Source organism: Paenibacillus sp. S-12 (assembly GCF_030363895.1).
GTDB lineage: Bacteria > Bacillota > Bacilli > Paenibacillales > Paenibacillaceae > Paenibacillus_B > Paenibacillus_B alvei.
In genome coordinates this window covers 57672-108935 of sequence record NZ_JASIUF010000004.1, presented here as the reverse complement: position 1 = coordinate 108935, position 51264 = coordinate 57672, and the positions used below count along the sequence as shown (strand labels likewise).

The window sequence follows — 51264 nt, the reverse complement described above, 5'->3', positions numbered from 1 at the left end:
TGGTTCTATATTTGGATGTACATTAGGCTGTATATGCGGATGGATGTTTGGTTCTACATTTGGATGGATGTTAGGATGGATATACGGATGAATGTTTGGTTCTATATTTGGATGTACATTAGGCTGTATATGCGGATGGATGTTTGGTTCTACATTTGGATGGATGTTAGGATGTATATACGGATGGATGTTTGGTTCTACATTTGGATGGATGTTAGGATGTATATGCGGATGGATATTTGGTGTTACATTTGGCTCGATATAGGATGGATACCAATTACTATTTATTTGATTACAGCCACAAGACTCATAAGGGATCGGGGAAACATATTGCGGAAGAACTGGAACAGGAATCTCATAGTTTGGCGGGCATGATGGAGCCGGGGCTGCAAAAGGATGTTGGATATTGGGCAGATTCTGAAAAGATTGATTCCCCATAGGCTGATTGAAGCTCGACGGATAGTTCATCGGCTGATTATAGTGCAACTGTTCATTCCCTACCCATGGCACATTTTGTGGACTAACTATATTTACCTTTTCCATTTCATACATAAATTCCGTTGTACTCTTTGGTTTCTCCGTCTCTACTTTCGGTTGGACAATTTCAACTTTTGGTTTTTTTACTTCCTCTTTCGGTTTTATCTCAGCATTCGGCTTTGTTACTTCTTCCTTCGGCTTTATCTCAGCATTCGGTTTATTTACTTCCTCTTTCGGCTTTATCTTAGCATTCGGTTTATTTACTTCTTCCTTCGGCTTTATCTCAGCATTCGGTTTATTTACTTCTTCCTTCGGCTTTACCTCAGCATTTGGTTTATTTACTTCTTCCTTCGGCTTTACCTCAGCATTCGGTTTATTTACTTCTTCCTTTGGCTTAGTAACTTCCGATTTCGGCTTCGTTATCTCTTCCTTTGGCTTGGTATTTTCGGATTTTGGCTTGGTCAGTTCTTCTTTAGAAGGCGGTGGCACATTCTCATTAGGTGCTGGAACATTTCCGTCTGCTTGCACTTTCGGAATGTTCACAACTTGACCGATTACCAGCACATTCGGATTTTTGAGCTGTGGATTCGCATCAATCATTGTTTGAAGAGGTATTCCCCATGCCTTGGACAGCTTCCACAGGGTATCCCCTTCCTTTACTACATGCTTGTGTACAATCTCATGCCCGCTAGAAGGAACCGGAGTAGAGGGAACTTTGATTTTCATGCCTACATCCAATTCATTCGGGTTTGCAATCTGACTATTCATGGAAATTAGTTTTTCTAATGTTATTCCGTATTTTTTCGCCAGCGCATAAAGCGTGTCGCCTTTCTTAACAATGTGTATTTTCACTCCATGCAACCTCCCACACGTTCGTCATCCTACTCCAATCGGACATACGCCCGTAATCAACTATTATATCCTATGCAGCAAATAGGCGTTTGACATCCTAATATACAATAAAAACTAAAAAATCCTCCCTATAATAGGGAGGACAACAACTCTAATCTGCTAACGAAAACTCGTACGAGTAACTTGGATAAGTACCAAGGATACGCACTTGACAGCCAATTGCTTCGATTTCTTCAATTGCAGCAGGAAGCAAGACTGTGTCTAAGGCCATTTCAACATCGATATAGAAATAATAGCTGCCTAGCTTTCTCTTTGTTGGCCGGGATTCAATACGCGACAAGTTAATTCGTCGCCATGCAAATGCAGAAAGCACCTGATGAAGCGCCCCCGGAAAATCCTCAGGCAGCGTAACCAAAATCGTCGTCTTCTGTGCTGCGGAAGGAGGTAATTGAAGCGGCTTCTTCCCAATGAGCACAAAACGTGTAAAATTATTTTGGTGATCCGTCACCTTCGGTGCCAATATATCCAATCCATGGGTTTGCGCACCGATTGTAGTTCCAATGGCTGCCCAGCCGCGGTCAGGATTTTGCTTCACAATTCTAATCGCTTCAGCCGTGCTGCTCACATGTTCCAGCTCGGCATGCGGCAAATACGTACGGATATACTGCATGCATTGAGCCATCGCCACTGGATGAGACATTATTTTTTGAATATTGCTCCAGTCCCCCTGCACTTCTTTTTGGCGGCCTACAAGATTTTGAATAGACGGATACACCCATTCCGCTTGAAACGGCAAATCTACCTCGTGAACAATCCAGTCCATATGGAGATTGACCGAGCCTTCAATTGTATTCTCAATCGGTATAACACTATAATCTGAGTCGCCACGCGCTGTAGAAAGGAATACATCCGAAATCAGCTTGTAGTGTACAAATTGATGGTCTTTTCCAGCTAGGTGCAAAGCGGCCTCATGAGAAACTGAGCCTTCCGGCAATAATGCAATTCGTGCCATGTACGCTAACTCCTTTATCGGCTATTCACGCATGTGTGCGGATAAAATCGATGCCATATCGCCCCATGAACCGATGCATACCGCACCTTCCCGGCTTGGCTCTAATTCCTTCACTACAGCTTCAATGCGATGTTCCGCAAATGTATCCTTCATAAACATAATCAACTCACGGCTATTACGGCGTTTGTCAATCATGGCAAGCAATGTCGGGCCGGCGCCACTTAGTGCGGCTCCAAGCGCACCATACTGAACAGCATGTTCTAAAATATAAGTCATGCCCGGTATTAGCTGTGCACGATAAGGCTGATGCAGGCAATCTTTCATCGCCTCAGACAGTACATCAAATCTTCCATTGCTGAGAGCAGCAACTAGCAGCGAGGAACGGCTAATATTAAATACGGCACTTGCTACATCTACTTGAGTAGGCAGTACGCCACGAGCTTGCTTCGTTGCAAGCTGAAATTGTGGAATAGCGACCACCGTAGATAGATGGAAGTCCGGCTCAACACGTACATATGTCGTATGCTTGCCATCCCATGCAGCTACTACAACCCCGCCCACAAGAGATGCACCAACATTGTCCGGATGCTGCTCAATTGCTGTCGCCATGTCATACAAACGATCAAGATCGAGCGGTTCACCAATGAGCTTATTAGCGGCAACCAAACCGCCAACGATAGCTGTGGCGCTGCTCCCGAGACCTCTCGTTAATGGGATTTCACTGTATACATCCATTTCAATCGGACACTGCTCAACACCCGCTTCGGCAAATACAGATTGTGCAAGGCGATAAATTAAATTGCTCCTATCTGTCGGAATCCCGTTCAAATTAGAGCCATGCAATCTGATGACAGTATGATCAGCCGGCTTCATTGCAATCCATAGATGCAGCTTAAGGGCCATGCCAAGCGTATCGAACCCTGGACCTAAATTTGCAGTGCTCGCCGGTACACGCACGAGCACGCCTTCTTCCCGCCACATTATTGTTCACGCTCCAGCTTCGCAATAGCTTCCATAACTGCCTCTTCGGTATCTTGGACAACAAGCGGTTCCTTGGCTACCGTCTTAATTGCGATATTCGGATCCTTCAAGCCGTGCCCTGTGAGCACACTCACTACCGTTTCACCACCCTTGAAGTATCCTTCCTTATGAAGCTTAAGCACGCCTGCTAGCGACGCTGCAGAACCAGGTTCAGCAAATACGCCTTCCTTCGCGGCCATCAATTGATAAGCTTCGAGAATTTGCTCGTCGGTTACGTAATTAATTTGACCGTTCGATTGTTCCGCAGCTTCCACTGCTGTCTTCCAACTCGCCGGATTGCCAATACGGATGGCCGTAGCAATGGTTTCCGGATTCGCAATCGGCTCGCCTTTCACGATTGCCATAGCTCCTTCTGCTTCGAACCCAACCATTCGCGGCAAGGAACTCGTCTTGCCCGCAGCATGGTACTCCTTGAAGCCTTTCCAGTAAGCTGATATATTACCGGCATTGCCAACAGGGATCGCAAGTACGTCTGGCGCTTTCCCCAATTGATCGCACACCTCGAAGGCCGCTGTTTTTTGACCCTCGATTCGATATGGATTTACCGAGTTCACGAGTGTTATTGGATGCTTTGCCGTAATTTCTCTTACAATTTCAAGCGCACGGTCGAAGTTACCCTCAATGGCGATAATTTTGGCACCGTAGATCATCGCTTGCGCAAGCTTGCCAAGTGCAATGTTATTATTCGGAATAAGAACGATGCAATTCAAACCTGCACGAGCTGCATAAGCAGCAGCCGCAGCGGAAGTATTGCCTGTAGACGCACACATAATGGTACGGCTTCCCTCTTCAACCGCCTTCGCTACAGCCATTACCATGCCGCGATCCTTGAACGATCCAGTAGGATTTAGCCCTTCATATTTAAAGTACAAATCCAAACCAAGCTCTTCGGATAGACGATCCGCGCGAATCAGCGGCGTATTGCCCTCATGCAGCGTTAGCTTCGGCGTATTGTCGTTGATCGGCAAATATGATTTGTATGATTCCAATAGTCCCATGTATCTCATCGAAATAACCCCTTTTCTGCTGCCAAAGTGAAGAATTAACCTTCTACCCGATATGCGCTCTTGATGGATTTAATAACGTCCAGTTCTTCAAAATGTTTAAATACCTTCTTCATACTGGCTTGGCTAGCTTGATGCGTAATAATAATAATTTCAGCATCTGGATGATGTGGATTCGGCTGCTGAACCACCGAGTCAAGACTGACATCGTATTCTGCAAACACTTGCGTAATCTGTGCAAGCACCCCAGCCTTATCTTCGACATGAAGAAGAATAAAGTTTTTATAGGAAATCTGATCGTCCGTCTTTAATTTCTTTTCCCTATAAGGAGTCAACGCCCGCAGACCATTCACGCCGAGCTTCATATTCTTGATTACAGCAGCCAAGTCCGACACCACTGAAGTTGCAGTAGGCATCTCACCTGCACCCGGACCATAGAACATCGTTTCCCCTACAGCCTCACCGTATACGTAAACTGCATTGAACACACCATTGACCGAAGCGAGTGGATGTGCACTGCTGATCATGGTAGGCTGAACAACAACGCTGATCTGATCGTCCTGACGCTCTGCAATGCCGAGCAGCTTCATCTCATAGCCAAGCCGCTTCGCAAATAAGATATCTTCTTTCTTAATTTGCGAGATGCCGCAGACTTCAACATCCTCTAAGGCTACGTCTGCATGGAATCCAAGTGTCGCTAATATAGCCATCTTACGTGCAGCATCCAGCCCCTCTACATCAGAAGTTGGATCGGCTTCTGCGTATCCAAGTTGCTGGGCTTCCTCCAACACTTCCTTGTACCCAGCACCCTCCTTGCTCATTTTCGTCAAAATATAGTTCGTTGTTCCGTTAACGATCCCCATAATCTTCTTAATGCGATCGGATGAAAAGCTCTCCATCAGCGTACGAATAATCGGAATGCCGCCAGCCACACTCGCTTCGTACAGCACATCACAATGGTTGGCTTTTGCCTTTGCCATAATCTCTCGACCATGAAGTGCCATCAAGTCTTTATTTGCCGTCACCACATGCTTGCCGCGATCCAGCGCATCCATGATATACTGCTTCGTCGGCTCAAGACCGCCCATGACCTCGATCACGATATCGATATCAGGGTTATTAATAATGTCTTCAGCATGTTCGGTTAATTTATACTCAGGAATGCTAATACTGCGTTCCTTATGAATGTTGTTCACGAGTACCTTCTCAATTACAATCGGAGATCCTACTTGGCTGGACAAATCTTCTTGATGCCCCTCCACAATACGTACAACACCAGTTCCTACCGTCCCTAAACCTAGCAATCCAACTTTAATTGGCTTCATAAACCGGTTCCTCCCCTTCTCCCAGCAACTGTCTGTATCTTCATGTAGTGATAACGAATACCGATGTAAATTAAGCAAGTACACTTATCCTTGTCCGATGATTGTCACACGCTTCACACCAGGAATATCACGAAGCGCATCCAGCATGTTACCGAACGGCTCTGCAATCAGTGATGTTTCTACTGAAATCACTACATTGGCTATTCCTTGCAGTGGAATCGTCTGATTAATCGTAAGTACGTTTCCTTCAAATGAGGCGACGGAACCAAGCACCTTGGACAAAATGCCAGAACGATGATCCAAATCCATAGAAATGGTTACAATCCGTTCGCGCTCCAGTTGATTAAGCGGGAAGATGCCGTCTTTATATTTGTAGAAAGCACTCCGGCTCAAATCAACTCGCTCAGCAGCCTCATGAACCGTCTTTACTTCACCTGTTGCGAGCAATTGCTTTGCTCTTACCGTCTTCACTACCGCCTCTGGCAATATGTCTTCTCTCACCAAGTAATATCGCTCTGCCATGATCAAGTCCTCCGTATAAAGACTTTTGTTTATTTATAGAGGACATTATAGCGGATATGTACATAGGTTGGCAATAGGCTATCTATAAAAATCGCTTATTCATGCAACTTGCTGTTCTAAAAAGTTGAATACATTATACATGATTATCCCTATCGTTTTCCTAGTTTTTTTCTAAAAATAAAATCTCGCTGATAAAACACGAAACCTTTCTCTCGCATTACAGTATCACCTTACAATCAGTGAAAATAAGCGCTTGCCTGCTGCATCCAACGATTTTTTGGGAGGTAGAATTTTTCATGATACAAACATGGCTTGGCAATTCTAATACGAAGGTATCTAAACTAGGTCTGGGATGCGCTCCCTTATCCGTCTCCGGCAGACCTGACAGGTCACAAGCAATTGCTGTCATTCAAGCTGCATTCGAAAGCGGTATTTCGCTATTTGACACGGCAAATACATACTGCCTCGATGAACACGATCTCGGTCACAATGAGCACTTGCTGCAAGAAGCGCTGTCCGGCTATTCGAGTGATGATTATCTGATTATAACGAAAGGGGGCTTGGCTCGTCCGAACGGTACATGGATTTGTGACGGCAAGCCCCACTCACTTCGAGCAGCATGCGAACACAGCCTGCGCACCTTACAGCGAGAATACCATCCTATGTATATCCTGCATGCCCCAGATCCTGATGTCCCGTTCGAGGAATCAGTAGGTGAATTAATCCGGCTGCAAAATGAAGGAAAAATTCTTCATTTGGGCTTGTCCAACGTCTCTGTCGTTCAGTGCCAACAAGCGCTTAATATGACTACAATTTCGTGCATCCAGAACAGACTCCATCTATATGACAGACATTCAGATGATGTGCTTCGATGGTGTGAGCAGCACAACATATCCTTTATTGCTTACAGCCCATTCGGTGGATCCGAACGTTCCAGCCATTTGCAATCTGATCCTATATTGACTGAACTTGCCCACAAATATTCAGTAAGTCCTTATCAAATCGTAATTGCTTGGCTGCTTGCTCTCTCTCCTAATCTCTTGCCGATCCCGGCAGCCACGAAACCCGCCTCCATCGAAGACAGTACACGCGGCATCGATCTTCTGCTGGACGCGGCCGATATATCGCTTCTAACGAATCTTGCTTCGTCGAGCAAACATTCCATTTGATCAAGAATATGGCACAAATAAAAAACGCCAGACCCAATATAGGATCTGGCGTTCCATCGTTGATACAGTAGGCAATCAATAGTAGCTGCTGCCTTCGACAAATTCAAACTCAAAGTCAGCAATGCGCACAATCGTTCCATCCGTTGCGCCGCGCTTCCGCAGCGCTTCGTCGATTCCCATATGGCGAAGCGTACGTGCAAAACGCAAAATAGCATCATGCGAGTTCATTTGCATACGCTTCAGCATATTTTCAACCGCTTCGCTTTCGACAACAAATGTATCGTTCTCGCGACGAATTGTAAATTCTGAATCGTGTTTCGTTTTCTCAAAGCGGTAAATTTTACGTTCTTCAACCTCTGCAACTTCTTCTACTTCAGGCGCCTCAGGCAAAGCTTCAAGCATATCCATTGCTTTATAAAGCAGCTCTTGAATCCCTTGGCGTGTAAGTGAAGAGATTGGCATAATTTCGATATCGCTTCCCGTCATCTCACGAACTTTCTCACGGAATATTGCCAAGTTCTCTTCCGCTTCGGGCATATCCATTTTATTGGCTGCAATGATTTGAGGTCGCTCGGCCAACTTCTCGTTGTACAGCTTCAATTCCTCGTTTATCTTCACCCAGTCGTCAAATGGCTCTCGCCCCTCAGTGCCAGCCATATCAACGACATGGATAATGATACGGGTACGCTCAACGTGACGAAGGAATTCATGACCTAGTCCAATCCCCGTATGAGCACCTTCGATCAATCCTGGAAGATCGGCCATTACGAAACTGCGTCCTTCTCCAACATCGACCATCCCTAAGTTCGGTGTAATTGTCGTAAAATGATACGCGCCAATCTTCGGCTGTGCCGAAGACACAACGGAAAGGAGCGTCGACTTGCCAACACTCGGGAATCCGACTAAGCCTACATCAGCCATAACCTTCAGCTCAAGAATAACCCAGCGCTCTTGTCCTTCTTCTCCACGTTCAGCAAGCTCTGGCGCAGGATTATTTGCTGTCGCAAAACGAATGTTACCCCGGCCTCCTCGACCGCCCTTCGCGATAACAACTTCTTGCCCTTGACGTGTCAGGTCTGCAATAACTTCCTTCGTATCGTCATCGATGACTACTGTTCCAGGCGGAACGCGGACAATCATATCCTCGGCATTCGCCCCATGCCGGCTCTTATTCCGGCCCTTCTCACCACGGTCAGCCTTAAAATGCTTCTGATAACGGAAATCTACAAGCGTACGCAACCCTTCATCAACACGGAAAATAACGTCGCCGCCATTTCCTCCGTCACCGCCAGCGGGTCCACCCATTGGCACATATTTTTCCCTGCGGTACGAGACGATTCCATCGCCTCCGTCGCCGCCTTTTACATAAATCCTCGTCTTATCTACAAACATGCTGTCACCTCATTATGCACTGCATGGCACGACTATATGGTAGGCATCCTGCCCATCATGTTGATTCGCCGACAACTGCTCCAGCCGCACGCCGCGTTCCATCGCAATTCGTCTCAGCTTCTCGGCCACTTCGCCCGGCCGAAGCAGTTTACCCTCTAATTGATATTGAATGTTAAGTTGGTTCGGTTCACACCATATCGCAAGCTGCAGCGGACAATAAGCATCCCCCTGCTCCTTGGATGCGAAGCGGAACGTGTGAACTGACTCCACAATCATATTCGTCAAGCGGACGGCATCCACCGTCAGGTTCAATCGGTCGAGTTCAAGCGGCTCTGGAATTATTACCTTAAGCGGCATCGTACCTCCAGAGGTACGGTGCTGCATTAAAAACATAATAAGTTCCGGAAGACCAAGCTTGGCAATACGGCTTTCCTCCGCCATTCTTTCCTTTATTGTTTCCACGCAGTCCGGTAATTTATCGTATTTTTTCAAACGAACATATCCATACAGAAGCTGCAAGTCATTCATCCAATCATGACGCTGATGATTCATTAATTGAATTGCGGATAATTGGGCGTCTTGAAGCATTTCTTCACTTCGTCGCTTCAGTTGTCGCGAGAACAGCCAAAATGCTGCGCCAATACTGGCAGCCATAACGAATGTGAGTCCAATACGCCATCCGATGTGCATATTGCAACCAATGATCGCTGTTGCGCTAACTGCAGCGACAGCAAAACAACAGCCGATCCATAAGCTTGTCCTATTCATCCCTTCGCTCCCCGATACTCACACATTTCCAGTTATGTACAAACTCCCCGAATTTCAGTATATCATGTGCCTGAAATCGCGTCCAAACAAAATCATACTAAGAATTAAAGGATTTACATAAATCATTCCAAATCTCAATAGAATTTAGAAAGCATGCGGACCGCTTGAAGTGCGGTAATATGCGGGAAATCGTAAGCAGGTTAAAAAGGAAATACTGAGGCGCAACCTCTAACGAGACAGCCCTCAGCTGTGTAACTACAGTTTTGAACGAGCTGCCATAATTACAAGGAAAGCTCTTTGTATGACTGAGGAATCTCGTCACTCTTATCATTAAAAAAACCCTCGGCTCAAGCCGAGGGTTTTCAGTCGTCTTAGTTCTCCACAGCTGCTGCAACTGGTGCAGCTTCAACCGGGTAGACGCTCGCTTTTTTGCGATCGCGGCCCCAACGTTCGAACTTAACAACGCCGTCCACTTTTGCGAACAGAGTGTCGTCCTTACCGATGCCCACGTTGTTACCTGGGTGAATTTTCGTACCACGTTGACGCACCAAAATGCTGCCAGCAGTAACTACTTGACCGTCGGAGCGCTTCACACCAAGACGGCGACCGATACTGTCACGGCCGTTCTTTGTGGAACCTACCCCTTTTTTGGATGCGAACAACTGAAGGTTCAGTTTCAACATTATAGTCTACCTCCTTGCTCACTTAATTGTCTTCTATTTGAAGATACGAATCGTATGAAGTTTCGATCGTGTACAAACTGACGATCATCGACTCCAACAGCAATTGAACCTTAGCTTCGATATCAGGCTGTCCAATGTGCGGAACACGTCCGCTCAAAAAGCCATCCTTCATCTCGCAATCAAGCTCAATGCCTGTCAATGCTTCAATGGCGTTCACCACGCCCACCGATACCGAAGAGACTCCCGCACATACGATATCCTCTCCGTGGCGAGCATAATTCGCATGTCCTTCAATGGAGAAACTCTCGATTGAACGATCCGGCTTGCGCCGTATAGTAATGCGAATCATATGGCACCCTCTTACGCCTGAATGTTCTCAATCGTCACTTTTGTATATGGTTGACGATGACCTTGCTTACGACGGTAGTTCTTTTTCGCTTTGTACTTGTACACGACAATTTTCGCGCCTTTTCCATGCTTTTCAACTTTCGCCGTAACAGTAGCACCGGATACTACCGGAGTACCTGTGACCAAACCGTTGTCCTTGGATACTGCCAATACACGGTCAAATGTCACGCTTTCGCCTTCAGCAGCGTTCAGCTTCTCGATGTACAATACATCACCTGCTTGAACTTTGTACTGCTTGCCACCTGTTTCGATAATTGCGTACATTGTGTTGCACCTCCTCATGTCTCAGACTCGCCTAAATCAGGTGGTAAAGCATGGCTTCACTCTTATACCTGTCTGGAGCGGTTACAGCATGTGCAGCACTAGACTTTACACATACCCGTAGATCTTAGCATAGTTCGTCATAAAAATCAACGTATAAATTCCGTTCCCCGTTCGGAAAGAGAAGAGGGAACTACCCCGCTCCCCTCGCACTCGGGACAAGTGTGGAACAATTGATGCATAACCTGTGCACGAACTTTTTTTCGTGTCAGTTCCATCAGACCAAGCTTCGTCCAGCCAACAACCAGACACTTAGTGCGATCCTTCCGCATCATCGTCTCTAATCGTTCTACAACACGTACTCGATGTTCTTCCGTTTCCATATCGATGAAATCAACAATGATAATGCCGCCGATATCGCGAAGACGAATAAGACGCGCAATCTCTTCCGCCGCCTCCAGATTCGTTAAAAATACGGTTTCTTCCAAATCGCTTGTTCCCGTATATTTTCCCGTGTTCACATCAATAACAGTCAGCGCTTCCGTTTGATCCCATACAAGATACCCTCCGCTTTGCAGCCATGTCTTGCGCTGAAAGGCCTTGTCCAGTTGATCTTTAACCCGGTAACGAGTAAATAGCGGCTCGCTGTCCTTATATACGTGAATTCGATTTTCCAAATCAGGGGCAAACGAACGAACAAACGACTGAACCTTTTTCAATTGGCGGACATCATCAATGAGCAGCTGATCAACCTCGCGCGAGAATGCATCACGAACAAGCCGTTCCACCATGCTTAAGTCACGGTGCAGCAAAGTGGGAGCCTGAGCCTCCTTGGCACGTATACCGATATCCCCCCACAGCTTGCGAAGTGATTCAATATCCCCCTCGAGCGTCTCAGTTGATTCGCCTTGAGCAACGGTACGAATGATCATTCCCTCTTCGTCTTGGCGAAGCTGGTCAGCAAGCTGTTTCAAACGACTGCGTTCCGATTCTTGCTCAATTTTCTTAGATACACCGATATAATCAGCATATGGCATAAACACCGAATATCTGCCAGGCAGCGAATAGTGCGTCGTAACACGAGCGCCTTTGCTGCCTAACGGATCCTTCATTACTTGCACGATAAGCTCCTGTCCGACACGCAGCAGGCTTGTTATCGGCGGTTTTTGCTTAGGTTGTTTCTCCAAATGAGGATGCAAACAATCATCGACATATAAAAATGCATTCTTCTTCTGTCCGATGTCCACGAACGCAGCCTGCATTCCAGGAAGCACATTCACTACTCTCCCCTTATATAAACTGCCGACCAGCGTTGTGCCAGTTGCACGTTCGACTGCAAATTCGACGAGCCGACCATGTTCAAGCAACGCCATCTGCGTCACCTGTTCCTCACAGTGAACAATCATCTGATTCATGGTATCACCTCTACTACAGCGCGTCATCATCCATTGTAACATGAAGCAGGATACGGTGAACATGCCGGTTTATGGAACAGACCAGAAAAAATCTTTTTCGATCCTCAATTTAATTCTATAAGCTTGGTAAAGCAGTAAACTAAGCCAAAACCGCACACCTTGGTTCACTCCTTTATACTATTGCGAGGCGGCGGCTCTTCAAAAAAAGCATCGATTAGCTGCTGCTCTGGCATTATCCGTACAATTCGCCCTTCATCGCCTACTACGTATATAAAATGATAATCATCTCTTCGGAACAGACGCACAATTCGTGATAACGAGCGTCCGCCTTCTGTTACAATCGGGCGCCCTAATGTCACCGCCCGTTCCCACTCTCGCAATCTTGTTGGGCGATGCATAAGGAAGCGTACGAAGCGAAAAGGGATATTTCGATGCTCCTCCCAGTTGGTCCAAATCAAAAATAACGCCATCATCATGAGATTAAGATTCAGCTTGCCGCCTGTCAGTAACGGATACATGCTGTATAACAACATGATCACACTACAGCCAAGACTGATCCGGGCACCAATCAACAGTGTTCGATGGTAACTCATCCATAGTGAGTACGCAGCTTGCATCATTCTGCCGCCATCAAGCGGGAGGATCGGCAGCAAATTGAACAATCCAATAAAAGCATTCGCCTGAATAAATCCATCTGCCCATTCCGGGCTGCACCACCCCATCGTTTTCAAATACAACGCAATGAGTATCATGAGTCCGTTCTGCACGGGGCCAGCTATCGCTACTACCCACTCTTGCCATGCAGGAGACAGGGCCCCATCCTCGGTCTCTGCCATCCCCCCGAATGGAAGCAGCTTAACCTCAGTGATGCTCCAGCCAAATGCTTTGGCGCAAGCAACATGTCCTAATTCATGAATAAAAACAATTGCAAATAAGGTAAGCAGTTCGTACATATAACCTGTAACAGCAGCTGCAGCCATGAGAATGATGAATAATGGATGAAGCGAATAGGTGGTTCCACCCCATTTAATCAAGTCGTATCACATCCGTCGGGTCAATATATACTCCGCGCTGCTGCATGGCAAAGGTAAGCACGGGATTAGTGCCTATCCCTGCAGACTTTCCATTGCCCTGAATCGTGCCTATGGTCGCACCAGACTCAAGCCAGTCATCTACTTGAACCGAGCTGGATGAAAGTCCACCATATACCGACACTAGACCATCAGCATGCTGAACGACTACCGTGATGCCGTTCTTCTCATCTGTTGTTACTTGTTCAATTTTACCAGTAGCGATATTCTGAACTTCGATCGCTGTACCATTAGAATCATCAGGTTCAATAGCGACGCTCCTTAAATTCATAGCAAAAGGTTGCACAATCTGCCCCTTAATCGGAGGCGGATAGGAATGAGCGGCCTGTACAGTCTTCGTAGATTCCTTATCTTGTGGAAACAAAGGGATGAATACAGGTGTTCCAGCAAAGGTTCGTTCATACCAGGCCGCAATCGGCCGCATATCCATTTCGTCATGGAGAGACGATTGTATCCAGGCCCGTATTGGTGCATTCCACTCAGCCGGGAAGGATGTAATTCCGTAAGCAGCAGCGAACAACAGAATAGATACAAGAAGTCTGGAACGCCAAGAACGCCACACACTGCCTCCCCTTGAAGGAGGTTCCTCCCATCCATAACGCTCATTCCATTGTGTTCGGTTCAGCTTCCACTGCTGCTCAGGGTCATATTGAGACATCCGGCTCGATTCGTAGTCCTCGAGCTGTTCTATGTTTTTATTGTCAACCGTTGCGGAGGGATAGCTCAACACCACTTCAGGGTGAACAAAGGCAGGCGGAGACGATATTCCATCCACATCTTCCACCGCATGCGACTTGCGTTTTACTTCTTCAGCAATTAGAATGTCTCGGATTCGCTCCTGTCTTCGACGTCGAATGTCCTCTTTCATGCTTGTCTCATCCCTTCTTAACCCAATTCATCAGCAAGTATGCAAGTTTTAACCGACTTAATGAGGTGCTTATCCCATATGTATGACAAGCCCGCAGCATATATGAACAGCGAACTAGAGAACAAGCGGTTGTACGAAAAAGCGGCAGCACGTCCGTTATGGACATGCTGCCGCCGCAGCTGCAATCTGTGTATAGTAAGACCTTGGCTCAAGCCAGACCTAATTAAGGCTCTATTTGATATTTTTCCTGATAGATGTGTATGCTCATGACCAGTCCAATACAAATCATATTTAAGAGGAGCGATGTACCGCCATAACTGATGAATGGCAATGTAATCCCGGTAATTGGCATCAAGCCAATCATCATCCCTATATTCTCGAAAATTTGGAACACGAACATCGACACGATACCGATAATCATGTAGGATCCCCGCAGGTCATAGCACTGGAAGGCAATGAGAATCATCCTGTAAATCATCAGAAAGTATAACAGCAGCAGTAGGGCTGAGCCCTGGAAACCGAATTCTTCGCCAATTACGACGAATATAGCATCCGAGTACGTATAGGGTATGAAGCTGCGCTGCTTCAGCTCGCCCTTCAAATACCCGTCGCCGCTTAGGCCGCCAGAGCCGATGGCAATCATCGCATAGTTGGACTGATGCTTCGCATCATCCGTTGCATCGTCTGGGTTAATAAACGTATTAATCCGTTCATACCAATGTTTCTTCTCGAGCTTGTAGACGAAGAAATCCTTCACTTCTTTGTTGAAGGTCGTAAACGAAGCATACACTGCTCCCCCTAAGACAGCCACACAAATGAGGGCCACAAGAACATGCCGGTATTTAACAGCTCCGATCCACAGCATCCCAATTAGAATAACGATATATATAATGGCGTTACCGAGGTCAGGCTGAATAACAACCAGTCCAAATGGAAGTAGCGTTATAAGTCCGATTGGAAGCAAATCCTTCGTAAACGTTAGCGGATCTCCGTCCCTTCTCCCTAGCAATTGCGCGAGCGCGAAGATGAGCGTAATTTTCGCAAGCTCAGCAGGCTGGAAGGTCTGCCCTCCGGGGAGCTTATACCAGCCAACAGCACCGTTTATATTCGCCCCAAAGAAAAACACGCCTACGAGAAGCACGATTGTGATTCCCATCGAAATGGGCCAGCTTTTTAATAACAGCCGATAATCGAACAGTGCTACAGCAAACATAAGGATGAAGCCGATCACATAAAATATGATCGTTTTCATCATCATGGAGGTATCACTAAACGTCGCATCTCCATGCGTTGCACTCAAGATGACCAGTGGGCTGAATATTGAAAACACGAGCAAAATACTGACTATTATCCAATCAATTCGTTTCAGCTTGTTCAGCACTGATTAATCATCCCATTCCAAAAAACTTCTTCACGCGGTTCAGCACGCCCTTCTTCTGCTCAAGCGGCATAAGCGGCACTGTATCCCCTAGGATGCGGCGCGCGATATTGCGATAAGCCACAGCAGCAGGAGCATCCGGATTCATGACCGTAGGCTCCCCAGAGTTAGCGGCTTTAATAACCAATTCATCATCAGGAACCACGCCGAGCAGATCGATATTGAGCACTTGCAAAATATCGTCCAACTCGAGCATTCCGCCATCCTTCTTCATCATATTGGCACGAACCCGGTTTACAATCAGCTTCGGCGAGGAGACTTCGGAATTCTCCAGAAGCCCAATAATTCGATCAGCATCACGAACTGCTGCATTCTCAGGTGTCGTAACGACGATAGCATGATCTGCGCCGGCAATTGCATTTTTAAACCCTTGCTCAATACCTGCCGGACAGTCAATGATAATATATTCGAAGTCCTTTTTTAACTCCAGAACGATATCCTTAACCTGCTCTGGCGACACTGCCAGCTTGTCCTTTGTCTGTGCTGCAGGCAGCATATACAATTCATCAAACCGCTTGTCCTTGACAAGCGCTTGATTCAAGCGGCAACGGCCATCCGCAACATCGCAAATATCATAGATGATACGATTTTCAAGCCCCATCACGACGTCTAGGTTGCGAAGACCGATATCTGTATCGATCATACACACCTTTTTGCCGAGCAAAGCAAGCGCGGTACCAATATTCGCGGATGTCGTCGTCTTACCGACGCCGCCTTTGCCCGAAGTGACGACGATTGCCTCTCCCATCCTCCTACACTCCTTTGAACATATTGATGTCCTTGCGAACGCGATGAAGCTGCGAGATTTTATCAATTTGCATGACATTGTCATGCACATAAGCAAACTCCATATGCGATTGAGTAACCCCCCATTCATCCGGCGGTCTGCTAATGATTTCACCTATGCGCAATTGCGTCGGTGCAAATAACGAGGCCGCGATGACAGCGGAAAGTTCTCCTTCTACTCCTGCATGAACCGTTCCACGCAGTGCCCCCAGGACAAATACATCGCCTGTGCATACAATTATTCCGCTAGGGTTGACATCCCCTAAAAACAATAAATTTCCTTCGTGACGCAGCACCTGTCCGGAACGTACCATACCGGTTCTCGTTTCGATATGATACCCCTTCTGCTCCGCCTTCTTATCCACAATAGATTCAATCGAACGTACGAGTAAATTCCCTTGCTGCCGCAGCACGCCCAGCACTTCTGTCTTCTGCTCGTCTGTCACAGCACGGGCTCCTAACTTGACATCGACATAAACAATTGGCCCGTCGAAAAAATGCGGTGTATGTTCAAGCTTGTCGCGCAATTCACCCAACAAGACTGTAAATTCACACTTATCGTCAAGCAGGAACACTAGGCCGTCCTTCGTGCCTTTAATCGTTACCAGTGGCTTGGCCGTCATGAAAGGTCCCTCCCCAATTTTATCTTTTTCGAGATGGAAGAGGAAAGTTCCTGCAATACCGTGTTGAAACATAAGAAATTCCCTCATAATTGTCTGTTTCTTCGAACGGGCTTTGTTTTATGAGAGTTGCTTTGTTACAAGCACATGTATTACGTATTCAACATACAATTTCTGATACAGGATCATAAAAAGGCACAAGCCGTCTGGAAACAATTCCAAGACGGCTATCACCCCTGTTCATCTTCGGTAGATTTCTTCCCAGATAAATGGTCGAACCATCTTCGCATCGGAACATATATGGCCAACGAAAATATAAGCTGCACAATCAGGCTCGGAATCATAAAATCGAATATTGCATATTCGAACGTCATTCCATGCAAGCCAAACAGCCGGTAGGCCGCATATAGCATCGTCTGATAGGCAAAGGTGCCGAATACTGAAATGATCATCATCGAAATCATGGCTGTGTGGCGGGACGCAAAAAGCAATCCCGTCAAATATCCGAGCAGCCCCATGCTAAATGTATGCGGGCCCAGCATATGTCCATAATATACAATATCCTGCAGAAACCCGAATCCCAATCCCATCATCAATGCAGCATGCCGATGATGATATACGGCATGATACAGGATTACGATGAATACCAACTGCGGCACAATCCGTCCTTGCCATGCATCTGGAATTAATACAGGCAGCAGCGATCCTTCCATCAGGAAGAGAATGAACATGAATACGATCATCCAGTTTCGATTCATTGCTGCGCCTCTTTCCCAGTCTCATTCATATCTGGTGTGATGACAATGAACAGCTCACGCCAGTCGCGATAAGTTGCAGCAGGCTTAACAGTTGCGGAATGCGTTAACCCAATATCCCCTACTTGCCGTGATACAACTTGCCCAAGAACGAGACCTTTCGGGAATGAACCTCCAAGGCCAGACGATACAATTGTATCCCCCTCCTCCAGTTCATCATCCTCTTGAATACGTGTCATTAAGAACGTACCGCTACTATGATCATAAGACTCAATTATGCCGAAAGACTTGTTTTCCTTGCCGAGCACAGTAGCCGAAATCGCAGGTGAATTCGGATCCTTCTCATCCATATTCGTCAGCAGCTGAACAGTTGAGGAGAATTCGAATACACGGCTCACAATCCCCACTACACCTTCCGTCGAAATGACAGGCATCCCTTGACGCACACCATTTTTTGAACCAAGGTTCAAGTTCAGCGTCTGGTTGAACGGATCCGCTACATTAATCGACGTCACCTGTGCAATGCGGTACTTGTAAGGCAAATTCATTTGCTTCTGCCGCTCTGTAAAGTTCAGATCGTCCTGAAGCCGTTTATTTTCCGCTGCAATCGAATTGTAGTAAGCTTTATCCCGTGTATATTGTGCGAGCATCGTCTTCAACTGCACGTTTTCTTCATGCAGGTCTTTCAGATTGCCAATATCTCTCACGAAATTCGATACATAAGAAGCTGGCCGATAGAAAATTTGCTGCACAAAGGTTACGGTGTCATGTACAAACTTCTCTGGCCATGTAAGATTCAGTCGTCCGCCTAACGTAAACCCCATCAACGCAATAAATAAAATAAGGCCGAACAACATCAAAAATAAACGTTTGTTCCCCAAAAGCTTAAACAGAATTAACACCTTCTCATCGTAAAGAGGTACTCGTTCCCTCAGAAAAGAGGTTGCTCATGATGCCCGCTTGCCATCATCCAGTCGTTCCCGCAAGCATCATGCCAGCATGAAGCTTGGCAGCAACCCTTAGCGATAACAATGCCCGCGTCGGTGGAACGAATCGACGCGGGTATCAGACTACCTCATGGGCGTATTCTTATCGTTTGGAACGAAGTGCTGAACTGCTGCGTCCCTTGAACAAATGAATATTGTCAAGCGCGCGTCCAGTACCAATCGCTACGCAATCTAGCGGGTTCTCTGCCACGATGACCGGCATTCCAGTTTCACGAGCCAACAGCTTGTCTAGATTGCGGAGCAAGGCGCCGCCGCCAGTCAGAACAATACCGCGATCCATAATATCAGCTGCCAATTCAGGAGGACATTTCTCCAACGTTACCTTAACAGCTTCCACAATTGAGCTCACTGTATCTGCCAATGCATCTGTAATTTCGTTCGAGGAAATCGTTAGTGGCTTCGGAAGACCTGTCAACAAGTCGCGGCCGCGAATTTCCATCTTTTCTTCTTCATCAAGTCCCATAGCAGAACCGATATCCATCTTCAACTGTTCTGCCGTACGCTCACCAATCATCAAATTGTATTGGCGCTTAATGAATTGAATAATTGCTTCGTCCATTTCATCGCCTGCAACGCGAACGGAACGGCATGTCACAATACCCCCGAGGGAAATAACAGCTACCTCAGTCGTACCGCCACCAATATCAACAACCATGCTTCCTGTCGGTTCCCATACAGGCAGATCAGCACCGATAGCGGCCGCAAACGGCTCTTCAATCGTATAAGCTTCTCTAGCTCCCGCTTGCTTCGTAGCGTCTTCAACCGCACGCTGTTCTACGGCCGTGATGCCGGAAGGCACGCATACCATTACGTTCGGATGGCGCGGGAACAGCGAACGCTGCTTCTGAGCTTGCCGAATGAAATATTTTATCATTGTCGCAGTTGTGTCAAAGTCTGCAATGACTCCGTCTTTCATTGGACGGATTGCACGGATATTCCCCGGTGTACGTCCAATCATATTTTTCGCGGCTTCACCTACCGCCTCGATCGTCTTCGAATCTGTGCGGATTGCTACCACAGACGGTTCACGCACAACGACACCTTTTCCGCGTACATAGACCAATGTATTTGCAGTTCCCAAGTCAATTCCTAAATCTTTCGTAAAGCCACCCAACATGATGTTAATCTCCTTTTTATAACCTTCAATCTCAATCATTATATTACATGAGCCCGCGTTCCTTCAAACTCACATATTGGTTATCGCCAATAACCAAATGGTCCAGCAGTTCGATGCCAACAATCTCCCCAGCCTCCATGAGCCGCCTTGTAAGGGCAACATCCTCCGGGCTTGGTGTTGGATCTCCACTCGGGTGATTGTGAGCACATATGATGGAAGCCGCACCGCACTTCAGAGCGGCTTTAAACACTTCGCGGGGATGTACCAAAGAGGCATCCAGGATGCCGATCGAAATCGTTTCCTGAGCTATAATTCGATTCTTCGTATTCAAAAACAAACAAATAAAATGTTCCTTGTCATAGTATCGCATAGATTCCATCAGCAAATCAGCAGCATCTTGCGGCTGTCGTATCTGCAGGGCATCTTCCAGACAAGAGCGCGACATACGGCGTCCTAATTCTAATCCGGCCTTCAATTGCAGCGCCTTAGCGTCCCCTATACCACGAATTGCAGTCAATTCCGTGATAGACATATCATGCAAATGCCGCAGTTGACCTACCTGATTCAATATTCGCTGCGCCAACGTAATAGCAGACTCGTTCCTTGTACCTGTACGCAGTAATATAGCAAGTAATTCAGCATGGCTTATCGATTCTGCCCCATATTGCATCATGCGCTCTCTCGGACGTTCTTCATGGGGAAGATCGCGTAGAAGTGGACTATGTCCCATTCTTACAACCCCCTATAGTCGATTGTCCGGTCGCCATCATGCGCCGACGAGGCATATCATTGTCGGCATCCGCTGTTCATTTGGACCGTCTTGTAATCATCATTTCACATTCATTACCCAATTGCAATCCATGCTTACCATGCCGCTTTCAATTGCATTTCAGCTCGCCGCTACGGAACAATGATGTCGAACGTCGCCAGCATATCGCTGACGAGCGACAACGGCAATCCAACTACATTGAAATAACAGCCATCGATGTGCGTAACGAGCGTAGAGCCAATTCCTTGAATCCCATAGGCCCCGGCCTTGTCCATTGGCTCGCCTGTTGCAACATAGCGACGTATTTGCTCTTCTGTCCATGGCTTCATATGGACGGTTGTAACCCCATGCGCAACCTCAGTATGCTTTCCTGCTGCGTCGATCATTGCTACACCAGTATAGACCTTGTGAGCATTTCCTTGCAGCGAGGTCAACATTTGAACCGCATCTTCTTCATTTATAGGCTTGCCCAGTACCTTGCCATCCAGCACTACAATAGTGTCTGAACCGATAACAATACCACCCTCACCTGCTGCTCTGCGAATATCAGCTACTGCCCTCGCCTTGCGCAGCGCCAACGTTTCAACAATGCAATCTGGCGGCATATCAGCGGCTACCGTTTCATCAGCATCGCTTGGATGCACCACATAAGGAAGACCGAGTGATCGGACAAGCTCCTGTCTCCGTGGAGAGGAGGAAGCCATAACGATAGTTGGTCTCTCGAATTTTGATTTACTCATTTTCGAAGTCGCTCCTCGCCATTTTTTGACACTGTTCTATTATACGCGGAACTGACTGTCGAAACAAACATTCAAATGATGATCTTTGTAATAAATAGATGAACAATTTATGGTAATTCAACCAACACCCCCAATTTCCATCCGTTCGTCTCTCCCTTTCACTATTCCGATACGAATACAAGTTCTGTTATAGAAAAAAAACAAAGTCCATTACCGGACTCTGTCCATATGAGCAATCTAATGTGTCCGCTTCTGCTTCGCGTTTTAAACCTTCATCGTTTCTAGCCAAGCCGCCTCCGCATTGCGATAATGCATAACAGCCTGCTGAATGCTCCACAAATGCGAGGATGAAGGCTGCTTATTATATTCATTCACCGCGCTGATAGCCGTGTTCATGCTCTGAACCAGTTCTGTCCATGAAGTCTTGGATTGATCAGGGATCCCCTTTTGTACAGCGCTCATTTGCTGTGTCCACTTCTGGTGATCCTTTCTTAGCTGTTCCGTGATCTCTTGAGAGAATGCTTCTGTATTTGCCTTTTCTAAATAAACGATTGATTGCGTCATTAGCCAATCATTCACAACATCACTTTGACCAAGGAACTGCTCAACGGAGGCAGAATCGCCTTGAAATGCCAGCTTGGCAATGGCGGGCCGATTCAATGTCCGTACATATAACTCCATCTGTTTGTTTTTCAGCAGCGAACTTAATCCCATCGCATCCTCCTTCGAAGTTGCTATCGCTGCATAGACGCGATGCTGATCAGACTTCTCCGCCATCGCAGCCATACCGAGTTCCCTTAGCTCAGACGCTGCTTTCTGAGCCCCTTCTTCCTGCGCGAACACACCGTATTGCAGCATGTAAAATACTTTTTCCGGTATATTTACATCCGTTACATACAAGCCTGTAGCGGTGGCAGCCGAGCCTCCTCCACTCGCAGCAGACGACGGCTTGCTTGTTGTATCTCCTGCCTTCACCTTACTCTGTTCATTAGTTGCCGTTCCATGAGCGGAGGACTCGCCGCCTTTCCCTTGTTTATCGTTGGCGAATACGGGAATAGCATTGTTTGGATTCGGCATCGACACTTCTCCCTTGAACAAGGACAAAGCAAGAAAGCCGAATAAAGCACCTGTAGCAAGCGCTCCTGCAACCGATGCTACGACTCTCCATACCGGGGGCTTGCGAGAGCGTGTATGAACTCCATTCCATAGCAATTCCCCTTGATCGCTTAACGAACCGGAAGCAGGATCCTCTATAGAGGAGGAAAGAGAGTAACCGTTTTTCGGAATTTCATATCCAGGCTGATGATCCGTCTCACGAATCCATCTCTCTACTCGTTCATGCTCGTTCTCTACGGGTTCATGTATTGGTTTAACTGGAAGAATATCACTTTCGGCCTTCTCTATATGTCGGTTCTCCACCGTAATTGCCTCACTGTATTCCTCGTGTTCTGCCTGGCCTGTCCGGTCAGGCTCTATGCTATTCACAATCGTACCATCAGACAGCTCCTCCCAGTCCGTAAGACGCTCACTCTTCTTGTTCGTCTCCATCCCTTGGCGTTCAAGCTTATCCTTACCTTGATTGGAATCATCGAATCGAAATGTCATTTTCGCTCTCATGTTACTCATTACCGAACACCTACCTTGTCCTATTGGTTATTAGTAGATTTATGCTAGATTGCATTCCAATAGAACCGAACTCACAAATTAATTGCTAGAAAAAACACTTAATATATCATGCCGCAAGAGTCTTATCGCATCTCATAACTCTAGCATAGGATACAGAAGAAAGAACAAAGGAGGTGTAGTGGAGTGAAAAAAGCTAGAATTCAAAATTTTGGGTTGTCTCCTATCGAGGTTCGTCGATTTGTTAGACGAAATGTTGGTCGTCTCGTAGTTGTCGTTCTATGTTCAGGCGAAGTGTTGGTAGGTAGAATCATTTTTGCAGGTATTTTCTCCTTCCGCTTACGAATACGCCGCCGCGGAATCTCTATCATACGACGGATTCGATATGATGATGTACGTGCGATCAAACGTGTTTTCTGTTAAGCTCAATGCGTCAAACGGATAAACAAAAAGATCGAGTTAGAGGATCTGCATCCGAACTCGATCTTTTCTATACAATCATGTAATACAGACTTTATTGACCTTAGGAGTATTCCTTGCCAAGCTGCTATTTTAGCACCTCAACCAATCCACGCGCCGTCTTCCAAATATCGCCCGCTCCCATTGTGATGACCAGATCACCAGGTTTTACGATCGATTTCAGACGCTCCAACGCATCACTCTTATCCGCAATATACTGCGCATTGCGATTACTATTCTCACGAATGCGTTCAACCAGCTTCGAAGAGTGCACTCCTTCGATCGGCTTCTCTCCAGCTGGAGAATAAATATCTGTCAAAATCAACTCATCCGCACCAGCGAATGCGCGGCTGAATTGATCGAACAGGAAATAAGTTCGAGAATATCGCTGCGGCTGGAATACCGCAACAATGCGGCGGTTTGTTGCTTTGGCAGCTGATAGAGTTGCTTCGATCTCTGTCGGATGATGTGCATAGTCATCTACAACCAGTACGCCCTGCTCTTCACCGATGACTTGGAAACGACGTTTCGCCCCAATAAAGTCCACAATGGCTGCCGCTGCCTGCTCGAATGGAATTCCAGTACGCATAGCAACAATAATAGTAGCCATTGCATTCAATACATTATGCGTACCCGGAATAGATAGTTGAACCGAACCAAGCGCCTTGCCTTGATGATTCATCGTAAAGGTCATGCCGCGATCTTCCGCGATAATCTCTGTAGCTGTATAATCAGCCGCTTGCTCAATGCCGTATGTCACAACACCTGCACCCAAGCTCGGAAGCATAGATCCGACAATTGGATCATCTGCACACAATACAGAGCATCCATCCGCGCTTACTTGAGACAGAAACTGTACATAAGCCTCTTTCAAGCGTTCGAAATCTCCGCCATAATTCTCTAAATGATCGGCTTCAATATTGAGTACAACCGCGATATGAGGGTGATAATTCAAGAAGGAGCCATCACTCTCATCCGCTTCCGCAACTACATACTCGCTGTTACCTGCTTGGGCATTCGTCCCTAGGTTCGTCACTTCGCCGCCGATGATATAAGTCGGATCCACACCACAGCGCTCCATAACAAACGCGATCATCGAAGAAGTCGTTGTCTTTCCGTGAGCGCCTGCTACAGCAATGCCTTTCTTCGCATTCAGTAAGCGTGCCAGCATTTGTGAGCGGTGAATAACTGGAATACCCTGCTGTTCAGCTGCAACCCGTTCCACATTGTCCTTCGGACAAGCTGTAGAATATACCACTGTATCTGCGTTCTGAACATAGGCTGGGTCATGCCCGATATGTACAGTCGCCCCTTTTTTGCGTAACTTTTCCGTCAAATCCTGTTCGGCCACATCGGACCCCGTGACGGTGTACCCCATTTCCAGCATGACACGAGCGATGGCGCTCATCCCATAGCCCCCGATGCCGATAAAATGAATATGTTCCGTCGTATTCAAAACGAACTCACCAACCCTTTTCAGATTCGGTCCGATGCAGAACGAAAGAACGAACGTCTGCAATCAGATATAAAGTCCCCGTAACTACTGCTAAATCTCCTGGTACTGTCATCGCCTGGAGCTGTTCCAAAGCTTTATGCCAGTTAGGCTCTACAAGGATAGTCGGACGATTCGTATTGTCTCCCATCACCTGCTCGGCAATATCTCGTAAGCTTTCCGCTTCCATCTTCTTGCGGAAATCAGGTTCTGTAAAAATAACGGTATTAGCTAAAGGTAGTATATGTCGCAGAACATCGTGATGATGCTTTGTCGACAGCATCCCCATCATAATATGAAGCCCTTTGTACTGGTACGTATCCCGCAGCGCTTGTGCAAGCGTCGCAGCCCCTTCCGGGTTATGCGCACCATCGAGCAGCAAGCGAGGTTCCTTGCATACCATTTCTAATCGTCCTGGCCACGCAGCACGCTTCAGTCCATCTCGCGTAGTTGTATCTTCCAAAATGAAAGCCATATATTGTCGCAGCACTTCAAGCGCCATCAATGAGGCAGCCGCATTCTTCAATTGATGAGCCCCGTTCATCGTAAGTGACATTTCTTCCATCGTTCGGAATGGGCCAAAGAATGTGAAGTTCTGTTCATTTTCAACCGCATTGAGCAGTTCCACTCGGAACTGTTCGTTCATGACATACAGAGTAGATTGATTCTTGGCCGCAGCCTGCTTAATGACCTCCAGCGCCTCTGGTTGCTCTACTGTCGTCACAGCTGGAACTCCAGACTTAATGATGCCCGCTTTCTCGAAAGCAATCTGCTCGATAGTATCCCCCAGTATGTCCATATGATCATGACCGATATTCGTGATAATGGATACGATTGGAGTCACGATATTTGTTACGTCAAGTCGTCCGCCAAGCCCGGTTTCCCATACAACAACATCCGGGAACGTCACTGTCGCATAGTACATAATGGCGAGCGTAGTAGATACTTCAAACGTCGTCGGCGATCCTAGCGGCGTTTGCGCGATTTCATCCACCAACGGCTTCAGTTTGTTCACAAGTTGAAGCAGCGTTTCTTCAGGAATGTCCTCGTTATTGTATTTTAAACGATTCGTATACTTCTCAATATAAGGAGAAGTAAAGGTACCGACATCATACCCGTTAGCAAGTAAAACACTCGTTAACATCGCACAAGTCGAGCCTTTGCCATTCGTGCCCGCGACATGAATGAATTTTAATCGACGGTGTGGAGAACCTAACCGCTCCATCATCAATTCTACCCGATCCAAGCCCGGACGGATTCCAAACGGAATTAATGAATTGATCCAATCAATTGCGTCTTCTACCCGAACAAAAGGAAAATCGGTTGCTTCCGTCTCATTTGTCTCCGACATGATCCTCATCCTTTATCAGATGTCATTAAACGGCCGAACCGGCAAGGAGCAATGCCCAAACCCGGATCGGCCATACATATCGCACAGGTTGTTTACGCTTCTGTTAATTCTGTAATACGCGCCAATACTTTGTCTCTCTTCTCGCTGTAATCACGCTGCTTGGCACGCTCTTCCTCGATGACCGAAGCAGGAGCCTTCGCGATGAAGCCTTGATTAGCAAGCTTCTTATCGACACGTTCAACTTCTTTGTTCAGATGCTCGACTTCTTTCTGAAGACGGGCAATTTCTTGTTCAATGTCAAGAAGGCCAGCAAGCGGCAAATACAGCTCAGCTCCAGTAACAATGGCAGTCATTGCCTTGTTCGGCGCACCAGCCTCTATGCTTACCTCCAGCTTGGATGTACCACAGAAACGCTCTACGAACTCTAGGTTATTCGTAATGTTCGCTTCGATCGTGCGATCAGCCGGCTTCACAATCAGCTCTACCTTCTTACTCATTGGCACATTCACTTCAGCACGAATATTGCGCACTGCACGGATCATATCCATAAGAAGCATCATCTCGCGGACTGCTTCAGGCGCTTCGAATTCGGCATGGTATACAGGCCATTCCGCAAGCGTTATCGTTTCGCCGGAGTGCGGCAAGTGCTGCCAAATCTCTTCTGAGATGTATGGCATGAATGGATGAATCATGCGCATTGTACGGTCAAGCACATAGGCAAGGACAGATTGCGTCTTTTTCTTCGCTTGCTCATTCGAGCCATACAAGCTGAGCTTCGCAAATTCAATATACCAGTCACACAGATCGTCCCAAATGAAGTTATTGAGCACACGGCCTGTTTCGCCGAACTCGTATGCATCCATGAGGCGCGTAATTTCACGAGCCGTCTCGTTCATACGGTGAAGGATCCAGCGATCCGCTGTGCCCAATTCGCCTGTAATGTCGATATCCTCATAGGTCACGCCCTGCAAATTCATTAAAGCGAAGCGCGATGCATTCCAAATCTTATTCGCAAAGTTGCGCGCCTGCTCGACACGTTCCCAACGGAAACGCAAATCTTGCCCTGGCGTACTGCTTGTGGAAATCATGAAGCGCATTGCATCGGCACCGTACTTCTCGATAACTTCAAGCGGATCGACGCCATTGCCAAGCGATTTGGACATTTTTTTGCCATCAGCATCACGCACCAAGCCGTGCATCAGAACGTCCTTGAACGGAATTTCATCTGTAAATTCCAGTGCCGTAAAGATCATGCGGGACACCCAGAAGTAAATGATGTCATAGCCTGTAACGAGCACGTTCGTTGGATAGTAGCGCTTCAGATCTTCCGTCTGATCCGGCCAGCCAAGCGTAGAGAACGGCCACAACGCAGAACTGAACCATGTATCGAGTACATCTTCATCCTGCTTCAAATGGCTGCTTCCGCACGATGTACATGCAGTTGCATCTTCTTCTGCAACATGAATGTGTCCGCAATCCTCACAATACCAAGCAGGAATGCGATGGCCCCACCACAGCTGACGAGAAATACACCAGTCGCGCACATTCTCGATCCAATGCAAATACGTCTTCTCAAAGCGTTCCGGCACGAAATTAACGCCTTTGCCCGTTTTTTGCGCTTCGATTGCGCGCTCTGCGAGCGGCTTCATTTTCACGAACCATTGTGTTGACAAATACGGCTCTACAACTGCGCCACTGCGCTCGCTGTGTCCAACCTGATGGACATGATCCTCAATTTTGATCAACACACCTTGTTCTTGTAAGTCCTTCACGATCTGTTTCCGGCAATCCGCACGATCCATTCCTTGATATTGACCAGCCAGCTCATTCATTTTGCCGGACTCATCCATTACCGTTATTTGCGGCAATTGATGGCGAAGTCCCATTTCGAAGTCATTCGGATCATGGGCTGGTGTAATTTTAACCGCACCGCTTCCGAAGTCTTTATCTACATATTCGTCTGCAATTACAGGAATCTCACGGCCTACAATCGGCAGCACCAACATTTTTCCAATCATATGTTGGTAACGCTCATCCTTTGGATGAACCGCTACTGCTGTATCGCCGAGCATAGTCTCTGGGCGAGTTGTTGCAACAGTAATTGAGCCGCTGCCGTCTTTGAGTGGATACTGCAGATGATATAGATGCCCCTGCACTTCCTTGTACTCAACCTCAATGTCGGACAATGCCGTGCGCGCTGCCGGATCCCAGTTAATAATATATTTACCGCGGTAAATGAGCCCTTTCTCATACAGCTTCACAAATACTTGGCGAACCGCACGGGACAGACCTTCATCCAACGTAAAGCGCTCACGGGAGAAGTCCAAGGACAGCCCCATCTTCGCCCATTGTTCGCGGATCGTATTCGCATATTGCTCCTTCCAATCCCATACACGTTCCAGGAACGCTTCACGCCCCAAATCATAGCGTGTTACTCCTTCTTCGCGCAGCTTCTGCTCTACTTTCGTCTGCGTTGCAATACCAGCATGGTCAGAGCCTGGAAGCCACAGCGCATCATATCCCTGCATCCGCTTGAAGCGAATAAGAATATCCTGCAATGTAAAGTCAAGCGCGTGACCAATATGAAGCATGCCGGTAACGTTTGGAGGCGGAATCACGATCGTGAACGGTTCAGCATCCTTGCGAACACCTGCTTTAAAATACTCGCCTTTCATCCAGAAATCATACCATTTCTGCTCCGCTGCCTTCGGATCGTACGTCGTTGGCATGGACAGTTGCTCTTGATTCTCTGTCAATCAAAATCCCTCCGTTACTTAATCATGAGTGTCTAATCGACAATACTATGCCTATAGAACCGAAGCGAATAACAACCCTGCGCTGTCTCCCATAACACTTCCTCAAGCGTCTAAACTATGGCATTTGTAAGGGATGCATTCACTTCTGCAGGCAAATAAAAAAACCTTACGTCGCAAAGGACGAAAGGTTTATCTTCCGTGGTACCACCTTTATTCCGCTCTTATATACAGACTTCCAAGCATACAGATTCTGCTGAGCGGCACTTCAGTTGCAAATAACGGCTGCGGCCGGCCTGTTCTAGCGTATGAGGAACACGATGAACACAATGTTCATACATTACCTTGATACGTTCAAATGGGCAACTCCCAGGTGACTTCAGCGCTGGACGATCCTGCAGGCGTTGCACCGTGTCGCTCTGCTCTCTGTAAGGGGCCGATCGCTTACTAATCCTGTTCATCGTTTTTCAATCAGTCAGCTATGAAAGTAAACAATAACATTTACGATATATTGTACCTTCGCACAACCTGCGAGTCAATAGACGGAGCGCAAAAGGATGCTGATAATTGGTTCCCTATTAGTCATAACCTGTTTTTCGTTTTTCATAACATGTACTATAGGAGGTGTTTTATATGGAACGGTGGTGGTGTCGTGTTCGAGGTTCCATTAAAGGGGTTCTTTTCCCCATCATTTGCTTGCAATTTATCCGCACGTTGCTTCTGCCAACAGCATTTGACGTATTTTTGCTTTTTGTACTATTCCTCATTTTCATTGGATTTTTGTGGGACGTGTATTGAAGCTTGTACAGCTGCATGCAGACACAAAGAAACCCGTCGCTCAATGAGCCATACGGGTTTCTTGCCTTTATGGAGATATCGTTACGAGGTGGGAATGTAGAGAACTTGCCCTTCGGATACATCCGATTCCGCCAAGCGATTGTAGAGAGCAATCTCTCGTGAATTCATGCTATATCGGTCTGCTATCGTGTCGAGCGTTTCGGAACGCTGCACAATACACAAGCGCACTTTTTTGAATGCACGTTCATCATCCAAACGTTGGAGGAATAACGACTGCCACTTTACTTCCTCTCCAGAGGCCTCCGCATTCGTCGCTGCCTGCTTCGCAGTCTCCTCTTCCGTTTGAACCCGATCCGACTCTTGTGGCTCCCGCTTCTTCGAAAGCAATGAACTGAACCCGAGCGGCTCGGCTGCTTCTGGCTCACTATTTTTCCCCTTGCCAATCGCAATCTTCATTTCCTGCTTTACTGCAGCTGCCGGATCAGCATCCGACTGTTCATTGACAACAGAACCGGCTTCTACACTCTCCCGCTCCTCATCATGAGTTGAGACAAGTGACTCAAGCTCTTCTGACAATTGGGCAGCCGCTGAATCATCCGTTTCTGTAGAGGATACACGTTCCTTACGCTCACGCTTGTCATGGCTTGCAACGGGTTCGCGAGCCTGGGCTTCCTCAGAGAATGTATGGAAATCAGAAGGAGCTCCCTTCGGTGTGCGCACATGTTCACCTTCATGCGAATCAGCATTCGTTTCACTTGATGCCTGCCGCTCGTCCTCCGAAGCTTCGGCACTTTGGCCTTCCACTTGCTCTTCCGCTTCTAGAATCTCCTTGTTCCATTGGGAACCACTCCACGTCAGTGGAACTCGTTGGGAATTGGATGAAGTGGTGTCGGATGGCTCATGATTTGATTGAGCAATCAACTGCTCATCTTCAGTTTCATGTTCGCTGGCTTCCAGTTCTTCTGCAGCTCGAGTATAAGATTCAGATTCTTCTTCCTCTTCATCTTGCATAAACTCATGATCCTGTTCCTGCTTTTGTTCTTCGGAATTCCATGCAGAGCTGTACTCTCTATATTCCTCTCTTGGATCTGCATCCGATTCTACATTCGATGATTCGTCATTCGATTCATCATTCGATCCTCCGTTGCTCTCAGACAAACTCTCTTCATGACTCGATGTAAATGCCGGTGTATATGTACCGTAGTCACGCAGCCATGAAGGTTCCTCCTCATCCTGCTCGATCTCTGTTTGATGCACGACCGTAAATTGCTCAGGTTCCCAAGCTGCAGGCTCGATACTTTCCATCGAGATGCCGCGCAGCGATAAAATTCCTGTTATATTCAATGTTCGTGTCGATAATAGATCAACATCAAAGTGCTCAATGTCGACCGAAATATCTTCTAAGCTGCGCACCCGGTTTAAGGGCAGTGTGATTTCAACTGGTATCCAATGCTCAAGCGAATGGCTGCTTCGCAATTCATCGGCACCTACGTATGCTCCTGCCAGCAGCAAGCTGCCGCGCACCGTCACCTGGTCACCAGCAGGAATGACCTGAATGTGCGGTGTCAACTCCACTTCTTCCAATTGATCAATGCCGACCACTTCGTCGGACAAATGCACACGTTCATAAATATCAAATCGCAATCCATATGATTCATCGTTCACAGACCGCTCCTCCTCCCGCAGTTCATATGCCATCCTCCCTTGTGACCAGCACACATGCAATTCGACAACGATGTTAAGCTACAGTCGCAAAGTCAGACTCGTATCACTACTTCATCTATATGGGAAGAAAGAGAGGAGCATGACTATATTTTTTGCCGTAAACGCAACATGTCCTCTGGCCACGGGACATCCACCTGAATGTGTTCTCCCGACAACGGATGGCGGAAGCGCAAGCTTTCTCCGTGAAGCGCTTGTCTGCGAATCAGCTTGTCATCCCCGCCGTACATCACGTCTCCTGCAAGCGGGTAGCCCTTTGCACTCATATGCACCCGAATTTGATGTGTTCTCCCTGTCTCCAGAGACAACCGAACTAGAGACAGCTCTGAACCAGGCTGCAACGTATCATAATGAGTGATCGCACGTACCCCACTGTCACTTACCCGATATTTTCCGCGGTGATGACGATCCTTTCCTATTGGCGCATCAATTGTTCCAGAAGCCGGAGTCGGCGTTCCGTGAACAATCGCATGATAGATACGTTCAATCTTTTTTTCGCGCATCATTTCATCAAGAATAACTTGCGAACAGGGCTGCTTTGCATACAATACGGGCCCTGTTGTATCAACATCAAGCCGATGGATATGCAGTACCTTAGCCGACTGTCCTGTCCAAGCATAATGGCATGCTACAGCATGAGCCAAACTGTCCCGTCTCTTGGCCTGCTCAGGTGTCGAAGGATGAACCGCCATTCCCGAAGGCTTATAGGCAACAAGACAGGCATCATCTTCATACAGCACCTCTGCAGGCTCATCTGCAGGTTCATAGGAATCCGATTCACGAGTAAACCATCTTAGCCTCAGCCTATCTCCAGCCGTGCGAATATCTCCCTCATGCTTCATTCTTTGAACGAAATTTTTCGGCAAGCGCAGCTCTCCGATTAACCAAGAAAATGTTGACTCTTCCTCTTTGAGCACTCCCTTGCCAGGCATGAACTCTACCCATTCACCTTGGCGTCTCCAATACCGTGTCATGCCGCACCTCCACTCTATTTCCTTTTCATTTCATTTCAAAGCCCGGCACTCCTCTAGTGACGGGAATCGCCGGGCTTATCGTCGTTCTATTCCGTTGCAGGGTGTAGTCTAAAAGACTAATCTTTCTACCCCGTTTTAATTCACTCTATGCTTAGATGGACTTTTTCAGTGCTGCGTAGTGAGCTTGTATCGTAAACTCAATATCTTCATCAGTATGAGCTGCTGATACAAACATCCCTTCGAATTGCGAAGGCGCTACATTGACCCCTTCATCCAACAAATGCTTGAAATAGCTGCGGAACAATTCCAAGTTGGAAGTACGTGCCGTATCAAAGTTCGTGACCGCTTCATTCGTAAAGAACGGACAAACCATCGAGCCGATGCGATTGATTGTACATGGCACTCCAAGCTCCTGAGCATTTCGCGTGAAGCCTTCCTCAAGCATTGCGCCCTTGCGATCCAGCTCATCGTACACCTCCGGCGCAAGCAAAGACAATGTCGTGTAGCCCGCAGCCATCGCCAGTGGATTACCGCTTAACGTGCCGGCTTGATAGATCGGTCCGCTTGGCGCAATCTGCTCCATGTATTCGCGTTTTCCTCCGTATGCACCTACTGGCAGTCCTCCGCCAATAACCTTTCCAAAGCAAGTCAAATCCGGTATAACGCCAAACAAGCCTTGCGCACAGCTATAGCCTACACGAAATCCGGTCATGACTTCATCGAAAATGAGCAAGCTTTCAAACTGCTCTGTTAAATTCCGCAGCCCTTCCAAAAATCCTTCCTTCGGCGGAACAACTCCCATGTTACCTGCTACCGGCTCCACAATGACACAGGCTATGTCTTCGCCATAGCGTTCAAAGGCCAGTTTCACTGCCTCCAAATCATTGTAAGGAACTGCTATCGTATTGCTGGCCACCCCTGCAGGCACCCCTGGGCTGTCCGGCAGTCCTAATGTAGCTACACCAGAGCCAGCCTTGATCAGCAAGCTGTCTCCATGACCATGGTAGGAGCCTTCAAATTTAACAATCTTACTCCGCTTCGTTATTCCACGGGCCAGCCGGATCGCACTCATTGTTGCTTCCGTTCCCGAATTAACCATGCGGACAATATCTACCGAAGGCACACGCTCACATACCAGCTTGGCCATAGCCGTCTCGATCTCAGTAGGCGCACCAAAGCTTGTCCCTTTCGCCGCCGTTTCTTGGATTGCACGAACGACCTCTGGATGCGCGTGACCCATAATTAACGGCCCCCACGAACATACATAATCGACAAATACGTTGCCATCGATATCATACAGTCGGGAACCTTCCGCCCGCTCAATATAGGCAGGTGTTAGTCCGACAGATTTAAATGCGCGAACAGGGCTATTCACACCGCCAGGTATGTATTTTTTTGCTTCTGCAAATGCTGCCTGCGAACGAGTGTCTACACGGCCAGATTTTTTTTCAGACATGTTGGTAGCTCCTTCTTATTTATTCCTCTGTTCTATGTTACACTAGTAAAAAATCGGCTTGGCAAAGAGGGGAAAGTCATGATTGAATTGCTAAAACGCGTCCCACTGTTCTCTGATTTGACTGATGAACAGCTGGAAATCGTATCGTCCATCACATCCCGTCGGGAGTATGCCCCACATACGATTTTGTTCCAGCAGGGAGATCCAGGACACACATTCTGCATCGTATTACGCGGTGCCGTCAAAGTATACACATCCAACAAGAAAGGACAACAAAAGATCCTTTCCGTCTTCAAGAGCGGCGACAACTTCGGCGAGCTTGCGCTTATTGATGGCAAGCCGCGTTCTGCTACAGCAGAGACACTGGAGGATACCGTATTATTGACCGTTACTTCTGAAAGCTTCCATCTATTGCTGCGAGCCCACTACGACATTGCGAAGCAGGTTATGATTCAACTGTGCGGGCGGCTTCGTTCGACGAACGGATACGTCTATGACTTAACGTTCCTGGATGCTCCTAGCCGCATCGTGAAGAACATTGTCCGTATCGCTCAGCAGCAAGGCGAACGCCGTGGAGACAAAATCTACATCCGTACCGCCTTCGATCCCGATGCCATGTCAGGGCTTGCTGGTGTGCATCGCAACGTATTAGAGCAGGTAATCCGCGATTTGGAGCATCAGCGCATCTTGACGCTGCAACCTACCGAATACACACTGGATGTATCCAAGCTGTTCCAGAGTCCTTACGTAAGCTAGCTTCCTAAATGATTGGGCAGACAAGTACCCCTCCGCTGCATTTCGCTAAATGTGCTGGAGGGGTGCTTGCTATATATTCCATCCGCTTGCCCTGATAATTAGGAACGATCTGACAGCCAGCGCGCTGCATCCTTCGCATGGTACGTAATAATCATATCCGTTCCTGCACGCTTTAAACCAAGCAGCAGTTCAGTAACTATTGCCCGCTCGTCAATCCATCCAAGCTTGCTCGCAGCCTTCACCATGGAGTATTCGCCGCTCACATTATAAGCGACCAGTGGCAGATCGAACTGATCCTTTATCACACGGATGACATCCATATATGCCATGGCCGGCTTCACCATCAGCATGTCCGCGCCCTCCAGAACATCCTCTTCTGCCTCGCGAACCGCTTCACGCACATTAGCAGGATCCATCTGGTATGTCTTGCGATCGCCAAATTGCGGTGCGGAATGCGCTGCATCCCGGAATGGGCCGTAGAATGCTGAAGCATATTTCACAGAATAAGACATGATTGGCACATCACTGTAGCCCGCTTCATCCAGTCCTGCTCGAATCGCGTGCACGAATCCATCCATCATATTGGAAGGCGCAATGATATCGGCTCCCGCTTCGGCCTGGGATACAGCAGTACGAACTAAGTACTCGAGCGACTCGTCATTATCGATTTCGCCAATTTCACAGCCATTCACTTCATGCACATGTATCATGCCGCAATGACCATGATCAGTATATTGACAGAGGCAAGTATCTGCGATGACGAGCAGTTCGGGATGAGCAGCCTTTATTTGTCTTGTCGCTTGCTGTACAATTCCGTTCGTGTCGAACGCAGAACTTCCGACAGCATCCTTCGATGCCGGAACGCCAAACAACACGATAGCTTGAATCCCTACTTGTACGATTTCATTAATTTCTTCATCTAGACGATCTAGCGAAAAGTGGTACACGCCTGGCATGGAGCTGATTTCTTCCTTAATATTGGTGCCATGCGTTACAAAAATAGGCATAATTAAATCATTTACGGTTAATACTGTCTCGCGTACCATATTGCGGAGAGCTGCCGTCTTCCGTAGGCGGCGTAATCTTGTAGTTGGAAATACCATATTAGCAACCTCCTTGAATGTGTATATTTGACTTTTCACTATTGCATAGCTTGCTCATTGCTTCTACCAATCCTTTTATGGTAGAACGCTCGGCTACTGCATCAACCTGCAAGCCTAATTCGCGCGCTGTACGCGCTGTAATATCTCCGATGCAGACAACCTGAGCGCCGCTCAGTTTCGCTACTGGATTCGACACGCCCATGCGTGTTAACGACGCGATCAGGTTCGTTACAGTCGAAGAACTCGTAAAGGTAATAAGATGAATGGCGTTATCCTCAAGCAGTTCTAATAAGCAAGGATCATCCTCTTCCGGCAATACAGTCTCGTACAGATCGATCTCATCGACAATAAGACCATGCTGATGCAGGGTCTCCTTTAGCCAAGGACGTGACAAATCCCCGCGCGCTAACAGTACGCGCTCCCCTGACGCAACGAGCGGGCGCAGTACGTCCCATACCCCTTCTTGACTAAACTGAGCAGCAGATACATCCGGTTGCACACCGTATTCACGAAGCGCCTCAGCCGTTTTTGGTCCAACCGTCACAATTCGTGCGCCAGCCCATTGACGAATGTCCTGGCCTTGATCCTGCAAATGCTGGAACCAATACGAAACACCATTCACGCTCGTTAGAATGAGCCAGTGATACTGCCTAGCCTGCAGGAATGCCTGTTGAATCGCCTGCTTCTGCCGCGCCGAGACAGGCGCACGCATTTCAATGACAGGAAATTCATAAGGCTCCCCTCCAAGCTGTTCGACGGCCCGCACAAGCTCGCTTGCTTGGCTACGGCTTCTCGTCACAAGCACACGCTTCCCGAATAATGGCCGCTCTTCTGCCCATGCAAGCTGTTCCCGCAGCTTAACAACGTCACCTACGATAATGATTGCAGGCGATTCAAATCGGATCCGCTCTGCTTCATCCGCAATCGTCGCTAAAGTTCCAACAATGGTGAACTGCTCTGCCCGTGTTCCCCAGCGTATCAATGCAACAGGTGTCTCCGCTGCCCGCCCATGGCTCATTAATCGTTCTACTATCGCACGCAGCTTGCCAATCCCCATAAGAAACAACAAGGTGCCTGCTGATTGAGTCATCTGTTCCCACTCAATGAATTCGTCCAGCTTGTCAGGATTTTCGTGTCCTGTGACTACGCAGAAGGAAGAGGCATACTCACGATGTGTCACGGGAATGCCGGCATAAGCCGGAACCGCCACCGCTGAGGTGACACCCGGAACGATCTCGAATGATATCCCATGCTCCTTCAGCACAGCCGCTTCTTCTCCTGCTCTGCCAAATACACATGGATCTCCTCCCTTTAAGCGAACAACCCGGTGTCCTTCCAGAGCCAGATCGGCAAGAAGCTGATTAATGTCCGCTTGCTTCATCGCATGCCTATCAGGCAGCTTACCGACATAGATCCTGCGTGCGCCGGGCTTCATATGCCTAAGCAGCTGAGGACTGGAAAGGCGATCATAGACAACAACATCCGCTTCCTGCAAACAGTTCAAGCCTTTGACCGTAATCAAGCCAGCATCTCCCGGCCCTGCGCCTACTAGATACACGATACCTAATTCAGAGGAATGCCGTTCCATTCTTATCAGCCCCTTAATTGGGATAACATTTGTTCCGCTCCTTGATCCAGCAGCCGCTCTGCAACTGCAATACCAAGTTCCTCTGGATGTTTACCTACCATAGTGTCGCTCACAATCGTATTGTCCTCGGCTGAGCCGACAAGGCCAGTCAAGCGCATTGTGCCATCAGCACCATGAAGCTCTGCATATGCCCCGATTGGAACTTGGCAGCCGCCATTCAAACGTCCTAAGAAGGCACGTTCTGCCTGAACCGTAAGAGCGGTGTCTGCATCGTGATAACGTGCAAGCAGCGCCAATACTTCTTCATCATCTGCGCGGCATTCAATCCCCAGTGCCCCTTGGCCTACTGCCGGCAGGCTTACTGCTGTGGGCAAGTAAGATGTAATGCGATCCTGCCAGCCCATCCGGTGCAGTCCTGCTGCAGCAAGAACAATCGCATCGAACCCTTCCGTATCAAGCTTCTTCAGCCGCGTATCAATATTGCCGCGCAATGGCTCGATTTGCAGATCAGGACGCTGCGCCTGTAATTGACAGGCTCTGCGCAGGCTGCTGGTACCCACCTTGGCGCCTATGGGCAAATCTTCGATCGAGGTGCCCGACTTCATAATCAAGCAATCTCTCGGATCCTCCCGTTTCGGCACTGCGCCAACCGTTAGTCCATCCTGCAGCTCCCATGGCATGTCTTTCATACTATGAACCGCAATATCAACTTCCTTGTCGATAAGCGCCTGTTCGATTTCCTTTACGAACAGCCCCTTGCCGCCTACCTTGGACAAGGTCACATCCAGTATGCGATCGCCCTTGGTTACGATCTTTTTAATTTCGAAGCGATACGGAAGATTATTTTCTTGGCAAATGGCTTCCAACGCTGAAATAACATGCCCGGTCTGCGTCAGCGCCAAGGCACTCTGCCTTGTTCCAACAATGATAGTACGCATCTAGTTGCCCTCCTGCTTGCCTATATTATGGATTCATTTATTGATAATTGCGCGAGCCATGCCTCTATCCACTCTTCCCACTTGGGAAGCGGAACGTGTTGCTCATAAGTTCGCCAGCATTCCTCTGCATAATGCCGCATTGCACGCTGGCGCTGGGCTGTGTCAGGCAGTACCGTATGGGCAGCTTTACGTGCGTGCAGCAGCAGTTCCGCAACTTGCGCCAACTCCTCGTCCATGAGCTTGGACAGCTTAGCAAGTATGCTTCGCGTCAAGGTGGGACTCGCACCGCCCGTCGATACAGCCAGATGGACATCACCATGCTGAATCGCCCCAGGATTGGCAAAGTCACTATGATCCGGACTATGAGCAACATTAATTAGCGCACCGCATCGCCTTGCCTCTGCTGCCACCCGTTCATTAACTTCACTATCGTCTGTCGCAGCAAACACGAGCAGCGCTCCGATAGCGTCCCCCTCCTCATACTCTCTTGCAACGTGCATAACGATTCCATTATTCACAAAATGCCAAAGCTCCGGAGTCAATATGGGACTGACCACCTTCACTTTAGCACCACTTGCCAGCAAATGGCGAATTTTGCGGGCAGCTACCTTGCCGCCGCCAATAACGGTACATGGCTTGCCGGCAAGCTTCAGCATAATCGGATACAGAGGGGAATCTCCCATTCGCTACACTCCAATCCAGCGATGAAATGTCGATAATGAATTCAATGCGAAATTGAGCATGATTACCGCATAACATCCTAAATTCAACAAAGAAAGTCGAAATCCTGTTGAATCATAGCGCGAGCGTTTCACAACATAGGAGCCATACAGCAGAAGCGCTGCTAATGTAAACCATATTTTTAAATCGATCAGCAGTTCCGTACGGTTGTCCAGCAGGATAGCTCCCACCGCTACAGCAAGCGACAACAGGAACATCGGAATGCCGATTACCGCTGCCAGGTAGGAGAATCGCTCAATTCGTTCAAGACTAGGCAAGCGCCTCACCGCATCCGACCACTGCTTGGCCTTAAGCTTATGATGCAGAAATACATACATGCCTGCAAATACTGCACTAACCGTCAAGGCTGCAAACCCAAAGGCCGCAAGCGAGATATGAAAGGAGAGCAAATTGCGCATCATCTCCCATTCCTTCATCGATGCAGGCATCGTTGGATCATTAAGCATGTTTACCAGCAATAAAGCAAAACCAATCAGGTTTACAAAGAATACGATAAATTCGATATGAAAAAACCTGCTAATAACAATGGATACGGTCACTAAGAACCATGAGAATAAGAACATGAATTCAAAACTGCTAAAAACAGGAACATCCTGATGTCGCACCATCCTCACAATTAAGAAAATGGTCTGGAGTACCCATACAAAAGTAAGAAGCCCTGCGCCCATCCGCTTCGCTTTCCGATTGACTCCTACCACATCGGAAAAATAAAACAGAAGGCTCAGGGCGTATGTGTATATAATCGCATCGTAAATCCAACTATTCGTAACCATCGATGCCTGCCGCCTCCTGTTCTTCCACTACCATGTGACGGCTGCCCAAGACAGCACAGACTTCCCCCGTTCGGGTTCAGCATTCCGATTCACGGGGACTTGCGTGGAGGGCTGTTCCTCTCCTCGCTCCTTCTTGCCATCCGCTTCCGGCTCCTCAAGTGCGAAGATTTGCGAGAACAATTGCAATGCCTCGTCTCCATTCTTCTCTGCGGCGAGCTCTTTAATTTGGTTAATTGGGTCGTGCATCATTTGATTCAGCATACTTTTCGTCAACCGGCGTATCAGCTTCGCTTCCCGGTCGGACAGCTCTGGTAGCTTATTGAACAAGCTTTGGAGCGTATCCTGATGAATACGGTCTGCCTTGGCCTGCAATGAGCGAATCATCGGGGTTACACCTAGCATTTTGAGCCAATGGCGATGCTCCTCGAGTTCATCTGCAATAAAAGCTTCAATCTTTGCCGCTTCCTTGCGCCGCCGAGCCAGATTGCTTTCTACAATACCTTGCAAATCATCAATGTCATACAAGAATACATTCGACAAATCGCTAATCGCAGGATCCAAGTCACGCGGTACGGCAATATCAATAAAGAATAGCGACCGAGACTTGCGATTGCTCAGCGCCCGCTTTACATCATCCGCCGATAACACATATTCCTTAGCCCCAGTAGAGCTTATAACGATGTCTGCTTCAGCCAGCATTAGATCAACCTCTTCGAGTGTCCCCGCTCGTCCATTAAATTGCTTCGCCAGTTCCTCCGCACGAGATAATGTACGGTTCGCTACCATCACCTCAGCGGCACCGTTCGCATACAAATGCTTTACGGTAAGCTCGCTCATTTTGCCTGCGCCAAGGATGAGCACTTTCTTGCCATGGAATGATCCGAATATGCGCTTGCCAAGCTCAACAGCAGCATAGCTGACCGATACCGCATTTTCGTTAATGCTTGTTTCGGCATGTGCTCTCTTCGCGAGTGTTATCGCCTGCTTAAATACCGTATTGAGCCACGTTCCTGTTACCCCTTCATGTTGCGCAAACAAGAATGCATTGCGGATCTGACCAAGAATTTGCGTTTCACCGATGACCATGGAATCCAAGCCGCAGCTGACCCGGAATAAATGTTCAACGGCCTGATCATCTTCATATATATAGAGGTAAGGTGTAAATTGCTGTCTAGGGATGCCGAACCATGTCTCCATAAAGCTGCGGATGAAGTAACCGCACATGTGCAATCTGTCGACAACCACATACAGCTCTGTACGGTTGCATGTCGACACCATCACACATTCGAGCACGCTCTTCGTCTGTCTCAATTGTCTCAGCGCCTCTTGCCATTCACTTTCGGGCAGCGCGAACTTTTCCCGAATCTCTACGGGCGCTGTACGATAGTTCATGCCGACGACGATGATGTGCATTCATTTCACCTGCTTTTCGATATTTAGTACATTCTCAGATGATAATCATTATAACATACATCACAGAGAACATTCGTTCGTAATTTGAAAATATTATGAAATGCATGTCAAATTTTAGTTTGTACGTGCTAACTGCACCTTATACTAACATTGCTGCGACCTAATGTCATTCTTTTTTATGCACTTTTTGCCAAACTATTACGGTGCAAAATAAGAATCCAGCACACTTATGAGCTCTTTATCGGCCAAGATGAGCTCTTCACGCTGTGACGCAATCCAATGTCCACTGCTGTTATAAATGAGAGCGTAACTGTCAACTAATTTGTTCGCTGCATCGGCGGAAGTGCTTATCACCTCTTTTTCACTGTCTGCAAGCGGGCGATCCCCATTTAATTGCAGCAATGTTATCATCTCTACAACCTTATTCATACTAGAGAGCTCTGGCAGCTTATCCTTGCCAACTGCACGCACCAGTCGTTCATGTGCAAAGGCTGCTGAGTAGGCAACCAGCTTCAATTTTTGCAATTGATCGGTTGTATGAACCCGTTTAGCTTCCTGCATCGATCCTTTTAACAAATTCATTTGAAACTGAGCTACCTCATACAGCATTTTTAGCGGGTCGGATGCTTCTATCTTCGGTGACAAGAAGTTGTACACCTGAATAGAAGGCCATATAAGCAGCATGAACAATACGACCATCCATACGACACCGCTTCGAAATCGCTTTGGTCTCATAGGCATTCTCCTACTATATATGATTATGTATATAGCTTATGGAGCTGCAAGTGGACAAATAACCAGGGTAAAATGAATAAAAAAAGCCCGCTCAACCCGGTGCCAAGCACTTAAGTGAGCGGGACTTTATTGTGTTCTATACCAATTCGGATACTTTCATATCCGGAGTAACCACTTGCAATTCGCCTAATCCGCGAACGAGCTTCTTCGCGTACGTTTTCTCCGGTTTCAACATAGAGACCAGGTAATCAATGGCTAGCTGCGGGTCTACTGTTTCTCCGCAAGTGTAACAATCGATTGCTGCAAATCCACGTTCAGGATAAGTGTGGATTGAAAGATGACTTTCTGACAACATAACTAGAACTGTTGCCCCTTGTGGGTCAAACTGTTTAGATTGAACAGACAAGACGGTTGCACCACACGCTTCAGCGGCTTCTACCAGTTGTGCTTCAAGCAATTGAGCATTGTTCAGCAAATCGAAGTCGACTCCCCACGTGTCAACAGCAACATGTCTTCCGAAAGTTGAGTATTCCATCTTCCGGTTCCCCCTTCCTAGGAATAAAATGTTTGAAAAAAATAATTTCATCCGCTAGGACCTACGTCATTCACTTCCCGAGGGAAAAATCTCTCGCAACATGCAATGTCCTGAGTGAATCCTGGTTCCTATATTGTTTTCAACGAGATTAAAAATAACATCTTATACACATAAATGCAACACTTTTTTATTCGCTTTTCACCAGACCATTTGTAATTCCCTGTCTACTATATGGAAAAAGCATCCGTTAGGTGTTTATTTTCTTCCGCCCAATATGTGCAGAAAATAAAAAGAACTTAAGGCGCATGCCCTAAGTTCTTTTCTATTCCAATGCCGCTCAGGCTTCCAAGATGAACAATTGCTTTGCCATTTCTGCCAGCTCATGATCCACAGCTTGAATCTCATCCGCCGACAGACTGTGATTTCGCTTATCGAGGAGGCTGTTGATGCGCTCCTTGATACTCGCAATACGTATTTCTACACGATCGTTACGGTACATATTCTGCAAGTCCAGCACCGTATCCTTATGTTCGAAAATAACGCGAGGCTCTTCCTTCTGCTCCACAATCTTGCGAACTGCCCCATCCACGTAATAATAAGTGATTGTAAATCCCGCAAAAATCCGATTGACTACCGCTTCGCCACGGAATGTCGCCACAAGCTTATGCATCACTTGCGTCAATTTCGGATGAACCAAGCGGCAAGACGTTACACAGACATACCGATTGCCTTGTTTCTCGAACAGGAATATGATCTCATCACCCTGGCCGTCCTCAAGAACCACCTCTTGATTACCGTTTTCTAATACTTTCACCCGCCCTACAATAGATTGCTTCGCGAGCGATTGCACAAATCGGGTCAACTGAGCTTCCGTTAACTGTAAACTGGCTTTCACATACTCTGTGGCTAACCGCCGAGCCATAAAAACTCTCCTTAAACCGTATTCAACAAATTATATTTACACATCTTTATTATACTACAGGGATCACATGAATTCCTGTTCACGAGCCGCCATTTTATGGTGCATTTCGCAAAAAAACGGACTGAGGACGGAACTATCCCATATTTTATCCAACATGCTTACGAATTAACGCCTGCATGTTGATTAATAATCTCCCATAACTCTTCTCGGCCTTGTCCAGTTTCCGAGGAGAACATGACGAAGGGAGCATCTGGTGATAATCCGAGTGTGGTTCGGACTTGCTTTACATGTCTTGGAAGGTGATTCTTTGAGATTTTATCGGCCTTTGTAGCGACAACGCAGACCGGAATGCCATAATGCGTCAGCCAGTCATGCATCATACAATCGTCCGCTGTAGGAGCATGACGCAAGTCAACGACCAGCAGCACAAGCTTAAGTGTCTCACGTTCTTGGAAATATGCCTCAATCATGCGTCCCCAAGCAGCGCGCTGTGTCTTTGACACCTTTGCATATCCATATCCCGGAACGTCTACGAAATACATATTGTCATTGATGCGGTAGTAGTTCAATTGCTGCGTCTTGCCTGGCTGCGAACTTGTGCGCGCCAAGTTTTTGCGCATTATCAACCGATTAATCAAGGAAGACTTACCGACATTTGATCGACCTGCCAGTCCAATCTCGGGAAAACCGTCGTCAGGATACTGTGATGCTCCAACAGCACTAATAATAAATTCTGCATTTGTTATTTTCATGTTCGATTATCCTCACCTTACATTCTGTTCTGTCCATTGTACAATTGTACACGATTCCCGTCATTTCACAAAAACAAGAAAAACGGATGCGCTTACGCGCACCCGTCTACTTCTACATATTTATGAGGAAGCTTGCTCCAGCAAGGCATGCCGCAGCACTTCATCCATATGAGAAACCGGTATAAAGGTTAACTCCTGCCGTACCGTATTCGGGATATCCGCAAGATCACGTTCATTGTCATGCGGGAACAGAACCGTCTTGATTCCCGCACGGAGCGCGGCCAGCGACTTCTCTTTCAATCCGCCAATCGGGAGAACGCGCCCGCGCAGTGTAATCTCACCAGTCATTGCAACATCCTTGGATACGTACCGGTTGGTGAATGCCGATACAAGTGCCGTCGCGATTGTGATTCCGGCAGAAGGACCATCCTTCGGAATCGCCCCTTCCGGTACATGGACATGAATATCCAGCTTCTCATGGAAGTCTGGCTCCAACTCCCACTGCGCTGACTTCGAGCGGATGTAGCTAAATGCAGCCTGTGCAGACTCCTTCATGACATCGCCAAGCTTACCTGTCAATTGAAGCTTGCCAGAACCAGGGACAACGGTTACCTCAATGTTAAGTGTGTCTCCCCCCGCTTCCGTCCACGCAAGACCTGTCACCGTTCCTATTTGGTCATCTTGTTCTGCCAGCCCGTAGCGATATCGAGCTACACCTAAATATTCAGATAATTGCTGGGCGTCAATCTGAATCTCATTTACCTGTTCAGACACGACACGCTTAGCTGCCTTCCGGCATAACGCTGCCAATTGCTGCTCGAGCTGACGAACGCCAGCTTCACGTGTATACTCGCGAATGACTTGCAGGATGCCCTCCTCTGTAACGGTCAACTGACCTTCCTTCAGCCCGTGCGCTTCTTTCTGCTTCGGAAGAAGGTGACGGTTCGCAATTTCCAGCTTCTCCAGCTCTGTATAGCCAGACAAGTTAAGCATCTCCATACGATCAAGCAGCGGACGCGGTATATTATGTACGGCATTAGCGGTTGTAACGAACAAAACTCGTGATAAATCAACCGGCAGTTCGACGAAATGATCGCTGAATGCGTTGTTCTGCTCTGGATCGAGCACTTCCAGCAATGCTGCTGCAGGATCCCCGCGGAAATCCGAAGCCATCTTGTCAATTTCGTCCAACAGCATCACAGGGTTCATCGTGCCCGCATTTTTGAGAGCTTGCACGATCCGACCCGGCATTGCCCCTACATATGTACGACGGTGACCGCGAATTTCTGCTTCGTCACGCACTCCACCTAACGAGATACGGACAAACTTCCGGCCAAGCGACTTCGCAATGGATCTCGCAAGCGAGGTCTTTCCTACACCCGGAGGGCCAACGAGACACAAAATCGGCCCTTTCATTTCCTTGACAAGCTGCTGTACGGCCAAGTATTCCAGAACACGTTCCTTTGGCTTCTCCAATCCGTAGTGGTCTGCCTCTAGAATCGACTCAGCCTTACCGAGATCAAGGTCATCCTCCGTCATTGTTGACCACGGGATTTGAAGCAGCCAATCAATGTAATTGCGAATGACCGATCCTTCTGCTGAGGAAGCAGGCATTTTCTCCAATCGGTCGATTTCTTTGCCGATCTTCTCTCGAACTTTATCCGGAGCATCAAGCTCCTTCAATTGGGCACGCAGTTCCTCAGCTTCCCCTGCACGTCCTTCTTTATCTCCCAATTCCTTTTGAATCGCCTTCATCTGCTCGCGCAAATAATATTCCTTTTGCGTCTTTTCCATTTGCTTTTTCACGCGCTGGCCAATTTTCTTCTCCATCTCCAGCACTTCGCTCTCATTATTGAGCAGCTCAAGCAACTTGTGCAGACGAGCCTTACTGTCCACCGTTTCCAGAAGCGCCTGCTTATCCTTCAGCTTGATTGATAAGTGGCTGGCGATTACATCTGCCATCCTGCCCGGTTCCTCAATGTCCGTGACGGATGCAAGCGTCTCCGGCGACACCTTCTTCGACATTTGCACATAATTTTCGAATTGAGTTAATGCCATGCGCATGAGCGCTTCGGTCTCTGAAGACTGATTTGCCTCTTCATGCAGGACACGCACCTGAACCTCATAGAATTCATCATTTGGCACATATTCAACGATTTCGGCACGCTCTACTCCCTCAACAAGCACACGTATCGTGTTATTAGGCAGACGAAGCATTTGGCGCACCTTCGCTATTGTACCAATGCGGAAAATATCATCCTGAGACGGCTCCTCGATGCTAACCTCTGACTGCGTACACAACAGCAGAAGCTGGTCCTCCAGCATCGCATGTTCAAGTGCCCGTACTGACTTATCGCGTCCCACATCCAAATTCAACACCATGCTCGGGTACACGAGCAAGCCTCGTAGCGGGAGCAGAGGCAGGTGGCGGTCTTTATTCGATTTAAGCCCCATCGTTCGGCACCCCCATGGCTATCATGATCTATCTAGTATATTGCAAGCAACATTTTATCAAATGTTCATCTAAAACACCAATTTTAGGAGCGACCGATCAGCTATAGCTATTCCCGTCTGCGGAATTGCCGCTCTTCTCAGACGCTTCTGCATGAAGCAGCGGCAAAGAAGCACCCGCAGCTCGTTCGTATGGCTGCGGCTTGTGCTGAGCATCTCCCTTCCATTCGCTGCCGAACGCATGCTGGAAGCTTTCCTCAATATGTTCAACCGGAATCACCTGAACACCTTCCAGGCCTGCGAAAATTTCCTGCCAATTCTCCTTCGGAATGAGCACGCGAGTCGCTCCCGCTTGGAAAGCAGCCTCAACCTTGGCAAGCACTCCACCAACTGGCTTAATTCGCCCATGCAAACTAATTTCACCCGTCATCGCAAGCTTGTTATCCACAGGCCAGCCATTCAGAGCCGACGCGATCGCAATCGCCATTGCCATCCCCGCCGAGGGGCCGTCCACCGGCGATCCGCCTGGAAAGTTAATATGCAGATCGAAGTTCGATGTTTCATGTCCCAAGCTGCGTAGCACAGTTAATACATTCTCGATGGAACCCTTCGCCATGCTCTTGCGGCGCAGCGTTCGGCTTCCTCCACCCAGCTCTTCTTCCTCCACAACGCCCGTAATCGTATATTTTCCATGTCCGCTCTTCACGCGGATCGCACTCACTTCAATTTCCAATAGCGCCCCCATGCTAGGTCCATATACAGCTAACCCATTCACAAGGCCAACCTGCGGCTCTACAGGCACCTTGCGATCAGGACGCGGAGCAATCTGACTGCAATTGGCTACCCACTCTACGTCAGCCGCATCTATGGAAGCGCGGCCTTCCGACATCGCGAGACCCGCTGATAGCTGCACAATGTTGACAGCCTCTCGCCCATTCGTAGCGTACTTCTTTACCATATCTACCGCTTCCGGTGAATGTGGGAACCCGATTTTCTTCAGTCCATTCTCTGCGATGGTTCCGATTTCATCTGGCAGCAGAGGTCTGAAGTATATTTCCATGCAGCGAGAACGCAGCGCTGGCGGTAGCTCTTGAGAGGAGCGCGTCGTCGCTCCAACCAGTCTGAAGTCCGCAGGCAGCCCCTTTTGGAAAATATCGTGAATATAAGACGGTACATTCGAATCTTCTGAATTGTAATAGGCGCTTTCTAAAAACACCTTCCGATCCTCAAGCACCTTCAAAAGCTTGTTCATCTGGATCGGGTGAAGCTCCCCAATCTCATCAATGAACAGCATGCCGCCATGCGCCTTTGTAACCGCTCCCGGCTTCGGCTGCGGGATCCCTGCAACCCCCATCGCTCCTGCTCCCTGATAAATCGGATCATGTACTGAGCCGATTAACGGATCGGCAATGCCGCGCTCATCAAATCTAGCTGTCGTTGCGTCAATTTCTGTGAACTTCGATTCCATGGTGAACGGAGAGCTTGGATTCTTTTTCGCTTCCTCAAGCACAACCCTGGCTGCTGCCGTTTTCCCTACACCTGGCGGACCGTAAATAATGACATGCTGCGGGTTTGAACTGCACAGAGCTGCCTTCAACGCCTTCAGCCCATCCTTTTGTCCGACTATATCACTCATAATCGCAGGTCTTGTTTTCTCTGCAAGCGGCTTCGTCAAAGATATAGACCTCAGCTTGCGCAGCTTATCCATCTCTTTGCGAGATTCTCGATCCACAGCCGTGCGGTTGCCTTTCTGGCTGCGCAGCAGATTCCAGAAGTATATGCCGATAACTACGGCAAAGAACGCATTGATTAACATCAATATCACGCTTAAATTCATCGTTTCATCCTCCCATAACGCCCTCGTAAGGACAAAAAAATCCGGCAAAGTTAACTACTTGGTAGTATTACCCTTTGCCGGATGCATTATAAGCGTATGTGATTATGAGTTGTTATTTCTTTCCCAACATTCTGCATGCTTCAGCCCTGGAACAGCATCTGCATAGAAGACTGGCTCCTCGCCGCGCTTACGCTGACTCATATAATCTTTCAAAGCCGCAAATGCCACTTTACCAAGCAGCATAATGGAAATGAGATTAATGAACGCCATGAAGCCCATGAACAAGTCTGCCAAATTCCAAACTAGGGTCATCTTCGCAACAGAACCGAAGAGAACCATTGCTACAACGCCTAACCGATAAGCAAGCATCCATCCCTTTTTCTTCGTAATGAATTCGATGTTGCTTTGACCGTAATAGTAGTTTCCGATAAGTGAAGTAAATGCGAATAAAAAGACAGCTAATCCAATAAAAATGTGCGCCCAATCTCCAACCTGAGTCGCAAGCGCATGTTGTGTCAATCGAATGCCGTTCTGCTCGCCCGTCGTTGAAATCCCGGAGAACAGGATAATGAACGCTGTTGACGAACAAACAAGCAATGTATCGACGAATACCCCGAACGACTGGATCAAACCTTGCTTGACTGGATGGCTAACATTGGCCGTTGCCGCAGCATTGGGAGCACTACCCATCCCGGCCTCGTTCGAGAACAGACCACGCTTAATTCCGTTCATCACCGCTGCGCCTACACCGCCAGCCAGCGCCTCCTCAAATCCAAAGGCGTTTTTAATAATAGAAGCAAATACGGCCGGAATTTCGCTAAAATTGACCAGCATGACGAACAAAGCAATCGCCATATATGCTAGCGCCATGATAGGGACTACGGTCGCAGTAACCTGCGCAACCCGCTGAACCCCTCCGAATATCGTCGGGATGACAAGGATTGCCAATACGATCCCCATCCAAATCGGATCCAAGTTAAATATATCCTGGAACGCCGCACTTGCTGTGTTAGCCTGTACAGAATTGAAAACGAATCCGAAACTGAAAATGATGAGGATGGCAAAAATAATGCCTAGCCAACGCGCGTTCAACGCCCGTTCCATATAGTAAGCCGGGCCGCCTCTAAAATGCTTGCCATCACGCACTTTATAAACCTGTGCCAATGTAGATTCGACGAACCCCGAAGCCGCGCCAATAATTGCAATCATCCACATCCAGAATACAGCGCCAGGGCCGCCTAACGAAATGGCAATAGCGACTCCGGCCAAATTCCCCGTACCAACACGCGAGGCTGTACTCATTGCGAATGCTTGGAAGGAGGAAACGCCTTGCTTTTCACCGGAAGACTTTCCTTTATCCCGCCCCAAAATAAGACGGAATGTTTCTTTAATTGCGGAAAGCTGTACAAAGCTTGTACGTAATGAGAAATAAAGTCCTGCTACTACAAGAACAAATATAAGCATTAAATACCATAAATCATTAAACTTCCCGATCCAATCCTGAATTTGATCAATCAATATATTGCACCTCACTTGTTGTCTAGTCCTAAGCCCGCGATATGTCAACTTTGCTAACACGGTACTAAATGATTGTAGCGTAAATCGAGCATAATGGCAAAATGTTTTTTATCATTTTTCAATTAATGATAAAATTTACCTTCCCCACCTTTCGACACAAACCGATTTTAATGTCGATTCCACACAATATCTACTTACTTTTCGCCGAAAATCATGTACAATAGGAATGTTATGTAAACATATTAGCTTATTTTACCTTGGAATCAATAAGGAGGAATCCTTGCAATATGGCGCAAGCAAACGATCGCCGCTGGACGTGGATGCTCATGCGCGGGCCAAATCGACCCGTTATACAATACAGTGTTCCAACCGTTGTTGTTAGGCTTGTTATGTTTATTGTCATTGGCGGAGTTGGCGCATTATTTCTTTCGTTGGTTATTCAGCGCTTTGCCATGCATGATATTGTTGTACGTCATGCACAATTGGAACAGGAACTGCAGAAGAAAGATCAGCTGTTAGCTGATATGGACAAGCAATTAACCATTATTACCGCCTCTTCCAACGATATGAAACAACGAATGGACAAGATATCTCAATGGGAGCAGCAGCTGCAATCTTACTTACAAATACCGACCGGCACTGGCCGGCAAAAAAATAACAATTCAATATCCAAAACAAGTCATTCAACGACTAACTCTGCAGCCTCCAAGCAAGAAACTGCCTCCCTTCCTCCTCTGCCGCTCGGCGGCGAGTATATCATGCTTCCAGCAACGAAGTTGTCTCCACTGCTATCCCCTGCCACAGAGAGCAAGGGCATTATTCCACCTGCCTCTCCTCTAGCAGCATGGGTAAGTATGAGCAAGCAGTTGCAAGACATGAATAAGAAGCGGCAGGAATGGGAGCAATCCATGCCCCAGTTATTTAAAAATGCAAACGCCTTCCAGCGGCAATTGAACGCTACGCCTACTTTATGGCCGACAGAGAGTACGCGTATTACGTCCTTATTCGGGGAGCGAAGCGATCCATTCCAGCGCAGTGAAGCTTTTCATGCAGG

47 protein-coding genes and 2 other annotated features (1 of these 49 cut by a window edge) are annotated in these 51264 nt (G+C 47.6%); of the genes, 5 read left to right on the top strand and 42 right to left on the bottom strand.

Annotated features, from left to right (window positions below):
- From NO352_RS02775 to NO352_RS02750, 6 genes are all read right to left on the bottom strand, one after another.
- Nucleotides 1–1329: LysM peptidoglycan-binding domain-containing protein (locus NO352_RS02775; protein ID WP_289354868.1), on the bottom strand; the 1329-nt coding region annotated here is incomplete at its 3' end.
- 151 nt (nt 1330–1480) lie between these two features.
- Nucleotides 1481–2341 carry a prephenate dehydratase gene (gene pheA, locus NO352_RS02770; RefSeq protein WP_005547397.1) on the bottom strand — a complete coding sequence of 287 codons (861 nt, stop codon included), beginning with the start codon at nt 2339–2341 and terminating at the stop codon, nt 1481–1483.
- A 21-nt stretch (nt 2342–2362) separates the two neighbouring features.
- A complete protein-coding gene (thrB, locus tag NO352_RS02765) occupies nt 2363–3322 on the bottom strand; it encodes a homoserine kinase (protein ID WP_289354867.1) in 960 nt (319 codons plus the stop codon).
- Nucleotides 3322–4389, bottom strand: a complete 1068-nt coding sequence (gene thrC / locus NO352_RS02760; protein WP_289354866.1) for a threonine synthase — start codon at nt 4387–4389, stop codon at nt 3322–3324. Before thrC ends, thrB begins: the two co-directional genes overlap by 1 nt.
- A 35-nt stretch (nt 4390–4424) precedes the next feature.
- Nucleotides 4425–5711 (bottom strand): homoserine dehydrogenase, encoded by a 1287-nt coding sequence (locus NO352_RS02755; RefSeq protein ID WP_005547392.1) that lies wholly within the window; start codon nt 5709–5711, stop codon nt 4425–4427.
- An 84-nt stretch (nt 5712–5795) separates the two neighbouring features.
- Entirely contained in the window at nt 5796–6233 is a 438-nt protein-coding gene (locus NO352_RS02750; protein ID WP_005547391.1) for an ACT domain-containing protein, read from the bottom strand.
- 296 nt (nt 6234–6529) lie between these two features.
- Here NO352_RS02750 and NO352_RS02745 point away from each other — a divergent pair, with 296 nt between their 5' ends.
- The gene (locus NO352_RS02745) at nt 6530–7402 is read left to right on the top strand and encodes an aldo/keto reductase (protein ID WP_289354865.1); all 873 of its coding nucleotides are present in this window, start codon (nt 6530–6532) and stop codon (nt 7400–7402) included.
- 75 nt (nt 7403–7477) lie between these two features.
- Here NO352_RS02745 and obgE read toward each other — a convergent pair whose 3' ends face one another.
- From obgE to NO352_RS02660, 17 genes are all read right to left on the bottom strand, one after another.
- A complete protein-coding gene (gene obgE, locus NO352_RS02740; RefSeq protein WP_005547389.1) occupies nt 7478–8794 on the bottom strand; it encodes a GTPase ObgE in 1317 nt (438 codons plus the stop codon).
- Between the two features lie 12 nt (nt 8795–8806).
- Entirely contained in the window at nt 8807–9562 is a 756-nt protein-coding gene (locus NO352_RS02735; protein WP_005547388.1) for a Spo0B domain-containing protein, read from the bottom strand.
- 371 nt (nt 9563–9933) lie between these two features.
- Nucleotides 9934–10245 carry a 50S ribosomal protein L27 gene (gene rpmA, locus NO352_RS02730; protein WP_005547387.1) on the bottom strand — a complete coding sequence of 104 codons (312 nt, stop codon included), beginning with the start codon at nt 10243–10245 and terminating at the stop codon, nt 9934–9936.
- Nucleotides 10246–10267: 22 nt separating this feature from the next.
- Nucleotides 10268–10594, bottom strand: a complete 327-nt coding sequence (locus tag NO352_RS02725; protein WP_005547386.1) for a ribosomal-processing cysteine protease Prp — start codon at nt 10592–10594, stop codon at nt 10268–10270.
- A gap of 11 nt (nt 10595–10605) precedes the next feature.
- Nucleotides 10606–10917 (bottom strand): 50S ribosomal protein L21, encoded by a 312-nt coding sequence (gene rplU, locus NO352_RS02720; protein WP_005547385.1) that lies wholly within the window; start codon nt 10915–10917, stop codon nt 10606–10608.
- 13 nt (nt 10918–10930) lie between these two features.
- Nucleotides 10931–11010: a sequence feature (ribosomal protein L21 leader region), on the bottom strand.
- 53 nt (nt 11011–11063) lie between these two features.
- Nucleotides 11064–12329 (bottom strand): Rne/Rng family ribonuclease, encoded by a 1266-nt coding sequence (locus tag NO352_RS02715; protein ID WP_268599230.1) that lies wholly within the window; start codon nt 12327–12329, stop codon nt 11064–11066.
- A gap of 164 nt (nt 12330–12493) precedes the next feature.
- On the bottom strand, nt 12494–13363 hold the full coding sequence (locus NO352_RS02710) for a site-2 protease family protein (RefSeq protein ID WP_005547382.1): 870 nt from the start codon (nt 13361–13363) through the stop codon (nt 12494–12496).
- Entirely contained in the window at nt 13356–14288 is a 933-nt protein-coding gene (locus NO352_RS02705) for a M23 family metallopeptidase (RefSeq protein WP_289354864.1), read from the bottom strand. The genes NO352_RS02710 and NO352_RS02705 overlap by 8 nt, the downstream gene beginning before the upstream one ends.
- Before the next feature lie 223 nt (nt 14289–14511).
- A complete protein-coding gene (locus NO352_RS02700) occupies nt 14512–15669 on the bottom strand; it encodes an FtsW/RodA/SpoVE family cell cycle protein (RefSeq protein WP_005547378.1) in 1158 nt (385 codons plus the stop codon).
- Between the two features lie 7 nt (nt 15670–15676).
- The gene (minD, locus tag NO352_RS02695; protein WP_005547377.1) at nt 15677–16474 is read right to left on the bottom strand and encodes a septum site-determining protein MinD; all 798 of its coding nucleotides are present in this window, start codon (nt 16472–16474) and stop codon (nt 15677–15679) included.
- 4 nt (nt 16475–16478) lie between these two features.
- Nucleotides 16479–17135, bottom strand: coding sequence for a septum site-determining protein MinC (gene minC / locus NO352_RS02690; RefSeq protein WP_040736033.1), 657 nt, complete (start codon nt 17133–17135; stop codon nt 16479–16481).
- A 227-nt stretch (nt 17136–17362) separates the two neighbouring features.
- Nucleotides 17363–17890, bottom strand: a complete 528-nt coding sequence (gene mreD, locus NO352_RS02685; RefSeq protein ID WP_005547373.1) for a rod shape-determining protein MreD — start codon at nt 17888–17890, stop codon at nt 17363–17365.
- Entirely contained in the window at nt 17887–18789 is a 903-nt protein-coding gene (gene mreC / locus NO352_RS02680) for a rod shape-determining protein MreC (protein ID WP_040735979.1), read from the bottom strand. The genes mreD and mreC overlap by 4 nt, the downstream gene beginning before the upstream one ends.
- Before the next feature lie 187 nt (nt 18790–18976).
- Nucleotides 18977–20011 (bottom strand): rod shape-determining protein, encoded by a 1035-nt coding sequence (locus NO352_RS02675; protein ID WP_005547368.1) that lies wholly within the window; start codon nt 20009–20011, stop codon nt 18977–18979.
- 43 nt (nt 20012–20054) lie between these two features.
- Nucleotides 20055–20741: a RadC family protein gene (radC, locus tag NO352_RS02670; RefSeq protein ID WP_005547366.1), complete on the bottom strand. Its 687-nt coding sequence runs from the start codon at nt 20739–20741 to the stop codon at nt 20055–20057.
- Nucleotides 20742–20911: 170 nt separating this feature from the next.
- Nucleotides 20912–21520 carry a Maf family protein gene (locus NO352_RS02665; RefSeq protein ID WP_005547364.1) on the bottom strand — a complete coding sequence of 203 codons (609 nt, stop codon included), beginning with the start codon at nt 21518–21520 and terminating at the stop codon, nt 20912–20914.
- A 264-nt stretch (nt 21521–21784) separates the two neighbouring features.
- The gene (locus tag NO352_RS02660) at nt 21785–23146 is read right to left on the bottom strand and encodes an SPOR domain-containing protein (protein WP_289354863.1); all 1362 of its coding nucleotides are present in this window, start codon (nt 23144–23146) and stop codon (nt 21785–21787) included.
- Nucleotides 23147–23329: 183 nt separating this feature from the next.
- Here NO352_RS02660 and NO352_RS02655 point away from each other — a divergent pair, with 183 nt between their 5' ends.
- A complete protein-coding gene (locus tag NO352_RS02655) occupies nt 23330–23566 on the top strand; it encodes a hypothetical protein (RefSeq protein WP_005547360.1) in 237 nt (78 codons plus the stop codon).
- 124 nt (nt 23567–23690) lie between these two features.
- On the opposite strand, the gene murC is transcribed toward NO352_RS02655, so the two are convergent.
- The 3 genes from murC to NO352_RS02640 form a co-directional block, all read right to left on the bottom strand.
- On the bottom strand, nt 23691–25058 hold the full coding sequence (gene murC / locus NO352_RS02650) for a UDP-N-acetylmuramate--L-alanine ligase (protein WP_268621075.1): 1368 nt from the start codon (nt 25056–25058) through the stop codon (nt 23691–23693).
- Nucleotides 25059–25065: 7 nt separating this feature from the next.
- Nucleotides 25066–26445 (bottom strand): bifunctional folylpolyglutamate synthase/dihydrofolate synthase, encoded by a 1380-nt coding sequence (locus NO352_RS02645; RefSeq protein ID WP_289354862.1) that lies wholly within the window; start codon nt 26443–26445, stop codon nt 25066–25068.
- Nucleotides 26446–26537: 92 nt separating this feature from the next.
- A complete protein-coding gene (locus NO352_RS02640) occupies nt 26538–29174 on the bottom strand; it encodes a valine--tRNA ligase (protein WP_197266668.1) in 2637 nt (878 codons plus the stop codon).
- 200 nt (nt 29175–29374) lie between these two features.
- Nucleotides 29375–29668: a binding site (T-box leader), on the bottom strand.
- A gap of 163 nt (nt 29669–29831) precedes the next feature.
- On the opposite strand from NO352_RS02640, the gene NO352_RS02635 reads away from it, so the two are divergent.
- A complete protein-coding gene (locus tag NO352_RS02635; protein ID WP_005547353.1) occupies nt 29832–29996 on the top strand; it encodes a hypothetical protein in 165 nt (54 codons plus the stop codon).
- A gap of 81 nt (nt 29997–30077) precedes the next feature.
- On the opposite strand, the gene NO352_RS02630 is transcribed toward NO352_RS02635, so the two are convergent.
- The 3 genes from NO352_RS02630 to hemL all read right to left on the bottom strand — a co-directional run bounded on the left by NO352_RS02630 (nt 30078) and on the right by hemL (nt 34148).
- Entirely contained in the window at nt 30078–31661 is a 1584-nt protein-coding gene (locus NO352_RS02630) for a LysM peptidoglycan-binding domain-containing protein (protein WP_289354860.1), read from the bottom strand.
- Nucleotides 31662–31804: 143 nt separating this feature from the next.
- Nucleotides 31805–32692: an RluA family pseudouridine synthase gene (locus NO352_RS02625; RefSeq protein ID WP_171418336.1), complete on the bottom strand. Its 888-nt coding sequence runs from the start codon at nt 32690–32692 to the stop codon at nt 31805–31807.
- 151 nt (nt 32693–32843) lie between these two features.
- Nucleotides 32844–34148 (bottom strand): glutamate-1-semialdehyde 2,1-aminomutase, encoded by a 1305-nt coding sequence (hemL, locus tag NO352_RS02620; RefSeq protein WP_171418338.1) that lies wholly within the window; start codon nt 34146–34148, stop codon nt 32844–32846.
- A 78-nt stretch (nt 34149–34226) separates the two neighbouring features.
- Between hemL and NO352_RS02615 the strand changes: the two genes are divergently transcribed.
- The gene (locus NO352_RS02615; RefSeq protein ID WP_005547342.1) at nt 34227–34904 is read left to right on the top strand and encodes a Crp/Fnr family transcriptional regulator; all 678 of its coding nucleotides are present in this window, start codon (nt 34227–34229) and stop codon (nt 34902–34904) included.
- Nucleotides 34905–35002: 98 nt separating this feature from the next.
- On the opposite strand, the gene hemB is transcribed toward NO352_RS02615, so the two are convergent.
- From hemB to NO352_RS02550, 13 genes are all read right to left on the bottom strand, one after another.
- On the bottom strand, nt 35003–36007 hold the full coding sequence (hemB, locus tag NO352_RS02610) for a porphobilinogen synthase (RefSeq protein ID WP_005547340.1): 1005 nt from the start codon (nt 36005–36007) through the stop codon (nt 35003–35005).
- Between the two features lies 1 nt (nt 36008).
- On the bottom strand, nt 36009–37595 hold the full coding sequence (gene cobA, locus NO352_RS02605; protein WP_268599234.1) for a uroporphyrinogen-III C-methyltransferase: 1587 nt from the start codon (nt 37593–37595) through the stop codon (nt 36009–36011).
- A 5-nt stretch (nt 37596–37600) separates the two neighbouring features.
- Complete coding sequence (gene hemC / locus NO352_RS02600) at nt 37601–38533, bottom strand: hydroxymethylbilane synthase (RefSeq protein WP_197266639.1); 933 nt, start codon at nt 38531–38533, stop codon at nt 37601–37603.
- Nucleotides 38534–38553: 20 nt separating this feature from the next.
- Nucleotides 38554–39216 (bottom strand): precorrin-2 dehydrogenase/sirohydrochlorin ferrochelatase family protein, encoded by a 663-nt coding sequence (locus NO352_RS02595; protein ID WP_268599235.1) that lies wholly within the window; start codon nt 39214–39216, stop codon nt 38554–38556.
- A 3-nt stretch (nt 39217–39219) separates the two neighbouring features.
- Nucleotides 39220–40047 (bottom strand): cytochrome c biogenesis protein CcsA, encoded by an 828-nt coding sequence (gene ccsA, locus NO352_RS02590; protein WP_005547335.1) that lies wholly within the window; start codon nt 40045–40047, stop codon nt 39220–39222.
- A 27-nt stretch (nt 40048–40074) separates the two neighbouring features.
- On the bottom strand, nt 40075–41460 hold the full coding sequence (gene hemA, locus NO352_RS02585) for a glutamyl-tRNA reductase (RefSeq protein WP_289354859.1): 1386 nt from the start codon (nt 41458–41460) through the stop codon (nt 40075–40077).
- A gap of 198 nt (nt 41461–41658) precedes the next feature.
- The gene (locus tag NO352_RS02580) at nt 41659–42195 is read right to left on the bottom strand and encodes a hypothetical protein (protein WP_005547327.1); all 537 of its coding nucleotides are present in this window, start codon (nt 42193–42195) and stop codon (nt 41659–41661) included.
- A 136-nt stretch (nt 42196–42331) separates the two neighbouring features.
- Complete coding sequence (speD, locus tag NO352_RS02575) at nt 42332–42730, bottom strand: adenosylmethionine decarboxylase (RefSeq protein ID WP_005547325.1); 399 nt, start codon at nt 42728–42730, stop codon at nt 42332–42334.
- Nucleotides 42731–43067: 337 nt separating this feature from the next.
- Nucleotides 43068–43652 carry a hypothetical protein gene (locus tag NO352_RS02570; protein ID WP_005547324.1) on the bottom strand — a complete coding sequence of 195 codons (585 nt, stop codon included), beginning with the start codon at nt 43650–43652 and terminating at the stop codon, nt 43068–43070.
- A gap of 158 nt (nt 43653–43810) precedes the next feature.
- Nucleotides 43811–44404, bottom strand: coding sequence for a ribosome biogenesis GTP-binding protein YihA/YsxC (gene yihA, locus NO352_RS02565; protein WP_005547321.1), 594 nt, complete (start codon nt 44402–44404; stop codon nt 43811–43813).
- A 120-nt stretch (nt 44405–44524) separates the two neighbouring features.
- Nucleotides 44525–46858, bottom strand: coding sequence for an endopeptidase La (gene lon, locus NO352_RS02560; protein WP_289354858.1), 2334 nt, complete (start codon nt 46856–46858; stop codon nt 44525–44527).
- Nucleotides 46859–46955: 97 nt separating this feature from the next.
- The gene (lonB, locus tag NO352_RS02555) at nt 46956–48692 is read right to left on the bottom strand and encodes an ATP-dependent protease LonB (RefSeq protein WP_289354857.1); all 1737 of its coding nucleotides are present in this window, start codon (nt 48690–48692) and stop codon (nt 46956–46958) included.
- Between the two features lie 102 nt (nt 48693–48794).
- Nucleotides 48795–50210 (bottom strand): alanine/glycine:cation symporter family protein, encoded by a 1416-nt coding sequence (locus NO352_RS02550; protein WP_005547315.1) that lies wholly within the window; start codon nt 50208–50210, stop codon nt 48795–48797.
- Between the two features lie 287 nt (nt 50211–50497).
- Here NO352_RS02550 and NO352_RS02545 point away from each other — a divergent pair, with 287 nt between their 5' ends.
- On the top strand, nt 50498–51264 hold the 5' portion of the coding sequence (locus NO352_RS02545; protein ID WP_268599237.1) for a M23 family metallopeptidase. Its footprint extends 301 nt past the window's final position; 767 of the gene's 1068 nt are visible here — the first part of the coding sequence; it begins with the start codon at nt 50498–50500; the stop codon falls past the right edge of the window.

Bases quoted from the DNA above. Each gene is read 5' to 3' on its own strand.
- pheA (WP_005547397.1), bottom strand. From the start codon at position 2,341: ATGGCACGAATTGCATTATTGCCGGAAGGCTCAGTTTCTCATGAGGCC.
- thrB (WP_289354867.1), bottom strand. From the start codon at position 3,322: ATGTGGCGGGAAGAAGGCGTGCTCGTGCGTGTACCGGCGAGCACTGCA.
- thrC (WP_289354866.1), bottom strand. From the start codon at position 4,389: ATGAGATACATGGGACTATTGGAATCATACAAATCATATTTGCCGATC.
- NO352_RS02755 (WP_005547392.1), bottom strand. From the start codon at position 5,711: ATGAAGCCAATTAAAGTTGGATTGCTAGGTTTAGGGACGGTAGGAACT.
- NO352_RS02750 (WP_005547391.1), bottom strand. From the start codon at position 6,233: ATGGCAGAGCGATATTACTTGGTGAGAGAAGACATATTGCCAGAGGCG.
- NO352_RS02745 (WP_289354865.1), top strand. From the start codon at position 6,530: ATGATACAAACATGGCTTGGCAATTCTAATACGAAGGTATCTAAACTA.
- obgE (WP_005547389.1), bottom strand. From the start codon at position 8,794: ATGTTTGTAGATAAGACGAGGATTTATGTAAAAGGCGGCGACGGAGGC.
- NO352_RS02735 (WP_005547388.1), bottom strand. From the start codon at position 9,562: ATGAATAGGACAAGCTTATGGATCGGCTGTTGTTTTGCTGTCGCTGCA.
- rpmA (WP_005547387.1), bottom strand. From the start codon at position 10,245: ATGTTGAAACTGAACCTTCAGTTGTTCGCATCCAAAAAAGGGGTAGGT.
- NO352_RS02725 (WP_005547386.1), bottom strand. From the start codon at position 10,594: ATGATTCGCATTACTATACGGCGCAAGCCGGATCGTTCAATCGAGAGT.
- rplU (WP_005547385.1), bottom strand. From the start codon at position 10,917: ATGTACGCAATTATCGAAACAGGTGGCAAGCAGTACAAAGTTCAAGCA.
- NO352_RS02715 (WP_268599230.1), bottom strand. From the start codon at position 12,329: ATGAATCAGATGATTGTTCACTGTGAGGAACAGGTGACGCAGATGGCG.
- NO352_RS02705 (WP_289354864.1), bottom strand. From the start codon at position 14,288: ATGAAAGAGGACATTCGACGTCGAAGACAGGAGCGAATCCGAGACATT.
- minD (WP_005547377.1), bottom strand. From the start codon at position 16,474: ATGGGAGAGGCAATCGTCGTCACTTCGGGCAAAGGCGGCGTCGGTAAG.
- minC (WP_040736033.1), bottom strand. From the start codon at position 17,135: ATGACGGCCAAGCCACTGGTAACGATTAAAGGCACGAAGGACGGCCTA.
- mreD (WP_005547373.1), bottom strand. From the start codon at position 17,890: ATGAATCGAAACTGGATGATCGTATTCATGTTCATTCTCTTCCTGATG.
- NO352_RS02675 (WP_005547368.1), bottom strand. From the start codon at position 20,011: ATGTTGGGTGGCTTTACGAAAGATTTAGGAATTGACTTGGGAACTGCA.
- radC (WP_005547366.1), bottom strand. From the start codon at position 20,741: ATGGGACATAGTCCACTTCTACGCGATCTTCCCCATGAAGAACGTCCG.
- NO352_RS02665 (WP_005547364.1), bottom strand. From the start codon at position 21,520: ATGAGTAAATCAAAATTCGAGAGACCAACTATCGTTATGGCTTCCTCC.
- NO352_RS02660 (WP_289354863.1), bottom strand. From the start codon at position 23,146: ATGAGTAACATGAGAGCGAAAATGACATTTCGATTCGATGATTCCAAT.
- NO352_RS02645 (WP_289354862.1), bottom strand. From the start codon at position 26,445: ATGTCGGAGACAAATGAGACGGAAGCAACCGATTTTCCTTTTGTTCGG.
- NO352_RS02640 (WP_197266668.1), bottom strand. From the start codon at position 29,174: ATGCCAACGACGTACGATCCGAAGGCAGCGGAGCAGAAATGGTATGAT.
- NO352_RS02635 (WP_005547353.1), top strand. From the start codon at position 29,832: ATGGAACGGTGGTGGTGTCGTGTTCGAGGTTCCATTAAAGGGGTTCTT.
- NO352_RS02625 (WP_171418336.1), bottom strand. From the start codon at position 32,692: ATGACACGGTATTGGAGACGCCAAGGTGAATGGGTAGAGTTCATGCCT.
- hemL (WP_171418338.1), bottom strand. From the start codon at position 34,148: ATGTCTGAAAAAAAATCTGGCCGTGTAGACACTCGTTCGCAGGCAGCA.
- NO352_RS02615 (WP_005547342.1), top strand. From the start codon at position 34,227: ATGATTGAATTGCTAAAACGCGTCCCACTGTTCTCTGATTTGACTGAT.
- hemB (WP_005547340.1), bottom strand. From the start codon at position 36,007: ATGGTATTTCCAACTACAAGATTACGCCGCCTACGGAAGACGGCAGCT.
- cobA (WP_268599234.1), bottom strand. From the start codon at position 37,595: ATGGAACGGCATTCCTCTGAATTAGGTATCGTGTATCTAGTAGGCGCA.
- hemC (WP_197266639.1), bottom strand. From the start codon at position 38,533: ATGCGTACTATCATTGTTGGAACAAGGCAGAGTGCCTTGGCGCTGACG.
- NO352_RS02595 (WP_268599235.1), bottom strand. From the start codon at position 39,216: ATGGGAGATTCCCCTCTGTATCCGATTATGCTGAAGCTTGCCGGCAAG.
- ccsA (WP_005547335.1), bottom strand. From the start codon at position 40,047: ATGGTTACGAATAGTTGGATTTACGATGCGATTATATACACATACGCC.
- hemA (WP_289354859.1), bottom strand. From the start codon at position 41,460: ATGCACATCATCGTCGTCGGCATGAACTATCGTACAGCGCCCGTAGAG.
- NO352_RS02580 (WP_005547327.1), bottom strand. From the start codon at position 42,195: ATGAGACCAAAGCGATTTCGAAGCGGTGTCGTATGGATGGTCGTATTG.
- speD (WP_005547325.1), bottom strand. From the start codon at position 42,730: ATGGAATACTCAACTTTCGGAAGACATGTTGCTGTTGACACGTGGGGA.
- NO352_RS02570 (WP_005547324.1), bottom strand. From the start codon at position 43,652: ATGGCTCGGCGGTTAGCCACAGAGTATGTGAAAGCCAGTTTACAGTTA.
- yihA (WP_005547321.1), bottom strand. From the start codon at position 44,404: ATGAAAATAACAAATGCAGAATTTATTATTAGTGCTGTTGGAGCATCA.
- lon (WP_289354858.1), bottom strand. From the start codon at position 46,858: ATGGGGCTTAAATCGAATAAAGACCGCCACCTGCCTCTGCTCCCGCTA.
- lonB (WP_289354857.1), bottom strand. From the start codon at position 48,692: ATGAATTTAAGCGTGATATTGATGTTAATCAATGCGTTCTTTGCCGTA.